Raw genomic sequence first — 56,192 nt, 5'->3', positions numbered from 1 at the left:
CAAAAAGTTGGTAGCGTGCCACACCCCTTGCCAGATACGCCGCAGCATAATCAGGTTTAATACTCAATGCTTGATTGAAATAGGCGATCGCACCTTGTGGATCTCCTTTTTTACCTTGCACGACACCCCAACCATAAAAATCTTCCGCATTTCCTATTTGCGGTGGTATACCTACTGCACCCTGTAAATTTGCCCCAGCTAACTGCGCACCAGTTAAATTGGCGTTTGCTAAAAAAGTATCTCGCAAGTCAGCCGCACTTAAATCCGAACCACTCAAGATAGCGCCACTTAAGTTTGCCCCAAATAAACTTGTACCAACAAGATTTGCACCAACAAGGTTAGCACCGCTAAGATTGGCACGACTGAGATTGGCGCCACTTAAATTTGCACCACTCAAATTTGCACCTGATAGATTAGCCAAAACTAACCCAGCACCACTCAAGTCGCAGTTTTGACACTCTTTTGTCGCTAGAAGTTGTTGGATCTTTTCGGTATTAGCCGATGCAGAAGGTACGACAGAAACTACCAGTAGTGTAGTAGTAATAGCTATAGAGGCTTTCATTAAGATTCTAATGGCAAAGAATTACTAGAGTGCAGCTAAAGATTGATTAAACAAGCAACAACAGTAGAATGTTTTTCTAAGCTTAATGTATCAGCTACAAAATTTGGATAAAAACCGTACAAACGCGGAGACAAAGACAGTAAATCAGTAGCAATACCTTAGCGGTTATACTTATATAAATCAATGTTTATTAAGTAACGACTCAATAAACACAGTCTACCTGTTTAGTCTAGTTGAGCAAAAGTGCAGCACTAAATCAGAAATCATTACGAATTACGAATTAATATTGCTTTTCTTAGTCAAGCACTAAGGTAGTCTAGATCAAGTGATTTAATTTGTGCTGCTACAATGCAATCCGCTGTTAGACATTTAAATTTTGAATTTTGAATTGCTTATATGTCCCCCAACGCTTCTCCTACTGTTTCCAGTTCTACTCGCACAATCCGCATTGGTTCGCGTAAAAGTCAACTTGCGCTAGTACAGACTTATTGGGTGCAAGAACAACTACAAAAAGCATTTCCCGATCGCACCTTTGAAGTTCACACGATGTCTACGCAAGGCGACAAAATTTTGGATGTCGCCCTCGCTAAGATTGGCGATAAAGGGCTATTTACTAAAGAACTTGAAGTCGGAATGCAAAGCCATGAAATTGATTTTGCGGTGCATTCGCTCAAAGATTTGCCGACAAACTTGCCTGAAGGTTTAATGCTAGGAGTTGTCACTGAACGCGAAGATCCTGCTGATGCATTAGTTGTACACGAAAAGCACAAAGATAAACAAATCGATACTTTACCTGAAGGTGCAGTCATCGGAACTTCTTCTTTACGACGTTTAGCACAGCTACGCCATCACTTTCCGCATCTGACTTTTAAAGATATCCGAGGCAATTTAAATACTCGATTAGCAAAACTTGATGCAGGCGAATACGATGCAATTATTTTAGCCGTAGCAGGGTTAAGACGCTTAGGAATGGGCGATCGCATTCACCAGGTTTTACCCGCAGAAGTTTCGTTACACGCCGTTGGGCAAGGTGCGCTAGGCATTGAATGCCGTACTGATGATACCGAAGTGCTGTCATTAATTCAGGCAATTGAACACGTACCCACACGCGATCGCACATTAGCTGAACGAGCCTTTTTACGCTCTCTCGAAGGCGGTTGTCAAGTTCCTATCGGTGTCAACACTCAACTCGACGGCGATACTTTAACACTAACAGGTATAGTTGCGAGTGTAGACGGCACAAAGTTCGTCAAAGACACCGTAATAGGTAGCGTTAGCACCGCCGAAAAACTGGGAACTGAACTTGCCCAACGCCTTCGTCAACAAGGTGCGCAAGAGATTTTAGAAGAGATCTTTCAAGCGGTACAACGCGGATGAAACTAGCAGGGGAAGCTGAGGAAGCTTCTTAGGCAAGAGGGCGCAGGGGGTAAAGGAGAAGTAATACACGATTGTTCTCTATTCACTAGCCACTCACCCCTCACCCCTCGCTCCTCACATCCGCTATCATGATCTCGACGCAATACAATTAGGGGACATAAAAATTAAGATGCGAATTCTGTTTGTTGCCGCAGAAGCAGCCCCCATTGCCAAAGTTGGTGGAATGGGAGACGTTGTAGGTGCTTTACCCAAAGTACTAAAAGCAATGGGGCATGATGTCCGGATATTCATGCCATATTATGGCTTTTTGCCCGACAAAATGGAGATTCCCAAAGATCCAGTTTGGTACGGTAATGCGATGTTTCAATCCTTCGCAGTTTACGAATTTGTCCTTCCTGGTACTGACGTCCCCTTGTACTTGTTCGGACACCCAGCGTTTTGGCCGCGTCGCATTTATTCTGGAGAGGACGAAGACTGGAGATTCACGCTATTTGCCAACGGTGCAGCAGAATTTGCTTGGAACTACTGGAAGCCCGAAATTATTCACTGTCACGACTGGCACACAGGCATGATTCCTGTGTGGATGCATCAATCTCCAGATATTTCGACAGTGTTTACAATCCACAACTTAGCATATCAAGGACCTTGGCGCTGGTACTTAGAGAAAATTACTTGGTGTCCGTGGTATATGCAAGGACACAACACAATGGCAGCCGCCGTACAATATGCTGATCGCGTCACGACTGTTTCTCCCACCTACGCGCAGCAGATTCAGACAGTTGAGTATGGTGAAACGTTGGAAGGATTGTTGTCGTTTATTAGTGGTAAGCTATCTGGTATCATCAATGGCATTGACACTGAAGTTTACGATCCAGCAACTGATAAATACATTGCTAAAACATTTACCACTGATACATTAGACCAACGCAAAGCAAATAAAGTCGCAATACAAGAAGAAGTCGGTTTAGAAGTCAATTCGGGTGCTTTTTTAATTGGTATCGTGACGCGGTTGGTTGAGCAAAAAGGCATTGATTTAATTTTGCAAACGCTTGATCGCTTCTTGGCTTATACCGATGCCCAGTTTGTCGTGTTAGGAACAGGCGATCGCTATTACGAAAGTCAATTATGGCAAATGGCGTCGCGTTTTCCTGGACGGATGGCAACTTATTTACTCTACAACGATGCCCTAGCAAGACGCATTTACGCTGGTAGTGATGCGTTCTTGATGCCAAGCCGTTTTGAGCCTTGTGGTATCAGCCAAATGCTGGCGCTTCGCTATGGCTGCGTGCCGATTGTGCGCCGCACAGGTGGCTTAGTTGACACCGTATCGCACCACGATCCTATCAATCATGCAGGTACAGGCTATTGCTTTGACCGTTACGAACCTTTAGATCTTTATACGTGTATGGTGCGCGCTTGGGAAGGCTTCCGCTATAAAGACTACTGGCAAGCCCTTCAACAACGCGGTATGAGTCAGGATTTCAGTTGGACAACATCTGCCAAAGATTACATCAAGCTGTATAAATCTATACTTGGGTTGCCAGAAGAGCAAGTCATCGAACCAGATGCTACATCTGACTCTAAAGCAGAATTAGCTTCTGCTGCTGCGGAATAAGAGCTTTACAAATAAAAAGCCCTCTAAATTCACGCCACTTGCTACAACGGAGTGTCTTTAGGGGGCTGCTGAAGCTTACTACTTCATACCCTAACTCAGCAATACCTAATTAAACACGGGCAATCCCGCTAACGCCATCGCTACTTCCTCTGCATTGTATTCCGTATCGCGGAGTAACCCTGCCTGGTAATCCATATAAGCTTGCATATCAAAGTGACCGTGACCGCAGAGATTGAATAAAATCGTCTTACTCGTTCCTTCCTCTTTACAGCGCAACGCTTCATCAATCGCAGCTTTTATCGCATGATTCGCTTCAGGTGCAGGAAGGATACCCTCAACCCGTGCAAATGTAAGCCCCGCAGCAAAACAACTAAGTTGCGGTTCGGCACGAGTTTCAATTAGTCCTAACTCGACAACGTGACTTAGTAAAGGAGCCATGCCATGATACCGCAATCCACCAGCATGAACGCCTTCGGGCATAAAAGAATTACCTAAAGTGTGCATCTTGACAAGAGGGGTCAGATGTGCAGTATCACCATAATCATAAGTGTATTTACCTTGAGTGAGTGTCGGACAAGCTGCTGGTTCAACTGCAATAAACCTGATACTATTTTGCTCACCGCGTAGCTTTGCCCCAATAAAAGGAAAAGCAATCCCCGCAAAGTTACTTCCCCCACCTGTACAGCCAACGACGATATCAGGATAGTCTCCAGCTTGTTCTAACTGTGCGATCGCTTCATACCCAATTACAGTTTGATGCAGCAGTACGTGATTAAGGACACTACCCAAAGCATATTTCGATTGCGGATCTTGAACAGCGACTTCCACAGATTCACTAATCGCAATCCCCAAACTACCATTACTATCAGGATATTGCGCAAGAATCTTTCTTCCTGCCTCGGTTTCTTGACTAGGGCTAGCGATGACTTTTGCACCATAAGCTTCCATCAACGCCCGACGATAAGGTTTTTGTCGGTAGCTGACTTTGACCATGTATACCACAACCTCTAACCCAAATAACGCGCCAGCAAAAGCCAAAGAAGAACCCCATTGTCCTGCACCTGTTTCGGTTGTTAAACGTTTGACTTTGGCTTGTTTGTTGTAATATGCCTGCGCAACTGCTGTGTTCGGCTTATGACTACCCGCAGGGCTAACACCTTCGTATTTGTAATAAATTTTGGCAGGAGTATCGAGGGCTTGTTCTAAACGTCGAGCGCGATATAGTGGTGTTGGTCGCCATTGACGGTAAATTGATTGTACTTGTTCAGGAATCTCGATCCATCGTTCTTGGCTCACCTCCTGCACGATTAACTCCATCGGAAACAAAGGTTCAAGATCGCTAGGAGTAATTGGCTGTCCTGTTCCAGGATGCAATACAGGCGGCATTGGAGTCGGTAAATCAGCTTGGATGTTGTACCAAGCTGTCGGCATTTGGTCTTCTGTAAGCGTATATTTAATCGTTTCCATTAGTGGTGTTGTGGTAAGAAGCCACATATTATACCGGAAACATGCTTGATAGTCTGGGAAGACTTTACATTTGGCTTGAGCGATCGCACTTTGGCAGATTAACTCGTGCATTGATGATTAGTGCGACAAAAACAAAACTTTCGATGAAGAACAAAAAGCATTTTTATGCCACCTCAAGCTATTGTGTGGACTTTCTCAAAACGCTTTGTCATCAGAATTTTTCGAGCTAGATCTCCCTAAATTTGAAAGTTTAGGTGTTTCTAATCCTGGTAGTTCGCTTGCTTTTGTTATGCATAAATTTCAACCTCAGTACATTGGAGCCTCAGAGATGCCTTTAGCAATCTGCCCCGCTTTAGCGGAGGCTTCACTTACAGAAATTGACCAGTGCAACAGAGACTTCAAGGAGACAGGGCGCACAAATTATTCATTTCAAGAGATTGACTTAGATACTCAACTTTACATCATGAAAAGCTGGATCTGGTCAGTGGTTGAGCAGGTTACGGCAGCATAAAACGGTACTATAGCGGATGTGTAAAGCTTTCTTGCTGCGTTTTGGTGTATACTTAATCTTTCTCAATTTTGCCGCTAGCTTGCGATAGACAACCACGTATTATCTGCGTTTGATTACTCTAGTAACCAATCAAACAATGCTTTCACCGATAAACTAAAATCTTGGGCAAATGCTGGCATAGGTAGATAAATCTCTGGTTTATCAAACACATCTGTTGGCTGATCTGATCGATAAACAAACACTGATCGCTCTTGAGGATCGATTAACCAACCCATCTGCGTGTTGTGTTTTAGACAGTGCAAAATATTCTTTGTGAGTTTCGTTTGACTTTGGTCAGGTGAGAGAATTTCAATTACCCAATCAGGTGCGATCGCAAACACATTAGCAACTCCACCATCTTCCTGGCGCGGAATTCGACTCCAAGTGAACACGGCAATATTTGGAACAATCGAGCGATCGCCGAACGTACAGCGCAGTTCACAAAATGCTCTAGCAACTCGTTGTGGTTTAAGTGCAGCATTAATTGCTGCTGATAACTCGGTTTGAATCGCGCTATGTTCCCCTTGCGGCATTGGTTTTTGAACGATCTGCCCGTCAATGTATTCGCTAGCGGGTTCTGTTTCTGGCAGTTTAAGAAACTCTTCTAGCGTCAAAGCCTTCTTTGGTGTTTGTACCATATCAGCTACCTGCAAGGATCGAACTATTGATTTTAGAACAAAAATGTGGTAGAGGTGTAACGGTTGCTATGACAACTCCTAACTCAACCGAGCCACAACTTGATTTACTTTTGGTCTACCAAAACGTTCCCACGCATTCCCACCGCGTAAGAATAACTCCATCCATCGTACTGGCTTACCGTCATTTCCTTGCCAGCCAGAACTCCCTGGTGCAAAAGCTAAAGTACCTTCAGGAACTCTAAAACTGCCATCAGAATAGACCGCGTCACTCACAACATCACCAACGCGAATGATGACTTTATCTTCAGGATTGAGATTGACACTATGCGCAGGAATGGTAGTTTTAATATTACCGTATCCATCAATCCACGCTACGCGATCGCTTGGTGCATCGGGAATTTGCTCAGAACTTATCTCATCGCCCAAAAGGCTGAAATCATCTTGGGCGATCGCTGCCGCTGCTTGCGGAAATACATCCCGTGAACGAAACTGCGATCCGCCGCGCGATACCTTGACTATTTGAACAACTTGTGAGTGGTTTTTGATAAAAGAGAGTGTATGTCCAGCATTTACACCTACAACTTTCACCCCATTGGTTAGTAAGGCATAAGTTAACCCCTCTCCTTCATTATCTAGTCTTGGTTCAGACTTGTCTTGACGAGGTGCGCAATTGTGATATATTAAACGTTCTTGGGGACCAGGATTAAGACCAAGTTGCGCTACCCAAAACCCAGTAGCTAAAGTGCTAAAGGGAGGAACCGACAACAAGCTAACTTGAGCCTTGGGTAAAGCCAATAATAAACGTTGAGTAACTTCTGCAAAAGCTGGATCGCCGTTTCCGTAGTCTGCAATTAAGCTAATGAGCATAGCGCTAATTTAATCGCGGCAAGATTAGTCTATTCGATATTCGCTCATCTTTGGACAAATTTTTCAGCATCTTTGCGCTTCAATGACAACTTTGTGTCAAAAGCTATCAAAGCGATCGCACCTTTATTCACTTCCTCAACCACCTCTAACCTAAGATAGAGCTTCGCTGTACAAATCTGAGCAAGCTCGCGTATAAATACGTAATCTGCGTTGAAATTCCTTCTTTTGCAGGATCGTTGCTGAAAGATTAAAACATAAAATCAATTTACAAATCACGTCTCCACTGCTTGTTATTAATGAAAGGTGGTACTGGTGATTACCATTGCTGATCCCTAGTTATAGAGTTATCCTCTATAAGGCGATCACTTTTTAGGCAAGTGCAATGCTCCTGTAATAGGTTAGAAGTTCATAACGCACAGAACATAGAGCATTGTAGGTTTTCTATACTATATAAAAGATGACAGAAACGACAAAATCTATGAGCAACATCCAAGAACAAATTGAACAAGAACGTGAACAGGCACGTGCTGTCTGTGATACTGCTGGTGCTGAATCTGGTGAATGTGCCGCAGCTTGGGACGCTGTAGAAGAACTACAAGCAGAAGCATCCCATCAAAAGCAAATGAAACCCAAAAACTCTCTAGAGCAATACTGCGACGAAAATCCAGAAGCTGCTGAATGCCGTATTTACGATGAATAATTAGTTGATGTAATTCCTTTTCGACAAGACGCTTAACATATGGGTGAGGACACTTGACAAAGTGTCCCTTTTCATTTTTTGTGGACTTAAAGGTTGCTATTGCTGTTCATCTTTAACAAACAAATTTTGTGCAAAATTACTCGTGTTTGTGAATTAAATACAAATTTCTGCTGAGTTAATTATCCTGAAGCTATGCAAAATGAAGTTTGGCTACGTCCTCTCGTTTGGATGGACTACCGCTTAGCCGTATTATTTACAGTCATCATCCCCCTCATTCTGCTAATTTGGGCATTTGTTCAAAAAGCGGAAGCAATCCAACGTTTATTAATAATTTACTGGCGCGTATCAAGCTTGCTTGCGATCTCCGTTTACTTACTCATTGCCGCACTACCAGTAGGGTATATTTCAGGAACGATCGCGCGAATTTTAATTCCGATCGGGCTGTGGTTTTGGATTGATCTCAACGAAGAAATCGACGATCAATTTTCAGGCGCATTAAAACTCACGTTTAACTCGTGGCGCTGGGCTATGACAGTCTATAGTGTGTTAGGCGCGATCGCAAGCATCCCCTTCTTAAGATGTGCATTCGTTAGCGGCGCTTCCACTAATCCTTTTTGTACAATCCTGCGCGAACCACCCTTACTCTTTAGAGAATATTTCCACCCCAACTCTACACCTCAGTTCCTTGGCTTTTTAGGCATCGTTGGCTTGATTTTCTACTTTATCTGCCTCGGCTATTTTGTGCTGTTCAAACTAGGCAAGCAAGGACGTTCTGCGCTACCGCAATGATTCAGACTTAGGGAAGGGGTAACGAATTAGAACGCCTACTTAGAACGTGCTGTTTATGAAATGGTATGCGGTGGTAATCTTGATTTCTAGCCCCTAGCCCTTGTACGTAACTCCTTCAAGTAAGCATGAATAATTCCATAGGGAAACGTTTAGAACAATACACAGTAAAGCGACCGCAAGAAGTATTAGTTGTTACAGTAGAAGTTGATGGAGAACTTGATCAAATCGCGATATTCAAAGGTTTTTCTAGCTCATTGATGCGCCCTACAGCCTTTGATCCAGAAGTACCAGTGCTATCAGATAATGCCAAAATTCTCACGATTGATCGGCTAGTAAGTCCTTATAATCCGCAATCACCGCGTTATATCGAGCAAGACTTGACGTGGGACAATATGCAAGCACTCTTGTTAGAAGTTGGAGTTTAATAGCAGATAGCTGCAAGCAAATACTCAAAACTTCAGTAATATTACATAGAAACTTAGTAAAAGATTTATACAAGCTTGACAAATTTTTATGTAACTACGCGTACAATTAATCACATACTTGCTTGAATAGCAGTAAATTGTCAGCTTTGTTATTAATGAATCAACTTATTACCCAAGTGTAAAGCATCTGTAAAGAGATTGCGGCTTATACTGAGGTGAAATAATCTGACATAAAATAAATTTTTTATATCTATTTAATAAAGTGGGAATAAAGTTAAAACAATATTAAGCGCCAGATTAGAAAATGATATTCTCCTAGCGTGAACTAGTTGTGTGAGGAGTGAAAAAAATTATGGTATCGTCTCCCGTTGGCATTCAAAGTACGGCAAGCATTGAATCTACCCAGGTGATATCGCTGCCAAAAACAACAGAATATCAAGCCGCGATCGCAGTACCAAATTCTCCATTATTTGGTACTGATGGCATCCGAGGGCGTGTAGGAGAATTACTCACGGCGTCTTTAGCGTTGCAAGTAGGCTTCTGGGCTGGAGTGGTACTGCGCCAAAATTCGCGCGAACTAGGACCTATTATTGTCGGGCAAGATTCGCGTAATTCTAGTGATATGCTAGCGATGGCGGTTGCATCAGGTTTAGCGTCTTCTGGGTTAGAAGTGTGGCATCTCGGTTTATGTCCTACACCTTGCGTTGCCTACTTGACGAGTATCACCAATGCGATCGGCGGTGTGATGATTTCTGCCAGCCACAATCCACCAGCCGATAACGGTATCAAATTCTTTGGTTCAGATGGTGCTAAATTACCGCAAGCTTGGCAAGCTGAAATTGAAGCAGGCGTGCGCAGTCAGACAAACTTTTGTATTAGCCAAAATGCTTGGGGACGTTCGTATCTACGTTCCGACTTAGTACAAGATTATACTGAATCGCTCAAAAAACCTTTGCTACGCAATCGTGACTTTGCAGGAATGCGCATTGTGTTGGATTTAGCATGGGGTGCGGCTGTAGACTTAGCACCAGCGGTATTTCGGGATATGGGTGCTGAAGTCATTTGCCTACATGATCGCGCGAATGGCGATCGCATCAATGTGGACTGTGGTTCTACCTGCTTAACGTCCTTACAAGCTGCGGTACAAGAACATCGCGCAACTTTAGGTTTTGCGTTTGATGGGGATGCAGATCGAGTTCTCGCGGTCGATGACAAAGGTAGACCTGTTGATGGCGATTATATTCTTTACCTGTGGGGTCAAGCGTTACAAACCCAACAACAACTTCCAGACAACTTGATCGTTTCAACCGTAATGGCAAATCTTGGCTTTGAGCGTGCCTGGGAAAAAATTGGTGGTAAAATGATTCGTACGCCAGTAGGCGATCAATACGTGCAAGCAGAAATGGCTCGTACTGGTGGAATGCTCGGCGGTGAACAATCAGGTCACATTCTCTGTCGCCACTACGGCATTACAGGTGATGGATTACTAACAGCTTTGCATATTGCGGCGCTAGTACAATACGCCAAAGTACCATTATCAGAAATGGTAAATCAAAGCTTTACGACTTATCCTCAATTGTTACGAAATGTACGCGTCGAAAATCGTGATCGCCGTATGAACTGGAATCAATGCGCACCTATTCAAACAGCGATCGCGCAAGCCGAAGCCGCAATGGGAGATCAAGGAAGAATTCTTGTCCGCGCTTCTGGTACTGAACCTGTAATTCGCGTCATGGTGGAAGCCGCGAGTGCCGACCTTACGCGATATTGGACAGATAACTTAGTGCTCGCCGTTCAACAACACCTTGCTTACTAATCTGTAAACTGAATTACTAAACCTAAAATTTTGTTGAAAACCGCTAAACCCCGACCGGAGAATCGGGGTTTTATGTCATGATCGCAAAGTAAACGAGTTACAGACTTTCAGAGCATAGGAATCGAGTTATGGCTCTTCGACTAGGTGACACAGTACCAAACTTTAAACAAGCCTCTACCGCAGGCGAAATCGATTTTTACGAGTGGGCTGGCGATAGCTGGGTTATTTTATTTTCCCACCCCAAAGACTTTACCCCAGTTTGCACGACCGAACTTGGTGAAGTTGCCCGCCTCAAGCCCGAATTTGACAAGCGTAACGTCAAAGTACTCGCGCTGAGTGTTGATGACGTAGATTCGCATAAAGGCTGGGTTGAAGATATTGAAGAAACCCAAAACGTCGGTCTTAATTATCCGATCTTGGCAGATCCTGACAAAAAGGTTTCCAATCTTTATGACATGATTCACCCCAATGCCAATGACACGCTAACAGTCCGCTCAGTCTTCATTATCGACCCAAACAAAAAACTGCGTCTCAACTTCACTTATCCTGCTAGCACTGGACGCAATTTTGATGAAATCTTGCGCGTTATCGATTCGTTGCAACTTACCGATAACTACAGCGTAGCGACTCCAGCAAACTGGAAAGATGGCGATGACTGCGTGATTGTTCCTTCGATCAAAGATCCTGAAGAAATCAAGCAGAAATTCCCCAAAGGTCATACTGAACTCAAGCCCTACTTGCGGATGACTCCCCAACCGAATAAGTAATTTAAAGTTGTGAGTGATTCTGGTGGGCAAAAGCCCACCTTTTTTACCTAGAGAATCTAAAACCCTAGTCAATAAAATTAGGACATTATCGAAGTTCGTAGTGATTTCCCTCAGGCAAGTTTAGCCCTGACCCCTGCGACACAACAGATGTTGTCCACGACGGTAGACAAGGTTTGTCAAGCCGCAATTAAAATCGCCAGGCTTCAAAATAGCAAAAACCAGTATGAGAAAATAGTTAATATTGTCAAAAAGACTGGAATTAAATTGCAGTGGATATCAAGAATGGTTTTGTAGGTACTGTTGGTAACACGCCACTGATTAGATTAAAACACTTCAGTGAAGAAACAGGATGTGAAATTCTTGGTAAAGCGGAGTTTCTCAATCCTGGTGGTTCCGTAAAAGATCGGGCAGCACTTTACATTATCAAAGATGCTGAAGAAAAAGGACTACTCAAACCAGGTGGTACTGTTGTAGAAGGAACTGCGGGCAATACGGGTATAGGTTTAGCGCATATCTGCAACGCCAAAGGCTACAAGTGTCTCATCGTGATTCCGGAAACTCAGTCGCAAGAGAAAATAGATGCATTGAGAACCTTAGGCGCAGAAGTTCGCCCAGTTCCTGCTGTGCCCTACAAAGACCCTAACAACTACGTCAAACTCTCTGGAAGAATTGCCTCAGAGATGGAAAACGCCATCTGGGCTAATCAGTTCGATAATCTCGCTAACCGTCAAGCGCATTACGAAACAACTGGATTAGAAATTTGGCAGCAAACGGATGGTCAAGTTGATGCGTGGATAACGTCTACGGGAACAGGGGGAACGCTTGCGGGTGTAGCCATGTTTCTCAAAGAAAAAAATCCAGCAATCAAAACCGTCTTAGCTGACCCTATGGGAAGTGCGCTCTACAGTTATATTAAAACTGGTGAAACTAAAAGCGAAGGTAGTTCGATCACCGAAGGCATTGGCAATAGCCGCGTGACTGCAAATATGGAAGGCGCGCCAATTGACGACGCCATCAGAATCGAAGATCCTGAGTGTATCCGCGTTGTTTATCGACTCCTACGCGAGGAAGGAATTTTTGTCGGTGGTTCTTCTGGAATTAATGTTGCAGCAGCCGTTGCACTTGCAAAACAAATGGGTCCAGGACACACGATAGTCACAATTCTTTGTGATAGCGGTGGACGTTATCAGTCACGACTTTTTAATCAGGAGTGGTTAGCCGCCAAAGGGCTATTGCCTGATTAATATAGCAGAGTCAGGGGTCAGGGTTAAAATTCCCTCAGGGAAAACATGAGAAGCTTTTAAAGTGTTCTAACTCTGTTGACTAGGGCTATATCATCTCACATAACGAAAGCGCTTAAGTACTAATGTCAGACATATTACCTGATAAGTCACCATCTTCAAGATGCGTTATGGTGTGTCAAAATCGCACTTGTCGCAAACAAGGCGCGGCAAAAGTGCTTGCTGCGTTTCAATTGCATCCAGTACCTAAAACTACAGTTGTGAGTAGCAACTGTCTAGGGCAATGCGGTAATGGACCGATGGTACTCGTCTTGCCTGAACAAATTTGGTACAGTCGCGTTCAACCTGCTGAAGTGCCAGCGGTAGTAGAAAGGCATCTTCGTGGTGGATGTCCGGTAGCAAATATGCTTTATTCACCTCGATAGTATTCATGGGTAAGAAAGGGAACATCAATCACTTCTCCCTCACTTTCTCCCACTTTTACTTTTAAACCGACTCCACCAGCTTTAGTGCGGATGTAACCAAGTCCAAAATAACCTTGCGCAGTTTCTATACAACTGGTAAGTTTACCAACCTTTTCATCTGCAACCGCGATCGCGCTTCCAGGTTCAACCAAGAATTCGAGGCGGATGCCCCAAAGTTTTTGCTTGACTCCTTGATATGTATTTAAGCGGGCGATCGTTTCTTGTCCAATGTAACATCCCTTATTAAAAGAAATCGCCTTCCACAAACCTGCTTCTAGAGGATTATAGTCGTCGGTCAATTCACATTCTGGTACAGGACGACCTTGAAGAATCCGTAGCTGTTCCCACACGCGATCGCTTATGCGTTCCACTCCAGCTTGCACAATGTTATTCCATACTGTTGCGGCTGCTGCAACAGGAACAATCAGCGTGTATCCAGGTAACGCCAAACCACTACCTACCGCGATACGTACCTCACTTTCTCCTAGCTGAACTACTGTATGATGTCCATACGGCTGATTGATAATTGTACCGATCCCTAACTGCTGTACAACGGCATCGCTCTCAGGTCCAATTAAACTAAATGCCGCAGTCTCAGGTGTCACATCTTTTAGCTGGACTCGATCGGCAAAAAAGATATAGCGGTCTAGCCATTCTATGAGAAACTCGCGGCGATTTGGTGAAACGAGTAAGAGAACAGCATCTTCAGTGACATACGCCGTAGCTAAATCAATTGTACGGGCGGTAGATGTGACAAATACAGTATCGCAGCCTTGTCCTGGTTTAAGTTGCTCAAAATCATTCGTGCTTTGGTTATGTAAAAACCGCAAGCGATCGCCGTCACTTACTTCAATTCTTCCCCAGTGTGAGCGATCATATAAAACAGCTTTCTGTTGAGATGCTTGAAGCGCAGTCGCATCATCGCTAAAACTTGCTCTCGTATTTGCTTGCATATTTCGCAGTTGCTGCATAATACTTACCTTTCTACCAAGTTTGCCACTAGCTTATTTATACATCTGGTAAGTTAGCAAATATCTGCTCAACTAATTGTCCTGCTTTGAGATCCAAACACTGCCAGTCAATATCTCCTGTTTCATCAATCAATCTAGTATCAATAATCACTCCATAATTTATTGCTGTTTGCGCCGGATCGTAATCACGAAAGCAAATTTGATAGCACAGTTCCCACAAATTTACTTTTACCTCTGGTACACCTTGATGCTGCAAGCATAAGTGGTATTCTAGTTGTGGAATTGGTAAATGAATCAAAGTCTGTTCAATCTCTACAACCTGACTCGGAGACGCTGTTTCTAAGCGTTGTACAAGTTGTGTTACCGTGTCCTTGGTTTCGTCTGTTGTTCCTTCAGGCCATACCATCACATCTTCGTACTTTCCTTGCCAATCAGATCCTTCTAGTTGCTTACCAATATGGTCGATTACTCGAATAAATGCTGGTTGCATTAATAGTTCAGCTTGTTGCCAAACTATTGGATCTGTAATTTTAGGCGGCATAAGACGTTTATGTAGTACAGAAGAGGAATAAATAGCACAAATGCTTGTCTGTATTCTTACAAAAATTCTAGTAGTTTTGCGATCGCCTCATCTAATATTTAATCCTATAAATTTCTTTATAGTTTTTCAAACCGAGTTGCTACACACTATTCAGTAGGTAATCAAAGTGCCAGTGTATTTATTTACACATTTTTAGTACTTGACTTCTCAACATACATGAACTCGTACTCAGCTGAGTTATGTCCTACGATAGTAGATAAGAAAGAAAAGCAATCTACAATAAAATTTATAAACCAGATAAGCTAAGAAAAAATTAAATATTTGTTTAATTGTTGTTCGAAGCAAAAAATGTAACTTATAGTATTATTTCTACTCTAAGTTATTTTATTTATTGTACTTGAAAAGGCGTTGAAGGCGAAGATGTAGCCTGATTTTTTTTATAGGAGTTAAATAAAAACATATTTTCTTCAAGGGGTAAATACAAAACTAAATTAATTGAGTATAAAATTTCAATATTGTATGAAAACACGATCGAGCCGCTCATTAAAAGCTACAACAGAAGGAATAAAAAGAGCAAATAAAGCGATATTGAATTTTGCTACAAAGATTGAACTAGCTGTAGAAATAGAAGTCTCACGTGCTACCGTACAAAATTTTTTTGCTGGTAAGCCAATCGATAGAGAAAACTTTCATAGAATCTGCGAAAAACTAGGATTACCTTGGCAAGAAATAGCAGAGTTGCCAGAAAATTACCTAGTCAGCACTAAGCAAGAAACAACGTTTAAGTCAGAAGTAAATACTGATAACGAAATATGGCGAAAGATCCAAGCTGATATTCAACACAAGCATGGCATAATTAGAGCTTTGGATATGTCCTACCCTCGACCATTACAAGAGATTTATACTAACATAAACGTTTTAAAAAGCATTAGTAGCCGTCGTTGGCTAGAAATTGAGCAGTTACAACAAAAATACAATTTATCAGACAAAAAAGAACTAGAATTATATAACGCTAATAAACAGCAGATTTCTGGATTGCAAGCTGTCCAGAATTATTCTAAGTTGATAATTTTAGGAAAACCTGGTTCAGGCAAAACAACTTTTCTTAAACATCTTGCTACAGAATGTGCTTTCGGAAAGTTACATTTCCAAATTCCTATTTTTATCAGTCTCAAAAATTTTGCAGCAAGCGCTTATACGTCTAGCTTAATTACGTATATTAATCAGGAACTTACTAATTATGATATCAATACCAGTATTATTTCTCAAATATTAAATCAAGGTAAAGCCTTAATTCTACTCGATGGACTTGATGAAGTACGCCAAAAAGAGGTTCATCGTGTATTACAGCAGATCAATCAACTCAGTACTCAATATCACAGCAATCAGTTTATTATTACTTGTCGTATAGCTTCGTTGGAATATAATCTAGAACACTTCACCGAAGTAGAACTTGCTGATTTTAACCAATCCCAAATCATTGAGTTTGTGCATAAATGGTTTGCAGGCAATCAAGCTAAAAGTAATCAGTTTCTTCTCAAGTTACAGCAAAATTCGCGGCTAAAAGAACTTGCAACAAATCCATTATTATTAACCTTACTTTGTTTAGTATTTGCAGAAGCGGGAGATTTCCCTGCAAATCGCGTCAAGCTGTATCAAGAAGCACTAAGTATTTTTCTTAAAAAATGGGACGCTAAACGCCATGTTGAGCGTGACGAACTTTATGAATATTTGTCAGTGCAGAGAAAACATGATTTATTAAGTCATATTGCACGTAATACATTTGAGCGTGGAGAATATTTCTTTAAACAGCAAGACTTAGAGCAATACATTAATAACTATATCGCCAAACTACCTGACATAGGTTCTCATGTAAATTTACCAATTGATCCTGAGGCTCTACTCAAAGCAATCGAAGCACAACATGGTTTACTCATAGAACGTGCTAGAGGAATTTATTCTTTTTCGCATATTACATTTCAGGAACATTTCACTGCAAAAAACATCGTTTTTAACACCGAACCTCAAGCTTTAACGATGGCTTTGACACAACTTGTCAGCCGTATCACTGATAAACGCTGGCACGAAGTCTTTATACTATGCGCGGGAATGCTCCCGCAAGCAGATTATTTATTATTGCTAGCAAAGAAACATATTGATGATTTATTGGTTAATGAACCTCAATTAATCCAGTTTCTTAACTGGCTAAGCACAAAAGCTCAAAGCGTGAGAGGTTCTTGTCCCTCGTTCATTATCAGAGCATTTTATCTTGACTTAGAACTTGCGCGAGTTTGTGATACCACAGCAGGAAGATTAGATTTGGCTAGCGCTTGTCATCCCGAATTTGCACGTTACCTTGACGATCAACTATGTCTCGATCTTGCTCTTGACCGCGTTCTTACAATTAATAGCGTATTAGGAACGACGAAGCCTTATTTAATTTATCATCGCGTGCTTGACCGAGCAATTATACGTGCGAGTAGCACTGCTCCTGAGTTAACGCAGGTGCTAAAAATGCTCAAACAACGTGCTACAAAATGTCCTCAGGATGACAGCAAGTTTGTCGAGTGGTGGAAAGTGTTTGGTCAGGACGAAATTAAACTTCTACAAAGTGCAGTAATTGAACATCGGAACTTTGCGCATAATTGGCACTTTAATCCTCACCAGAAAAATTTATTAAAGCAGTACTATTATGCCAATACATTGTTACTTAACTGTCTTAAATCTAAATGTCGAGTGTCTTCTGAAGTTCGACAAGAAATAGAAAATTCTCTGTTACTATCCTCATCAGAACTATTTCAGGTAGCAATTTAACAATAATATTATTAAAGGTAAGAAGATAACTTTCTTACCTTTAATCAAGAACTTTTAAACACCAATCAAGCGCTTTGATAGCTCGTTGGTAACGTATCTTGTAAAGGCGTCCACCGGAAATAGCGATCACCACCCCGCTCAAGTACAACTTTTACCCGTGGCTCCAAACTTGGTAATTTCGCTAAGTACTCAATTTCCTGATTAGACAGTATATGTCCCTCAATCATCCACAGCACTAAGCCTTTTGACTTCGGCGGTAGTTGTTGCAAATGATAACTAACTATTGGAGGTGCATAGTAAATGTTTCCTACCGCAGCACCCTTACCAACACTTTTTTTACCAAGATGCGGCGGTCTAACTCCGTGGACTTTGGTCAAATAGGCAGCAACATCACCCAAAGACCGCGCCGTAATATGCAATGTAGTATATCCTGCTGCCCGTAGTCGGCGTTGATAGCGACCTTCAAAGCCTCCCTCAAGCGGTACATAAACACCAAGAGCGCCCGACTTTTCTAAGTCTTTAATAAATTTATTGCCGATAACAATGAGTGCCATAAATTTGTGATTCTCACTTACTCAACATCTTAGGTAGTGCAATATACTCGTCAATTTCCTGCGCGGGGAATTGTGTCTGATTTTAAGTATCGCTCATATGGTGACACGCTTGCTGTCTCTCATTTTTTCTAAGAGCTTGTCACTTCTGATTCTTTAAAGTTTTCTGTGAGTAATAGAAATATGTAATCTTTTTAATCAGAAAATTTAATATTGTTGCGCTAAGCCTAAGCTGTTATCTTATGTAATATTCAGGAAACTGAGGCAATTAGTGGACAAAAATAAAGAATTAGTTTATAGTGTTAGATCGTGACCAAAATGCCTCAAGTTTGAGTCAGCAATAACCTTGATGCTAGGTTATTGACAGCGCAAGCTACGTGGTGACAAACGTGATTCATAGGTTTAGCAGGCGTTGCTATAGTAACTTATAGCGTCAAGCTGTCAAACTATAATCTTGATCGGAAAGTAGGTTAAAAAGTAATGCAATTGCTTGATGCCTATGAAAAAAGCTGTGTGAGGCTAAAATGCGCTGGAGTGCTTGGAACTACCCAAGCGTTTGTGCGATGAAATTTAGTTCAACGAGCGAGTCCTATAGCAGAAGTAGACAGCAATGTATTAACACCAGCACTATGGTCTAAAGCTCGTCAACTCACCAACATAGATACTAAGCGGCAAGCCGTTTAAGTCTAGGTGGGAAATTAACTGCAATAGCGATCGCGCTGAATCTAAAGTGTCTTTCCACGCGCAGGCTCAAAAACAAAAATGGCTTACTTGCCCAATAGCTTGGGTAAATAAGTTCATGTCAAACCGGTTACAGCGAATCAGCGATATCCGGTGCTCATTCAACCTTGAAAAAAGGAGAAACCAGTTACTGTGGCTGTAGGTATCCTCGGCACAAAGCTGGGCATGACCCAAGTGTTTGACGAGGCAGGAAAAGCAATTCCTGTAACTGTAGTTCAAGCCGGTCCATGCACAGTTACGCAAGTCAAAACTAAACAAACAGATGGTTACGCTGCTATCCAAGTTGGCTATAAAGAAGTCAAGCCGAAAGCGCTTAACAAACCCTTGTTAGGTCATCTGGCTAAATCCTCTGCTCCATCTTTACGCCATCTGCGCGAGTATCACTTAGATAATTCGAGTGAATATAATCTAGGTCAAGAAATTAAAGCAGATATATTTACCGCTGGGCAAATGGTCGATGTCATCGGTACAAGCATCGGTCGCGGTTTTGCTGGCTATCAAAAACGGCATAACTTCGGTCGCGGACCTATGTCGCATGGTTCTAAAAACCATCGATTACCTGGTTCAATTGGTGCGGGTACGACTCCAGGGCGTGTTTATCCTGGGAAAAAGATGGCAGGTCGTCTCGGTGGAAAACGCGTGACAATTCCTCAACTGACTGTCATCAAAGTAGACTCTGAACGAAACATATTGTTAATCAAAGGAGCCGTTCCAGGTAAGCCTGGTGCTTTATTGAATATTGTGCCAGCTAAGCGAGGTAGTCAAAAGTAGGGTGACCCAATGAATTGCCACTACAGGTGTTCAGGGTAAACGTGTAAGTTTACTTAATACACCAAGAGACTACAAAAAGGGGTAAAGGGGTAAAGAAGAAATGGTAGAGTGTGTAGTAAAAAACTGGCAGGGAGAAGAGGTAGGGCAAGCAGCACTAAATTTGCAGGTTGCAAATGAAAAGAGTGCGGCGCATATCGTCCACCGAGCGTTAGTGCGGCAAACAACAAATGCCAGACAAGGCACAGCCAGCAGCAAAACTCGTGCGGAAGTCCGTGGTGGTGGTCGCAAACCTTGGCGGCAAAAAGGTACAGGTCGCGCGCGTGCTGGTTCGATTCGTTCGCCATTATGGCGTGGTGGTGGCGTTATCTTTGGTCCTAAGCCTAGAGATTATGAAATCAAGATGAATCGCAAAGAGCGACGGCTGGCTTTACGCACCGCTTTAGTAAGTCGCGCTGAAGATATAGTCGTTGTGGAAGACTTTGCGAGTGATCTACCCAGACCAAAGACTAAAGACTTAATCGCGGCGATCGCGCGGTGGGGAATCGATACAGATACTAAAGTTCTGTTGATTTTACCAGAAATGGTAGAAACGGTTTACTTATCAGCACGCAACGTGTCTCAAGTCAAGCTGATCGCTGCTGATCAGTTAAACGTCTACGACCTGTTGAACGCCGACCGGATCGTAACAACGGTAGCTGCTATTGATAAGATTCAGGAGGTCTACGGTGCCCAAAATTGATCGGCGATCGCTCCCTGATTTAGTACGTCGTCCCATTCTTACCGAAAAGGCGACGCGGCTGATGGAGGAAAACAAATTTACTTTTGAAGTCACGCCGAAAGCAACAAAACCACAAATCAAAGCGGCGATCGAAGACTTGTTTGAAGTCAAAGTTGTTCAAGTTAACACTCAACAACAACCGCGCAAGCAGCGCCGTGTCGGAAAATTCATTGGTTTTAAGCCCCAATACAAGAAAGCTATTGTCACGGTAGCGACTGGGGAAGAAGACAAGATTAGAAAAGTCCTGTTCCCAGATGTTTAGTGAATTGTTGGTTAGTCCAAGCTGATTTAACAAACAATTCAAAATTGTCAACACAACAACAAAACAACTTATGGGTACACGCTCTTATCGACCATATACACCCAGTACGCGCCAACGCGTTGTCTCTGACTTTAGCGAAATTACCAAAACGGAGCCAGAGCGATCACTAACCGTATCAGTCCACCGCGCCAAAGGTCGAAATAATCGTGGTGTGATTACTAGCCGTCGTCGTGGTGGCGGACACAAGCGTTTGTATCGAATCATCGACTTCAAACGCAACAAACACAACATTCCCGCCAAAGTTGCCGCGATCGAGTATGATCCCAACCGTAACGCGCGCATTGCACTGCTGTATTACCAAGACGGCGAAAAGCGCTACATTCTTCAACCGAATGGCTTGAAAGTTGGGCAAACCGTAATTTCTGGACCTGATGCACCTTTCGAGGACGGTAATGCATTACCACTCAGCCGCATTCCTCTAGGAACAACCGTTCACAATGTTGAACTGTATCCTGGTCGTGGTGCGCAAATTGTCCGCGCCGCAGGTGCTAGTGCCCAGGTTGTCGCCAAAGAAGGTAACTACGTTACGCTCAAGCTTCCTTCCGGTGAAGTCCGCCTTATACGTCGCGAATGCTACGCCACAATTGGACAAGTCGGGAACATTGATGCACGTAACCTCAGTTCAGGAAAAGCTGGACACAATCGTTGGAAAGGACGGCGGCCCAAAGTCAGAGGTAGTGTGATGAACCCAGTCGATCACCCGCATGGTGGCGGAGAGGGTAGAGCACCAATTGGTAGGCCAGGACCTGTGACACCATGGGGTAAGCCAACGCTGGGAGCTAAAACACGTAAGCCGAAAAAAGCAAGTAATGCTTTGATTGTTCGTCGCCGACGTAAGTCTTCCAAACGCGGTCGCGGTGGCAGAGAATCATAATTCCACATCCAACACATCTAATATTCAAAATTGAGCTATGGGTCGTTCTCTCAAAAAAGGTCCTTTTGTCGCTGACAGTTTACTCAGCAAAATTGAAAAGCTAAATGCAAAAGGCGAAAAACAAGTTATCAAAACCTGGTCGCGAGCGTCTACCATTTTGCCCCAGATGGTTGGTCATACAATTGCCGTCCATAACGGGCGCCAACACGTACCAGTTTTTATCAACGAGCAAATGGTAGGACACAAGCTAGGCGAGTTTGCGCCAACACGTACTTTTCGCGGTCATGCCAAAAGCGATAAGAAAGCAGGGAGATAAATAGCTAATAGCTAACAGCTAACAGCTAAAGGAGAAAGGTTATGGCTAGTGATACTACAGAAGTAAAAGCAAGTGCGCGCTACATTCGGATGTCTCCCTATAAAGTACGTCGCGTTCTCGATCAAATTCGCGGGCGATCATACCGCGAGGCGCTGATTATTCTTGAATTCATGCCCTACAGAGCGTGCGATCCAATCCTCAAAGTGCTCAGAAGTGCAGTTGCTAATGCTGAACATAACGCCGGATTAAATCCAGCGGAACTCAAAATAACTCAAGCGTACGCGGATCAAGGTCCCGTGCTCAAGCGTTTTCAACCTAGAGCGCAAGGGCGAGCTTACCAAATTCGTAAACCTACGTGTCATATTACTGTAGCCGTCGCTACAGATGCAGCATTGGCAGCAGAAAGTTAGTAACTAGAGGAAGTATTTGTGGGACAGAAAATTCATCCAGTTGGTTTTCGGCTAGGAGTGACTCAGGAACACCAATCGCGGTGGTTTGCTGAACCAGCGCGCTATCCTGAGATTTTAAAAGAAGACCATAAGCTACGCAATTATATCGAGCAAAAGCTGGGCAGGCTAGCACAAAACAACGCAGGAATTTCAGAAGTCCGGATCGAGCGCAAAGCGGATCAAATCGATCTAGAAGTACGTACCGCTCGCCCTGGTGTTGTTGTTGGTCGTGGTGGTACTGGTATCGAATCGCTGCGCACAGGACTACAAGAATTACTCGGTGGAAATCGCCAAATTCGCATCAACGTAGTCGAAGTGCAACAAGTCGATGCTGACGCTTATCTGATTGCTGAGTATATTGCACAGCAGCTAGAACGTCGCGTTTCTTTTCGCCGTGTCGTCCGTCAAACGATTCAACGCGCTCAAAAGGCTGGTATCCAAGGTATCCGCATTCAAGTCAGTGGTCGATTGAACGGTGCAGAAATTGCACGTACCGAGTGGACTCGTGAAGGTAGAGTTCCCTTACATACGTTACGGGCAGATATTGACTATGCCTATACTACTGCTCAAACAATCTACGGCATTCTAGGCATCAAGGTGTGGATCTTTAAAGGAGAAATTATTCCTGGACAAGAACCAGTACAAACACCTTCATCAAATCAGCCACGTCGTCGCCAGCCACAACAGCGCCGTCGTCAGCAGTTTGAAGACCGTTCCAACGAAGAATAAAATCCGTTAGCGGTTAGTTAATTGCGCACAAGGTACTAAATCATGTTAAGTCCTAGAAGAACAAAATTCCGTAAACAACAGCGCGGACGGATGGAAGGAGTCGCCACACGCGGTAATACCCTTAATTTTGGTGACTTTGGTCTTCAAGCTTTAGAACCCGCTTGGATCACCTCGCGTCAAATTGAGGCTTCGCGGCGAGCAATGACTCGCTACATCCGCCGTGGTGGTAAAATTTGGATTCGCATTTTTCCTGATAAGCCGGTAACGATGCGCCCAGCCGAAACACGGATGGGTTCGGGTAAAGGTTCGCCAGAATACTGGGTAGCAGTTGTTAAACCAGGACGGATATTATTTGAAATCGCGGGTGTTCCCGAAGCAACCGCCCGCGAAGCGATGCGCTTGGCAATGTACAAGTTGCCAATCAAAACAAAGTTTATTGTGCGTTCTGAGGAGGAGGTCTAATTCAATGCCACTTCCGAAAATTTCCGAAGCGAGAAACTTGAGTGACGAAGAACTAACGACTCAAATCGCGGCGCTGAAAAAGCAACTATTTCAACTGCGTTTGCAAAAAGCTACACGACAGTTAGAAAAACCACATCAGTTCAAGCACGCTCGGCACCAGCTAGCCCAATTGCTCACTGTAGAACACGAAAGAAAGTTAGCAGCACAATCATCACAGTCGGTTGCAGAAAAATAGATAACTATGGCAATTAAAGAACGAGTTGGCGTAGTGGTGAGCGACAAAATGGAAAAAACGGTTGTCGTCGCCGTAGAAAACCGCGCTCCTCACCCCAAGTACGGAAAAATCGTTGTCCAAACACGGCGCTATAAAGCTCATGACGAAGCAAATGAGTGTAAAGAAGGCGATCGCGTCCGCATTCAAGAAACAAGACCGCTCAGCCGCACAAAACGCTGGGTAGTTAAAGAAATTCTGAGTAGTGCCACTACTAGCTAGACAATCGGGAGACAAACCGTGATTCAACCCCAGTCTTACCTTAATGTTGCTGATAATAGCGGTGCGCGCAAACTCATGTGCATTCGCGTTATGGGCGCAGGTAATCGCCGTTATGGCAATGTAGGCGATGTGATTATCGCCGTTGTTAAAGATGCCATTCCGAATATGGCAGTCAAAAAATCAGATGTTGTGCGCGCAGTCATCGTGCGTACGCGTAAAGGATTGCGTCGCGATAGTGGCATGAGCATTCGCTTTGATGACAATGCTGCGGTCATTATTAATGCCGATGGTAATCCCAGAGGTACGCGTGTTTTTGGACCTGTTGCCCGCGAACTACGCGACAAAAACTTTACCAAAATCGTTTCCCTGGCTCCGGAGGTGCTGTAATGGCTGCACGTAAAAACGGGAATGCGCCGATTCGCCACAAAATGCACGTCAAAACCGGAGATACCGTACAAGTTATCTCAGGTAGTGACAAAGGCAAAGTCGGCGAAGTCCTCAAGACGTATCCCAAGTTAAGCAAAGTCATCGTTAAAGGCGTAAATATCAAAACCAAGCACGTCAAACCTACACAAGAAGGTGAATCCGGTCGAATTGTGACCTCAGAAGCTCCGATTCACAGTTCTAATGTCATGCTCTACTCGACAAAGCAAAACGTTGCAAGTCGCGTTTGCTACACCTTTAATGAGCAAGGTCGTAAAGTCCGCATGCTCAAAAAAACTGGTGAAATCCTTGACAAATAGCTTTAAAGCTAAGTTTTCCTGACCAAGACCAGGAAGTAGTAAAAGTAAAAACTATGACAGCACGACTCAAAACCTTATACCAAGAAAAAATAGTCCCGCAGCTGATGGAGCAATTTCAATACACGAATATCCATCAGGTGCCAAAGCTTGTAAAAGTAACGGTAAACCGAGGTTTGGGCGAAGCCGCACAAAATGCGAAAGCGCTCGAATCGTCGATTAACGAGATTGCCACAATTACAGGTCAAAAACCCGTTGTGACACGCGCGAAAAAGGCGATCGCTGGCTTCAAAATTCGCCAAGGTATGCCAGTAGGATTAATGGTGACATTACGCGGCGAACGAATGTACGCCTTTGTTGATCGACTCGTCAACTTAGCGTTACCGCGCATTCGCGACTTTCGGGGTATTAGCCCCAAAAGCTTTGATGGTCGTGGTAACTATACCCTCGGTGTCCGCGAACAACTTATTTTCCCAGAAGTTGATTACGACAGCATCGACCAAATCCGAGGTATGGATATTTCCATCATCACGACAGCAAAAAACGATGAAGAAGGTCGCGCATTACTCAAAGCAATGGGCATGCCTTTTCGGGATCAATAAAGTTTATTAAGAGGAAACGATGGCGGCTAACGACACAATTGCAGATATGCTGACGCGCATCCGCAATGCTAATATGGCGCGGCATCAGACAACACAGATACCAGCCACAAAAATGACCCGCAGCATTGCTCAAGTGTTAAGAGAAGAAGGGTTTATCGCCGATTTTGAAGAGGTGGGCGAAGGCGTAAAACGTAACTTAGTCATCTCGCTCAAATACAAAGGTAAAAATCGCCAACCTTTGATTACTGCGTTGAAGCGCATTAGTAAGCCTGGTTTACGCGTTTACTCGAATCGCAAAGAGTTACCACGCGTACTCGGTGGAATTGGTATCGCGATTATTTCGACTTCTAGCGGCATCATGACCGACCGCGAAGCCCGACGTCAAGGCTTAGGCGGTGAAGTGCTTTGCTATGTTTGGTAAAACAGCTAGCTGAGTAAGAAGGTAAATTAAAGGCTGGTAACGGGTTATTGGTTATTGGTCATCAGAAAGAGTATTAATCAACATGTTACCCATTACCCAACAACGGAAAGGTGTAATTTTTAATTATCCCCATTTACTTAGCAGCTAGTTGATTAGGAGTTAATAAGTCATGTCTCGAATTGGTAAGCGCCCAATCGCGATTCCCGCCAAAGTACAAGTCACTCTTGACGGGTTACAAGTTACAGTTAAAGGACCAAAAGGCGAACTTTCACGTGAACTGCCATCCGCAGTAACGATTGAGCAAGAAGGCGATACGCTACTCGTCAAAAGAAAAGATGACTCGCGTACTGCCCGCCAGATGCATGGTTTGGCACGCACGTTGGTTGCCAATATGGTCGATGGCGTCTCGCAAGGATTTCAACGTCGGTTAGAAATTCAAGGAGTCGGCTATCGTGCGGCGGTTCAAGGTCGCAACCTAACGCTAAACGTAGGATACAGCCATCCAGTACAAATCGAACCTCCTGAAGGAATTCAAATCGCTGTAGAAAACAATACGAACGTCATTGTGACTGGTTTTGATAAAGAACTGGTAGGCAATACGGCAGCAAAGATTCGTGATGTTCGTCCGCCAGAACCGTATAAAGGTAAAGGCATTCGCTATTCTGGTGAATTTGTCAGACGTAAAGCTGGTAAGGCAGGTAAGAAGTAATGAAGTTAGATCGTAGAGAATCTAAAAAGATTCGACATCGCCGCATCCGAGGAAAAGTTAGCGGTTCCCAAGAACGTCCTCGCTTAGCCGTGTTTCGTTCGCATCAGCACATTTATGCGCAAGTGATCGACGATACACAACACCATACGCTGGTTGCAGCTTCGTCACTTGAGCCAACTTTAAAGCAATCGCTGAAATCTGGCGCGACTTGTGAAGCATCTATCGAGGTTGGCAAATTAATTGCGCAGCGATCGCTTGAGAAAGGTATCTCCAAAGTTGTCTTTGACCGTGGGGGAAACTTGTATCATGGTCGTGTAAAAGCTCTAGCCGAAGCGGCACGCGAAGCAGGGTTAGATTTTTAATTGTGCCAGGAGCTAACCATTAGCAACAGAGCCTAAAAATACTTAAGAAGGATACAAACTATGGCAACTGGTGGTCGTCGTAAAAGTAACCGTGTAAAAGAAAAGGAAACGAACTGGCAAGAGCGAGTTATTCAAATTCGCCGTGTCAGCAAGGTAGTAAAAGGTGGTAAAAAACTCAGCTTTCGTGCAGTTGTCGCAGTTGGAAATGAACGCGGTCAAGTTGGAATCGGCGTAGGCAAGGCCGGAGATGTGATCGGGGCAGTAAAAAAAGGTGTCGCCGATGGCAAAAAGCATCTTGTCGATGTTCCACTCACTAATTCCAACTCGATTCCCCATCCCATCAATGGAAGTGGTGGTGGCGCACAAGTGATGATGCGCCCTGCTGCCCCAGGAACAGGAGTCATCGCAGGTGGTGCGGTTCGTACCGTGCTAGAACTTGCTGGCGTGCGTAATGTTTTAGCTAAGCAACTCGGCTCGAATAACCCACTTAACAACGCTCGTGCGGCGGTTAACGCGCTATCTACCTTACGGACCTTCTCCGAAGTTGCAGAAGAGCGTGGCGTACCAATTGAAAACCTCTACGCTTAATCTATATTTGTCCAACTCAAAACGAGTATCAAGTCAATGAGACTAACTGATCCTAAGCCTCAAGCAGGCTCAAAAAAACGCCGCCGTCGTGTTGGGCGCGGTATTTCAGCAGGTCAAGGAGCAAGTGCTGGTCTAGGTATGCGCGGGCAAAAAGCTCGTTCAGGTAGCAGTACCCGACCAGGCTTTGAAGGCGGTCAACAACCTCTGTATCGGCGCATTCCCAAGCTCAAAGGCTTTCCGATCGTTAATCGTAAGCAGTACACTACGATCAATGTATATAAGCTGGCATCACTTCCTGCCAATACAGAAGTCAATCTAGCTTCCTTACGCGAAGCTGGTATTCTTACTGCTGTACAGGGACCGCTGAAAATTTTGGGAGACGGGGAAATTAATATTCCCTTACGAGTTCAAGCCGCAGCTTTCACCAAACAAGCGCGTGAGAAAATCACAGCAGCTGGTGGAAATTGTGAAGTCCTCGAATCCAAATGATCGAAGCCCTGTTTTTTGGTAGACGAGTACCTTAAACAAACCCAGCTGGATTCCCAAAAAGGTACCTCTTTATGATTAGCAGAGACAAAGCCCCAACGGCACAAGAAACTTTTATGCAGATGGCACAAGCAGCGGGTTTGCGAAGGCGGCTGCTTGTGACTATTGGTATTTTAATTTTGGCTCGTCTTGGCGTGTTTTTGCCTGTCCCAGGAATTAATCGCGCTTTGTTCGCCCAAGCAAGTCAATCTGGCAATAATGCTTTATTCGGTTTCTTAGATATCTTTTCTGGAGGTGGACTTTCAACGCTGGGAGTCTTTGCTCTAGGAATTTTGCCGTACATTAATGCTTCTATTATCATCCAATTATTGACCGCTGCTATCCCAGCTTTAGAAAATCTTCAGAAAAATGAAGGTGAAGCTGGACGGCGGAAAATTTCCCAAATCACGCGCTATGTTTCCTTAGGTTGGGCTATTCTCCAAAGTATTTTTATTGCGGCTTTTTGGCTGCAACCGTATGCTTTCAACCCAGGGCCTATTTTTGTTGCTGAAACGGCGATCGCACTCACCGCAGGTTCCATGTTCATTATGTGGGCATCGGAATTAATCACCGAACGCGGTGTTGGTAACGGTGCATCGCTTTTGATTTTTGTCAATATTGTTGCTTCACTTCCAAGAGCATTAGGAGACACGATCGCATTTGCGCAAACGGGTAGCAGAGAAGCGGTAGGCGGCGTTGTTGTTCTGCTGTTAGTCTTCCTCGTTATGATTGTCGGGATTGTCTTCGTTCAAGAAGGAACCCGCCGCATTCCGATTATTTCTGCACGTAGACAAGTTGGGCGGCGCTTTTTCCAAGAACAGCGTAGCTACTTACCCTTGCGGCTCAACCAAGGCGGCGTTATGCCAATCATTTTTGCTTCTGCTGTTCTGATTTTGCCCGCTTCGTTGGCGAGTTTTACCCGTAACGAGTTTCTCTTAAGAATTGCCAATTATCTTAGCCCCAATGGTCCTACACCTTGGGTTTATGCGCTTGCTTATCTCGTTTTAATTTTGTTCTTCAGCTACTTCTACGCCACATTAATCGTTAATCCAGTAGATTTAGCGCAAAACTTAAAGAAAATGGGCGCTACGATTCCTGGAATTCGTCCTGGGAGAGCTACAAGTGAATACGTCGAACGTGTCTTGAATCGTTTAACTTTTTTAGGCGCAATCTTTTTAGGTTTGGTCGCAATTGTTCCGACTGCTGTAGAAAGCGCGACTCAAGTTCGTACTTTCCAAGGTCTAGGCGCAACGTCTTTGCTCATCCTAGTTGGTGTTGCTATTGACACAGCAAAGCAAATTCAAACTTATGTGATTTCCCAACGTTATGAAGGAATGGTGAAACAATAGTGACGCGATTGATTTTCCTGGGAGCGCCAGGCGCGGGTAAAGGTACTCAAGCTCAAACATTGGCTCATCACAGGAATATTCCTCATATTTCCACTGGCGATATTTTGCGCCAAGCAATGCAAAGGCAAACCCCTTTGGGGGTGAAAGCGCAAGATTATGTTTCGCGGGGTGAATTGGTTCCCGATGAATTAGTCAACGACTTAGTTGAGGAACGGCTCGATGAACCTGATGTTGAGCATGGCTGGATTCTAGATGGATTTCCGCGCAAGGTGAGTCAAGCAAGCTTCTTGGATGAATTGCTTCAACAAAAGCACAGCGATCGCAATGTTCGAGTTATCAATTTAGAAGTACCAGACGATGTACTCATGGCAAGACTTTTAGGGCGCGGTCGTGCAGATGATAACGAAGAAGTTATTCGTCGGCGTTTAGAAGTGTACCGTGAGCAAACTGCTCCGTTAATCGACTATTACCGCGATCGCCAGCAACTTGTCTGTGTTAATGGCAATCAATCTTTGGAGGAAGTTACTGCAGAATTACTCGATGTAATTGATTCTTAAAGAAAGGTATCTTAAAGGCGCTTACGGCAGTTGGCAGTAATACATCTAGTAGGATTGAATATTACCGCTTACTGCCAGCTTCTAGTTTGGTATCTCAAATCCCAAGTCAATCTTTAATAAGATATATTAATGATAAGTTGGGATATTTTAATACTCGTCATCAATCGATAACGACGACGATACGATTAGCTGCTTTACTTTATAGCAGCGTGTTGAGTTGAGGAAAGTTTAAATTGTCTAAACAAGATTTAATTGAGATGGAAGGCACAGTCACCGAGTCATTGCCCAATGCGATGTTTCGGGTAGACCTTGACAATGGTTTTAATGTTTTAGCACATATTTCTGGCAAGATCCGCCGTAACTATATCAAAATTTTACCTGGCGATCGCGTCAAAGTGGAACTAACGCCATACGATTTAACAAAAGGAAGAATCACGTACCGCTTGCGCAAGAAATAGCATTCTTTCAAGTCTAGCAGCAGTTTTTGGCTGATAAGCGCACTCCTTGCTCCTTGCTTCACTCATAAAAATATTGATATAATATAGAGTTTGTAATAAAGGAAAAAATGAAAGTCAGAGCATCAGTCAAGAAAATTTGCGAAAAGTGCAGTATTATCCGCCGCAAAGGTCGGGTAATGGTAATTTGCGAAAACCCCAAACATAAGCAACGCCAAGGCTAAACACTAGCACAGTAGAAGTGTGACGTCCTTGGAGGCATCTTCAAATATTATCGTAGCAATCGCAGGAACAGGGAGAAATTCATTGTGGCAAGAATTGCAGGTGTAGACCTTCCACGCGATAAGCGTGTTGAAATCGGTCTGACTTACATATATGGAATTGGGCTAACTCGCTCAAAAGAAGTTTTGGCACAAACGGGTGTTAATCCAGATACTCGCGTCAAAGATTTAAGCGACACCGATGTTGCAGCACTAAGAAGTGCGATTGAAAGCAACTATCAAGTCGAAGGTGACTTAAGACGCTTGGAAGCAATGAACATCAAGCGCTTAGTCGATATTGGTACTTATCGTGGTCGCCGCCATCGCATGGGTCTACCTGTACGCGGACAACGGACGCGGACAAATGCACGGACTCGCCGTGGTAGACGTCAAACCGTAGCAGGTAAAAAGAAAGCCCCTGGTAAGTAAAACTTAACTCGTTCAGTGAAACTCCCACGAAAAACCAAGCCAATTATTTCTTAGTATTATGGCGCGACAACAGAAAAAATCAGGTACGAAAAAGCAAAAACGCAATGTTCCGAATGGCATTGCTTACATCCAATCCACTTTCAACAACAGTATCGTCACGATCGCTGACCAAAACGGCGACGTTATTTCTTGGGCTTCAGCCGGTTCAAGTGGCTTTAAAGGAGCAAAAAAAGGAACTCCCTATGCTGCGCAAACAGCAGCAGAAAGTGCAGCCCGACAAGCAACTGACCAAGGTATGCGTCAAATTGAAGTCATGGTGAGCGGACCTGGCGCAGGTCGAGAAACAGCAATTCGGGCATTGCAAGGAGCAGGGTTAGAAATCACGTTGATTCGAGATATTACCCCAATCCCTCATAACGGTTGCCGTCCGCCAAAGCGCCGTCGAGTCTAATTAAGTCAGTCAATGCGGCAGCATTCCTAAATTTTGCTTGAGCAAGCTTTTGAGGCAAGCCAAAATTATTTTGTAAACACGAAGCAGATTGTCTCGTCTGCGGTAGCCGCCGTTAATGAAACAGTGGTAACGAGGCATCTGCGCATTGAAATTAGGCAAATATGCCTAAATTGGCATCTAAATTACTAAGGGAGGTCACTCCGTGGCGCAGTTTCAAATTGAATGTGTCGAGTCTAATACGCTAGAGAATCGGAGTCAATACAGTAGATTTGTCCTGGAACCTCTCGATCGCGGTCAAGGAACGACCGTTGGTAACGCGTTAAGACGGATTTTACTATCTAATCTAGAAGGAACAGCAATTACAGCCGTTCGGATTGCTGGCGTGAGCCATGAATTTGCCACAATTCCAGGTGTTCGGGAAGATGTGCTAGAGATTCTCATGCGCATGAAAGAAATTGTTCTTAAAAGCTACTCTTCGCAACCGCAAATTGGGCGCTTACTCGTAACAGGACCTGCAACCGTAACAGCTGAACACTTCGACCTTCCATCCGAGGTAGAAATTATCGACCCAAGTCAGTACGTTGCAACCGTTGCTGAGGGTGCGAAACTCGAAATGGAATTTCGGATTGATCGCGGTAAAGGCTATCGTACAGTTGAGCGGGGGCGCGATGAAGCTACTGCTTTAGACTTTCTCCAAATCGACTCGATTTTCATGCCGGTACGCAAAGTCAACTATAGTGTCGAAGATGCTCGCGTTGATGGTTCGTTGCAGAAAGACCGCTTGATTCTAGAAATTTGGACAAATGGTAGCTTAACTCCCCAAGAGGCGCTGTCGTCGGCTGCAAATATTTTGGTCGATCTGTTTAACCCACTCAAAGATATTTCGCTGGAGGCGATGAAAGATGAGTCGCCGACCGATGAAGATCCAACTAGCCAAATTCCCATCGAAGAACTTCAGCTTTCTGTAAGAGCATACAACTGCTTAAAGCGGGCGCAAGTCAACTCAGTCGCAGACTTATTAGATTACACCCAAGAAGATTTGCTAGAAATCAAAAACTTTGGGCAGAAGTCCGCAGAAGAAGTCATCGAAGCCTTGCAAGATCGCTTAGGCATCACGCTACCGCATGAAAAGTCCGCAAAACCATCGTAGTTGACTGTTATGAAGTTGCTAGCAGTAACTCAAGACAACATTGCACACCACCTTAAATTGTAAACATCACCATGCGTCACCGTCGTCGTGTTCACAAACTCGGTAAACCAGCTGATCAGCGTCGCGCTCTTTTGAGAGCACTAACAACAGAGTTAATTCGTCACGGACGAATTACGACTACTACAGTTCGCGCTAAAGCAGTTCGGTCAGAAGCCGAGAAAATGATTACTTTAGCGAAAAATGGCTCCTTGGCTGCGCGTCGAGAAGCACTTGGCTATATTTATGACAAACAACTTGTTCATGCTTTGTTTGAACAAGCACCTAGCCGTTACGGTAGTCGGACTGGTGGATATACGCGAATTTTGCACACTGTCCCACGTCGAGGCGATAACGCTGAAATGGCGATTATTGAACTCGTGTAGATGCAGTGAGATAGTTGCATGATTGCCTCAAAATCCGAGCTAAAACGAGTAGCCCTAGTCATTCAATACTTGGGTACTCATTTTCATGGATGGCAGCGGCAACTAAAATTACGGACAGTACAAGCAGAAATCGAAGATGCGATCGCTCGCGTACTCGGTTATCCTGTCACACTGCATGGTGCAGGGCGTACTGATACAGGAGTTCATGCTGCTGCACAAGTGGCACACTTTGATGCATCAGGTCCCATTCCGGCAGAACGTTGGGCAGCAATTCTTAATAGCTATCTTCCTCAAGACATCTTGATTCGCGGTTCTGCTGCTGTTGAGAGCGACTGGCACGCTCGGTTTGATGCCAAGTGGCGACGTTATCGCTATACGCTCTATACCGATGCCCGACCTAACTTGTTTGTTCAGCCGTTGAGTTGGCATTATTACTATGCGAACTTAGACGAAAATCTGATTCGGGCTGCGTTACAGCCGTTACTTGGCAAACATCACTTAGCAGCTTTTCATCGCGCAGGGTCGCGTCGCAAGCACTCATGGGTAGAAGTCCAAGCAGTAACGTGCAATCGCCAAGGACCATTTATCCATATAGAAATTCAAGCAGATGGTTTTTTATATGGAATGGTACGGTTAATAGTAGGATTACTTGTCGATGTGGGGAAAGGTAGCTTATCACTTGAGAAATTCACTGAGCTTTGGCAACAGCAACGCCGCGAAAATGTGAAATATGCGGCTCCACCCCAAGGCTTATGCTTACTCCGCGTTGGCTATAGCGATTTTCCTTTTCCTCCAGAAGTTTGGTATGACACCTTACCGCAGTTGGTGCTACCAGATACAAACTACGTTTCTTCCGTAGGGGACAAAGGCAAGCGCTAGACCAAGTACTCTCTTCAAATGTCAACACTTAGATGCTTCAAATGAGCTTGTAAACAAAATCATACACCATTGATTTATTTGTTAGTTGAAATTTAAAGGACACGAAAACACCCATGAACAAAACATATATTCCAGCACAAGATACCATCGAACGCGAGTGGTATGTTGTCGATGCAACTGACCAGCGCTTGGGCAGATTAGCAACTGAAATCGCCATGATTTTGCGCGGTAAAAATAAACCAGAATTTACGCCACACATGGATACAGGCGGCTTTGTTATTGTTGTTAATGCTGACAAAGTGATTGTTACTGGGAAAAAGCGCAGCCAAAAGCTCTATCGTCGCCACTCAGGACGTCCTGGCGGGATGAAAACAGAAACCTTTGCTCAACTGCAATCGCGACTACCAGAGCGCATTGTAGAACACGCAGTTAAAGGAATGCTGCCTAAAAATAGTTTAGGACGTCAATTATTTACCAAGTTAAAAGTTTACGCAGGCGCAGAACATCCGCACCAAGCACAACAACCAAAAGAAATTAAAATTCAGACAATACCAGGAGAGCAAAACTAATGCAAGCAACAGATACGACAAGCGATCGCGTGATGTATAGAGGTACTGGTCGCCGTAAATCTTCCGTCGCCAGAGTCCGTTTAGTCCCTGGCGATGGACAAATGATTGTTAACGGTAAACCAGGCGATTTATATTTTCAATTCAACCCCAATTACCTCGCAGTCGCTAAAGCCCCGTTAGAAACCTTAGGGTTAGAAAATGAATACAACATCTTAGTGACGGCGCACGGTGGTGGCTTAACCGGACAATCCGATTCAATTCGTTTAGGTGTCGCCCGCGCTCTGTGTCAACTCGATCCAGAAAACCGTTCGCCACTAAAGTCTGAAGGCTATTTAACGCGCGATCCCCGTGCAAAAGAGCGCAAGAAATACGGTTTACACAAAGCACGGAAAGCTCCTCAGTTCTCCAAGCGATAAAAATTATCAGCGATCAGCTTTTGGAGGTTTGTTGCTCGTCAATATGCTGAGCGCTGAAGGCTAAAAGCTACAATAGATATAAGCAATTACAAAGAAAACAGACAATGGCAAAATCTGATATTCATCCGCAGTGGTATCCTGAAGCAAAAGTTTACTGTGATGGTGAACTTGTTGCGACTGTTGGTTCAACTAAACCCGAACTACACGTTGATGTGTGGTCAGGTAACCATCCTTTCTATACAGGTACGCAAAAGATTATCGATACCGAAGGTCGAGTAGAACGGTTCCTACGGAAGTACGGCATGATGGAAGCCGACTCTACAGGCGACGATAAGAAAAAGTAGCCAGGCTAGATAGTCGAACCGGATACTGTTTTGTGACCTTCTACTATCTTGCTAAAGCGATCGCACTTTATGCCTGAAACTTATCTGCTAAACAAACTCAAATCTGTCGAGCAAACTTTTAACGAACTCACCCGCCGCCTTGCTGACCCTGATATTGCTAGAGATCCTGGCGAATATCAGAAAGTTGCTAAGGCACGTTCTTCATTAGAAGAAGTTGTGACGACCTATGAAACCTGGAAAACGACTCAAGACGAGTTGGTAGGTGCTAGGGAAGTCATGAAAGAAGCCAATGGCGACGCAGAATTACAAGAAATGGCAGCACTGGAAGTCGCCGAACTCGAAGAACAGCTAGAACAACTAGAAGTTCGCTTAAAAATCTTGTTGCTACCACGCGACCCTAACGACGAAAAGAACACCATGCTGGAAATTCGTGCGGGTACTGGTGGTGATGAGGCAAGTATTTGGGCGGGTGATTTGGTGCGGATGTACTCGCGGTATGCAGAAAGCCAAAACTGGAAAGTTAAGTTGATTAGCGAATCGCTCGCAGAAATGGGCGGCTTTAAAGAAGCCATACTAGAAATTCAAGGCGATCAAGTTTATAGCAAGCTGAAGTTTGAAGCAGGAGTACACCGCGTCCAGCGCGTTCCAGTAACTGAAGCAGGCGGAAGAGTCCACACATCAACAGCTACCGTAGCCGTAATGCCAGAAGTTGATGATGTCGAAATTGAAATTGACCCGAAAGATATTGAAATGACCACAGTGCGATCAGGTGGTGCGGGTGGACAAAACGTCAACAAGGTGGAAACGGCGGTCGATCTATTCCATAAACCTACGGGAATTAGGATTTTCTGTACCGAAGAACGCAGCCAGTTGCAAAACAAAGAACGCGCAATGCAAATTTTGCGAGCCAAGCTGTACGAAATGAAGCTCCGCGAACAACAAGAGGCGGTGACTTCAATGCGGCGATCACAAGTCGGTACAGGATCGCGTTCGGAAAAAATCCGTACTTACAACTACAAAGATAACCGCGTCACTGACCACCGCTTAGGACAAAATTTCTCTTTGGCTCCAGTTCTAGAGGGAGATTTAGAACCAATGATTCAAGCTTGCATCTCGCAAGATCAGCAAGAACGTTTAGCAGAATTAGCTGCTTCTGGTACAGGTTCGTAGTTAAGATAATTTGTACAATAAGCGTGCCTATTGCCATAACAGCTTGAATGTAGTCAGTTTTGGCAAGGGTATATGTTTCGCGCTCTGATTTAAAATGTTTGGCTAATTGACGTTTTAAATCAGTATATTGTTGGGCTTCTTCGGAGTGCGATCACAAATAATCTTGAAATGATACACGTTCCCATGAAGTACTATCTGCCTCAACTATTATATGCAGGTGGTGAGTGCGCTGTGAACCATAAGGTGGCATTCCTTTCACTACGAAAGAACATTCACTCAGGAAGGGGATCTTCTTATCCTATGCTTCCCTAATGCTTCTGGTAGCGGAAGGTGATGCCTAGCTTCTTCTAAAGGATGCATGCCCACTAAAAGATCGATAATTGGTTTTGCAGCTAATCCAGGAAATGCTCCTCAGACTTGCCAAATTGCTGCGATCAATGAGGGTCGTATTCCACAATAATAATTTCATCCATGAAATAAACACTAGGGGTTTGGGAATGCTAAACCTCTAGTGTTTATCCCTAATTTAATTATTAAAATCCTCTTTTATCGATTGTTAAACTGCTTGCGTGACCAATTTCATCCGCAGCAGGGTCTTGTGAAGGGGTACTATACTCTGATTCAATAACATGAAATGGTCCTTGTCCGAGCGTCACAAACGCAAAACCATTTTGATTTGTTGTTAACTTTTTACCTCTGTACTCTACAGTAGCTCCCTGTTGTGGTGCGCCTCTATATAATACAAGCACTTTTAGAGTTCCTCCCGCGCCCACAGTAAAAGGATCTTGCTGCGGGATAATTTCTAAAGGTAAACCAAACCACAACGAAACTAATCCTGATGATTCATAAAAAGCTTTTGCATACTTATAAGTATGAACAACATTAGTTTGTTTGTTGTTAGCTGCTAGTGCATCAGGTCGAAAAACATTGATATAATTATCGTCTTTAACAACAAAGTAGCCATTATTGTGGCGAGCCGTTAAAGCAACAATTTTCCCTTGCGGAACTAGGGTAACACCGTTATATCTGCGTTGCACTGAAAGCTGAACAGGAAAGACTGCTTTATCGTAAGCTCTAGCTCCTTGGAACTTAATTGAATCGTATGGGTCTATCTTGTTAAGTTCTGGATGACCATATAATATCTTTAATTCGCCTGGTTTATCCCCTTTGTCAATCCAAATACTATGCGCAAAAGCAGGTTGAATCAATAGCGGAAGTAGTGTCGCACTTAGCACTAACTCTTTTAAAAACTTGATCATTTGAGTTTCCTAATAAGTTTGTATTGCGTACTTGTCTCATATACTTCATTATTTATGAGAATGATAATCAAGCACTAAAGCTATAAATAAACCGTGTGTTAATCGCAAGACAATCCCTGGGTAGGGTATTTATTTGTTAGTTGTAAAATAAATAAATAAAACTTCAAAAATAATGATACAAATCAATTATTTTTATAAATTAAATACCTGTTTATCTTTTTTTAATTTTGTTTTTATTATTCATATTGTACTCAATTGAATATCTACTCGTAACAATTATTGAATAAATGAAGATGAAGCTATAAAGAAATAATTGCTGTCTATAAAAATCTATCAATTTGATAGTTGATATTGAAAGATTACTTAGGTAAGGTGCAGGCGATCACCAAAATTGGGCGCTGTCAGCAGGCAACAGAGGACAGTCAATTTAGTATTAGCCAAATTTTAGGATTAAATTTTGTTACGATTGGAAGCGACGACTCGCGATCGCCTTTCTGCGCATGGAGACTTTGAATGCTGAGACTAGAACATATCAGTAAAATCTACCCTACCGGTGAAGTGCTTAAAGATGTTAATTGGGAAGTCAAAAGTGGCGATCGCATCGGTTTAGTAGGAGTTAACGGTGCAGGAAAATCGACTCAACTCAAAATCATTGCTGGCGAAATTGAACCAACAGCAGGAGAAGTGATTCGTCCAGCAAGTTTGCACGTCGCTTATCTTACACAAGAATTTGAAGTCGATCCTGGGCGCACTGTCCGCGAAGAATTTTGGACAGTCTTTAAGCAAGCAAATGAAGTGCAACAATCGCTCGTACAGGTACAGCGTGATATGGAAACGGCGACGCCAGAAGAGTTAGAGCGCTTGATTCACAAGCTTGATCGCCTGCAACGTACCTTTGAAGCATTAGACGGTTATGGACTCGAAGCGCAAATCGAGAAAATTCTACCAGAAATGGGCTTTGAGCCAACCGATGGTGATCGCTTAGTGAGTTCTTTTAGTGGCGGTTGGCAAATGCGCATGAGTTTAGGCAAAATTCTGTTGCAAAAGCCAGATTTGTTGCTGCTCGACGAACCGACAAACCATTTAGACTTAGAAACTATTGAGTGGTTGGAAAATTACTTAAAAAGCTTAACCACTCCCATGGTGATTGTCTCGCACGATCGCGAGTTTCTCGACCGACTATGTACGCAAATTGTCGAAACCGAACGAGGCGTTTCCACGACTTATTTAGGTAACTATTCGGCTTACTTACAGCAAAAAGCCGAAGCGCAAGTTGCACAACTCAGCGCCTACGAACGTCAACAAAAAGAACTAGAAAAGCAGCAAACGTTTGTTGATCGCTTCCGCGCGAGTGCTACACGCAGTACTCAAGCAAAAAGCCGCGAAAAACAACTTGAAAAAATTGAGCGAATTGAAGCACCAGTCGCTGGATTACGAAGCCTTCACTTTCGCTTTCCACCAGCACCCCGCAGTGGTAGAGAAGTTGTAGTCATTAAAGACTTGGTACACACTTACGAAGAGAAAATTCTATTTTTGGGTGCGGATCTATTAATCGAACGCGGCGATCGCATCGCCTTTTTAGGTCCCAATGGTGCAGGTAAATCTACTTTACTACGCTTGATTATGGGACTAGAGTTGCCTTCAGAAGGCACCGTCAAATTAGGAAATCATAATGTTATTCCAGGTTATTTTGAGCAAAATCAGGCAGAAGCGCTAGAACTTCACAAAACGGTGATGGAAACGATTCATGATGAAGTTCCTGATTGGAAGAACGAAGAAGTTCGGACGCTGCTAGGGCGATTTTTGTTTGGCGGCGACACAGTATTCAAGCAAGTTGTCGCCTTAAGTGGTGGCGAAAAAGCGCGGCTAGCGTTAGCAAAAATGCTGTTACGTCCGGCTAATTTATTGATATTGGACGAACCGACGAATCATTTAGACATTCCTGCAAAGGAAATGCTCGAAGACGCGATTCAACACTATGATGGTACGGTGATTGTCGTTTCACACGACCGATATTTCATCTCTCAGGTGGCAAACAAAATTGTCGAGATTCGGGATGGAGAATTTCGGCTGTATAACGGAGATTATCACTATTATTTGGAGAAAATAGCCGCAGAGAAAGAACAAGCTCGATTGGCGGCGATCGCAGCGGAAAAAGCCGCCAAGAAAGCTGCTAAAGCAACTGCAAAACGAAAATCATAAAGATTTACTATTGGGGATCAAAGAAAAATATAAGATTTTCAATGTTAACTGCAAAAAAATCTGAGGTTCATGACATAAAATGCGATCCCCACGGAAAAAAGAAGTCAAAGTAGCAAAAAATATCTGATAATTGCAAGAATAAGCAAAAATTTACTTGCAGCAGCGAGTACCAATGGTATCATTGCGGTGAATTACATAAAAAGTGAAGGGCAACAAAGTTATGACCCAAGCACCTGTTGCTCCCGTGGTGCTAGTCATTTTAGACGGGTGGGGCTATCGAGAAGAAGCAGACGGTAATGCGATCGCTGCGGCTAAAGTCCCAGTAATGAGTAGCCTTTGGCAGGCATATCCCAAAACACTTATTCAAGCTTCAGGGAAAGCAGTAGGTTTACCCGAAGGTCAAATGGGAAATTCCGAAGTCGGGCACCTCAACATTGGGGCGGGACGCATTGTACCACAAGAACTCGTGCGCATTTCTGATGCGGTAGAAGATGGCTCAATCTACCAAAATCCCGCATTATTGCAAGTGTGTCAGGATGTTTGCGCACGAAATAGCAAGTTACACTTAATCGGTCTTTGTTCCGAAGGTGGCGTTCATTCGCACGTCAATCATTTATTGGGATTGCTTGACTTGGCAAAAGCACAAGGAATTTCCCAAGTGTGTATTCATGCGATTACAGATGGTCGAGATACGATGCCAACCGAGGGTATAGGCGTTATTCAGCTTATTCAAGACTATACCGAAAAATTGGGTGTAGGAAAGATCGTCACGCTGAGTGGACGTTATTACGCAATGGATCGTGATCGCCGCTGGGATCGCGTAAAGCTCGCTTACGATGTCATGACCCAAGACGGCGAAGGCGATGGTCGCGCTGCGGTTGAGATTTTACAAGCTTCCTACGATGCGGGAGTCACCGACGAATTTGTCGTACCCCAACGAGTAGCACCAGGAGCCATAGAACCGGGTGATGGTGTGATTTTCTTCAATTTTCGTCCAGATCGCGCCAGACAGCTAACCCAAGCTTTCGTAGCTCCGCAATTCAATGGCTTTGAGCGCGAGCAAATTAGCCCATTATCTTTTGTTACGTTTACACAGTACGACCCTGAGTTACCAGTGGCGGTGGCGTTTACACCACAAAACTTAAACAACATCTTAGGGCAAGTCGTTTCGGAACATGGACTAAAGCAATTCCGCACCGCAGAAACAGAAAAATACGCCCACGTTACTTACTTTTTCAACGGCGGTTTAGAAGAGCCTTTTGAAGGTGAAGATCGCGAACTTGTGATGAGTCCGATGGTAGCGACTTACGATCGCGCTCCTAGTATGTCAGCAGAAGCCGTGACTGATGTTGCGAATGCAGCGATTGAACGAGGCATCTATTCCTTGGTTGTGATCAATTATGCCAATCCTGACATGGTAGGGCATACAGGTCAAATCGAAGCAACTGTTCAAGCTTTAGAAACCGTTGACCGTTGTCTGGGACGTTTGTTAGAAAGTATCAGTAAAGCTGGTGGTACTGCGATTGTCACTGCCGATCATGGCAATGCTGAATACATGCGCGATCCACAAGGTAATCCTTGGACAGCACACACAACTAACCCTGTTCCTTTGATCTTAATTGAAGGCGAAAGAGCTAAAATACAAGGGTACGGTGGCAACGTAGGCCTACGTAATGGTGGTCGTCTGTGTGATATTGCTCCCACAATTCTGGAAATCCTCCAGATCCCGCAGCCTCTTGAAATGACTGGACGCTCGCTGCTCGCACCAGCCGAGTACAGCACCTTACATAGTCAACGTACTCCTGTACAATCAGCACTATAGAGCCTTGTAACGTTCATTTTTGAATTGAGTGTCAGCATGACAATTTACAACATTGTAGAAATCCTGTGGGTTGTATCTGCGGTAGGTTTAACTGTATTGGTACTACTACATAGCCCTAAAGGTGATGGTATTGGAGCAATTGGCGGACAAGCACAACTATTCAGCAGTACAAAAAGTGCTGAAACAACTTTGAACCGAGTTACCTGGGCACTCACAGTACTTTTTCTTGGTCTAACTGTTGTTTTGAGTGCTAACTGGTTACCTCGTTAATTACGAGCGCTGTTGCTTAATAAGTTTTTTGTTTAATTTTGCTGACGCGAACCAAATCTGCTTTGCGGCAGAAATTTTTTGTATTTTTTCTAGTGGCGATCGCTGCGCTAGTGGTTGCTATCAGTCATGATACCTCTAAAGCCAATACCAAGCTGACTGAAATAGCACAAGCTTCAAAATTACCGCAACTCCAGCAACATCCTTTGCCTGCTAGCTTGGCACATTGGCAAGACCAAAGTAATAGCGGTGATTACTTTTCAGAAATCAAACCAACCGAAGTCGGCTATTTAGTATGGTCACAGTTGCCAGTTAAAGTTTATATCCAACAACCACACGCTGAAACCCACAACGCTGAAAGACTACAAAGCTGGGCAAACGAAGTCTTGCAAGCCATTCAAGAATGGAACGTTTATTTCCCCTTGCAAGTGGTAGAACGACCTGAGGTTGCAGATATTAAAATTTTGCGTTTATCTCCTCCGTTGCGAATTGCCCCTAACGAGAAATTTCCGCGTGCGCGATCAGCTGAAACGACCTACGAGTTGTATGTAAGTTCCAATCGTGTTTTAGCTCATCGTTGTTCAATTTTGCTGAGTCCTAATCAAACAGGTCAGTATCTTCAAGCCGCAGCGCGCCATGAATTCGGTCATGCATTGGGAATTTGGGGACATAGCCCAAACCCAAACGATGCGTTGTACTTTTCCCAAGTGCGGAATCCACCGCCAATTTCTGCTAGAGATGTAAACACGCTCAAGCGAGTTTATCAGCAACCAACACGATTAGGATGGCTGTTACCAAGAACTTAGAGATTTTATGGCAGAGGTTGCGCTCAGAGCTAAAACGGGTATTGCTATATCAATTCGTATTTATGCTTTCTTGCGCCTCTGTTTACCTGCACCTTGCTACGCCCCACGGCTGAAATGAAACCGCCGTTGCTCTAAAACTTGAGCATAGAGTTTCTCGACTTGGGTAATATTTTGGCTCAGTGTATAGCGTTCGACAACGCGCTTACGGGCTTTCTGTCCTAATAAAGTGGTTAATTCAGGATGGTCTTGGAAGAGTGGCAGCAACGTTCGTAACTGTGATTCTACGCGGCGTGGTGTGAGAATGACACCAGCACCACCCTCTAAAACTTCGCCATCTGCACCAACATCAGTTGCTAGACAAGCTACACCACAAGCCATTGCCTCTAGTAAGGATATTGACAGTCCTTCGACTAAAGACGGCAAAATAAAAACATCACAGCCTCGTAGGATTTCAATGCGCTGTTCTTCCTCGGCGATAAATCCTAACCAGTGAATACCATGTTCAGGACCATAGAACGGTTCTAGTGAAGATGTTAATGGACCATCACCGACAATCAGTAATTTGCTATCTGGATGCATTTCTGAGTGCTTCCAGGCGCGTAATAAAGGCTCTACATTTTTCTCCGGTGCCAAGCGACCTTGGTAAACAAACAATCGCTGTGCGTTAAACTTCGCTTTGATTTTTGACGAGCCAGGAGAATACTTTTGAATATCTACCCCATTGGGAATGACAGCAACACTTTCGGGTGTTAATCCCAAACGTGCTAATAACTCGCGTTGTACCTGCGAGAAGACAATTACGCGATCGTAGTTTACTAAAAAAGGTGCATAAAGTTGATACGCCAAAAGCTGTGTTCCCGATTTGAGCTTAGCGCCCTTGCCAGCAAACGGAGTATGAAAAGTGGCAACCAACGGTAAGTTGAGTTCTCCGCAGATGTCTGGTAGGAGAAAGTCAAGCGGGGACAGTGTTAACGACGCGTGGACTATATCGGGTTTAAGTTGCCGCAAAGATTGACTTAAGACCTTGGCAGCTTTTAGCGTCGGAATTGTGTAGACTTGGGATTTGTACAAAAACGGTAGGGAAACTTCTGGACAATCTGGCCAGTTATCAGGCTCTTCTTCCTCTTGCGCAAAGTGAAGAAAGCTGACTTGATGTCCCCGCTCTAATAGGGCATTAGTGACTTCTCGACTATACGTGACATTGCCACAAAATGGTGATTTTTTTCCGAGCCAGGCAATATGCATTCAGGTTGAGGTGCGATTTTCTCAGGTAAGTGAGGGATCAATGAGGGGCGCAAAGTTGAAACAGGTTCTTTCTGTTCATTTCCTTGCCGTGTTTTTTATTTGATTTGAGAGTTTATGTCTCTGTACGGCAAATATACCAGGTTAAGATACCTCCTGCGATCGCTGCCGCTGCTAAACTCAAAAAAACTGCCTGTAAGCCGATAAATGTCTCGGCGACTCCGGCTAACGCTAGCGGTAGTGTCAAGGCAATATTGATGACGTTGTTTTGCAGTCCAAAAATTTTTCCTCGCATTTCTGGAGAAGTTTCTTTCTGGATCGCCGTTTGCATCGGAATCGCAACTAAAGACGCAAAGCCGCCTAAAAGTGTAATTAATAATAGTACAGCTAAAAGTTGTTCAGTAAATATCGCTAACCCAATTAAACACCCTGCAATGCCCACGGAACCATAAAGGCTCAGTTGAATCGGAGAAATACGCTGTCCGTATTGACCTAATAGTGTTGCACCTGCGGCAATTCCTAAACCACCAGCCGCGAGTAAAAAGCCAAACTGCGAGGATTTCATTTGCGGAATCACCTCTGCCATCCGCACCGCTAAAACTGCAAGCGCTGCAAAAATCGAAAATAAAATGACAAGCTGAATGAGAGCCGTCCGAATTCGGTGATTTTTCCGTAAATATTCCAATCCATCGCGTAAATCTTGCCAAATGTGCGGAGCTTCCTCAGTTTCACGATTTTTCTCACCTGTTTTTAATAGCATTAATAAACAACCCGCGATCGCATAACTACCACCAACAACGAGTTCTTTACCAATCTCAGAACCAAATCGCCTTGTCAAACTATCGGCAATTGCAAGCAGCGGTTCGCCGACAGCAAACCCAACAACAACTAACGCCATCATCGTTGTCGTATACAAAGAATTTGCCGACAATAAATGACGCCGTTCCACAATCAAGGGAATCGCTGCTTGCTCTGCAGGGGCAAAAAACTGTGTCAAGGTAGAAACGAGAAAAGATAATACAAGTAAAATTGCAAAACCCGTCGGCAAACTACCAACTGCACTCCAGTCTTGAGTCATCCACAACAGCACTGGAATTGATAACACTAAGCCACCACGTACTAAATTTGTAACTACCAGCACGGCTTTTGTAGACCATCGGTCTACAAAGACACCAGCAACAGAGCCAAATAGTACCGCAGGAATTGTAAATGCCATCATGATTGCTGATACCCAACCGCTGATACTTTGGTTGCTTGCTTGAAAACGGGTGGAAATAATCGCAATCATTAAAACTAAATAGACTTTATCCGCTAACTGCGAGAAAACTTGACCGCTCCACAGTGCCAGGAAATTGCGATTTTTTAATACAGGTAAAAAACCGACCTCGGCAGCTTCGTCATCGGCTGGTGTCGTTGTAACCGTTGTGTCTTCTTCGCCGCTGTGTTTTAGTAATGAACCATTCGTTGCTCCCTGAGCAACTTTATTGCTGACGACATCGCTGTTCGTTGTATTTTCGTGCGAAACTTGATAAACACAAGAGGTATCTGGATAGTGATGATAAAATGATGTATCCTTCCTCCGGTTGGTGCTATGTAAGCGAGGAGATGATAAAAAGCTTTCTGTATCTAAATTAGGCGGTTGCATCATCGTTTGTAGAAGTCGGCAAAGCAAAATAACTATCGATTAAGGCAGCAGAGCGAATTGGACGACCAAAATGATACTGAGCATATTGTCGTAGAATTTGCTCAATAAATATCCATTTGCTGTCTGCAAACGAATTGTCCGCTGCTAGTGGTGTAAGTTGATTTAACTCAGCTTGAGCTAACTGTTGTAATATATTGAGTTCCGCAGCATCAACGCGGCTAATTAACGCGGGTGTTTCTTGCCGATGCGCACTTATCTGGTAGCTTTGTCCAGGTTGGTCGGCTACACGCTTGACTTGAGAAGTAGGTTTGTAATTGTAAGTACTGCGTTCAGATGCTATGAGGCTGCGCCTTTGGGATTCCAGGCGTTCCAGGGCGTCTAAGCTAACAATTCCACCTGCGGCTGCACTAAATCCTACTTGCCACTGTGAATCATTCAAATCTGGTTGTAAAGGACTTCCACTTAAACAGCAACGTTGTACTTGAGGTGCAATTCCGGCGATCGCTAGGAGGTGAAAAACCGCATGGCTGAGGTAAGCGATCGCCCAACGCGGCTGATTTCTAGGTAATTGTTCTAACCTGCTAAGGTGTTCGCGAAGTAAGCTAAATAATTCTGCTTGCGGTTGTTCGCTTAAAGCTTGATATAACGCAATTTCTGCTAAGTACTGACTAGCGGCTAACTTTCCCAAATCTTGACTTAAGCCTGGATAAGATTCTTTGGTTTCAGCTTGCGTAATTTTATCGAGCGATCGCCCTTTCGCAATCAACAACTCATTGACGACAAACAAACCACTTCTGCCACTTAAGCTAGAATTGTGCTTTCGCGAACCTGGTGCTACTGCTCGAACCAAACCAAACTCGCGCGTTAAAATTGTCAGCAAGCGGTCTGATTCGCCTAACGCCATACTCTTCAAATTTATTCCAGTAGCTTTGTAGGTTCGGCTCATAAACATAAGTGCTGAGGGCTAGAGAAAATAGCAAAGCATTAAAAGTAAAAGGCAATAAATAAAGACTTTTAGCCTTTAAGCGTACCTTATCCTTCTAAATCTACTGCCTCTTTATCCAGGTTATCGCGTTGGCGAATCAATTCTGGACCACGGGAAGTACCTAACCGTGTTGCACCTGCCATAATCAAGTCAAAAGCTTGTTCGATTGTGCGAATTCCACCAGATGCTTTAATACCTACGCGATCTTTGGCAACTTCTTTTAAAAGTTTTACATCCGCAACTGTTGCCCCTCCATTCCAACCCGTACTTGTTTTTAGAAACGCTGCCCCAGCATCCATACATATTTCTGCTGCGAGACGTTTTTCCGCATCTGTCAATAGGGTAGTTTCCAAAATCACTTTGACTGTTTTTCCTGTTGCTTCGCAAATTTCAGCAATTTCGCGGTGCAATTGCTCAGTTTTACCCGCTTTGAGCCAGCCGAGGTTAATCACAACATCTAACTCAGTTGCGCCATTATCTACAGCTTCTTGTGCTTCATAAAGCTTAACCGCAGAAGTCGTAGCGCCTGTTGGAAATCCAATCACTGTACAAACTTGCGGTTTTTTTCCATGCAACAGTTCGGCGGCTTGGCGGACATGAGTTGGGTACACGCAAACAGTCGCGAATTGAAAGCGATCTGCTTGTTCGCAACACTGTTGTACTTGGTCTGCGGTTGCTGTGGGGTTTAGCAGCGCATGGTCAATCAACGGCGCAATATCAATATCAGGATAGTCAGCGGCCATCGCTTTGTTCTCCAAGCGAGCTATAATAATTACTTTTTATCAAAATCTTAAATAATTTTAAAATCTTAAGCTCAGAATACCTTAAATTGGCGATCGCCAATCAAAAGTTTATCAATCTAGCACCCTTCCTCAACAGCCATTGCTCACTTTTTGAGCCGCTATTCGCTCAAAGCGCTTATGAGACTCAGCATTAACTAGAAAATATCCGATTTTAAGCCAATTTACGTGTTTTTAACTATTTAAGCTTAAATTTCTCTTTTTTATGCTTTTTATACAAAAAATATTACTCAAGCGTCACGCAATTCTTTGTATACGCTCATGCTGTTTATTCAAATAATATGACTTCTGTCACTACCTCGTATCCTGTAACTTTATACATTAGAACAGTTTGCTATAAAAATAGCGATTTTGCTAAATTAATAGCTTTTTTGCTTGTTTAGGTATATAACTGTTAAATAAAGATAAAATTAATATAAATATTTTTCTATGATTAAGTAATTCTCAAAAAATATTATAGTCCTATGGCATGAGGAAGACTTTACTTGTAAATGTTACGGTTAGTGACTAATATATCTGAAGAAGTTGTGAATAGCGATCAGCAAAGTTCTACGGTTGATGCAAGTGCTGTTATCCCATCTGCTAACGTCCGCAGCAAAATTCTTATCGTAGAAGATAACGCTTTGAACCGCCAGATGCTTGATGATTACCTAAGTTTTTGCGGTTATGAGATTCTCAGCTTAGCTGATGGTACGTGCTTTTTTCAAAAGATGATCGAGTTTCAGCCTCAACTTATTTTATTAGACCTAAAGTTACCAGATATTGATGGCTACACTTTATTAGAGAAGCTAAAAAACAGCGCCGACTGGCAACACATTCCTATATTTGTAGTTTCTGCGTTTGCTTTTAGCGCCGATCAACAGCGAGCATTAAGTCTAGGCGCAACACGGTATTTTGTTAAGCCAGTCAATTTGACAGAGTTGAAACAAGCAATTAAAGAAGAATTGGCTACTTAAATAGGTCAATCTGGTTACTTTGTTTTCTGTTCGTTGATAAATTCTTCTACAGTTTGGCTGAGAGTTTGGATCTCTTTGCTAACAGAAGCGATATTTGCTTCTAATTGTGCTAACAACAAAACAGTTGTTTGCAATTGGTTGAGGCTGTGTTCAATCGTATTTCGATATTTAGTCTCAAATTCTTCCAAATTCATGGCTGTGCTTTGTATTTTAGGGAAGCGTATAAGTATAAAATTTTATATTTGTTCTAGATACTAAGATAAACTTTGACAATATAAATGTCAGTCTTACTTGCTCCTACTCTTTATAATTTCATCTTAGCCAGCCTGAATTTGATAGTAACTTTAAACGCTAATTTTTCAAGTATTATATTAAACAAGCATAAAATTTAAAATCAGTATTATCACCATAAAATTTGAGCAGTCGAATGCTGTAGTCACCTCTAGGATTGATATACGGCAATCAGTAGATCTTCATAGCTAAACTGAAAAGGTCAACTATAAAGCCTATGAGTCAGCGTTCAAAGGTTACAAATTATATCTTAAGCTTTTTGGAGGTTCAGCCAGCTAACACGTGGTAGTAAATCTGCAAAAAGCGTAATTCAACAGATATTCAATTTTCGTATCAAAATGACATCGCACGCACTGCCATCTAAGACACTAGTGACAAAAATACTACCACTCGTCAAAGACTCAGAACGTTTAGCACAACGTTTAAAAGAGGTTCCGGCGGAACCTGGGGTTTATTTGATGCGTGATGCTAGCGATCGCATTATGTACATCGGTAAATCACGAAAATTGCGATCGCGGGTTCGGTCTTACTTTCGGGAATCACAGAAACTCAGCGATCGCATCGCGCTGATGGTGCGACAGGTAACAGAGATTGAATTTATTGTCACAGATACAGAAGCTGAAGCACTAGCCCTCGAAGCAAACTTAATTAAGCAGCATCAGCCGTATTTTAATGTGCTGCTCAAAGATGATAAAAAATATCCCTACGTCTGTATTACGTGGTCAGAAGAATATCCGCGCATCTTTATCACACGCAACCGTCGTCAAGGTAAAAAAGAAGATAAATTTTATGGACCGTACACTGACTCGCGGTTACTACGTAATATCTTAAGGTTATCGAAGCGAATTTTTGCACTAAAACAACGTCCGCAACCGCTGTTTAAAGATCGTCCGTGTCTTAACTACGATTTGGGGCGGTGTCCAGGTGTGTGTCAAAAACTGATTTCTCCAGAAGAATACCGCAAAACCGTACAAAAGGTAGCAATGGTATTTCAAGGTAGAACGCAGGAACTGATCGATATTCTCACTGAACAGATGCACAAGTCAGCAGAAGCACTGAATTTTGAATCCGCAGCACGAATTCGTGATCAGATTGCGGGGTTAAAGTCATTGAGTGCAGAGCAAAAGGTATCGTTACCTGATGATACAGTGTCGCGCGATGCGATCGCGCTTGCCGCTGATGAAGATCATGCTTGCGTACAGTTATTTCAGATTCGGGCGGGACAGTTAGTCGGACGCTTGGGATTTGTCGCAGACGCGCACGCTGAACCTGGAGCCATTTTACAACGAGTCTTAGAGGAACATTACCAAACTGCTGATTCGGTAGAAATTCCTACAGAAATTTTGGTACAGCATGAATTACCCGATGCGGAAATGCTTGCAGATGTGTTGAGCGATCGCAAAGCGCGAAAAGTGACAATTGTCGCGCCGCAACGTGCTACCAAAGCCGAACTCATTGAGATGGTGGAACGTAACGCACAATACGAATTACAACGCGCGCAGAAATTGAGCGATCGTAATACGCAAGCGATGGAGGATCTTGCCGCAATTGTTGACTTACCTGATTTACCGCACCGGATTGAAGGTTACGACATTTCGCATATTCAAGGTTCGAACGCTGTAGCGTCTCAAGTCGTCTTCATCGATGGTTTACCCGCGAAGCAATACTATCGCCACTATAAAATTAAGAATCCGACGGTGACATCTGGTCACTCGAATGATTTTGCCAGCCTTGCTGAAGTTATTCAGCGTCGCTTTCGTAAGTATGCCGAAGATCTGCAACTACAGCGCGTAGGTAATCCTGATTGGCCTGATCTTGTGATGATTGATGGTGGTAAGGGACAGTTATCCTCCGTTGTGGCGGTATTGCAAGAAATGAATTTAATGGATGAGTTGCGCGTCGTTAGCCTTGCGAAGCAGCGCGAAGAAATTTTCTTACCAGGCGAGTCGCAGCCCTTACTAACTGAAGCCGAACAACCAGGAGTACAATTACTACGACGCTTGCGCGATGAAGCACACCGTTTTGCTGTTACTTTCCACCGCCAGCAGCGTAATGATAAATTACGGCGATCGCGCTTAGATGAAATTCCTGGTTTGGGATATCACCGACAAAAACAGCTTTTAGCTCATTTCCGCTCGATTGACTATATTCGTCAAGCGACGCCAGAGCAATTAGCCGCCGCACCAGGAATTGGTTCACACCTAGCGCAAGAAATTTATAATTATTTTCATCCTTCTTAAGGTAGAAATTATCTAGTATTAATTAGACGTGATTGACAGGTGCCGATACTGAAATCGGCATTTTTAGTTTTTTACTACTCGTTAATCTATCCCTGGGCAGAACCGAAATCTTAAGTAAATGTTAAATATAGATGGCGAAAGCGCCACTATAAGGCAAATTAGAGGTTGCTTTGTTATGCAGACAACAGTTTTTGCAAAGCCATTTAATTAAAATTGAATTTAAAGTTAAATATCTACATAAATTAGATTAAAACAGTACAATACAAGAGAAATATAGTCGGGGATCAGCAAAAATAAAAGTAAATTCAAAACTATTTTGTTACTTTCTATCCCCCAGGTTATATGACAACTTCGTTTGTGTAATGGCAAGCTAGGTATAGGAGAAACAGATTTCTTAGATAACTAGGTCACAATTTAGCTACAAAGTTAAGATTTGTTGCTTTTTGTTTAATCCTGTATATTCATTAATTTGCCAAGTTAAATTTTCTTTTTTAAAACTGCTTGCTTCCAGAGGTTTAAAATGCTTGTACAAAAAATTAGGTGTCCTAACTGCGGCAGTGAGGGTGAACGCCATCATATACCCCAAAGTCGATTGATCCGGACACAATGCTCCTGCTGCGATTACTTGATGGTGACTTGTGCTGAAACAGGTAAAGTAGTAGAAGCTTACGCGCCAGGTGTAGATGCTGAGCGTCTAAGCTTGCGTTGCCCGCAATTGCCCACAAGCAGCATCAGCCTCCAAACCACGCGAGTAACGCACACTAACAGCAATTTGATGTTGATGCAAGACGTCAACAAAAGCTTGAATTCCGCGAAAAGTGGGACGTTGGTAGTCCGCTTCCCGAATGGGGTTATAGGGGATTAAGTTAACGTGAGTTTGAAACCCACGTAGCAGTTGAGCTAACTCGGCTGCTTGTTTTATATTGTCATTTACTCCAGCCAAGAGAATGTACTCAAAAGTAATTCGGCGACCAGTCATTTGTACGTATTGACGGCATTCGTCGATTAAATTTTCTAACGGATAATGACGCGCACTCGGAATCAATTTTTCTCGCAGTGCTTGATTAGCAGCATGAAGGCTAACAGCAAGGGTCGCTTGGAGTTGATACTGTGCTAAGCGTATGATATGCCCAGGAATACCAACTGTAGAAATTGTCATTCCACGCTGTCCGATGCCAACATCTTGATTTAAAGATTTGACTGCGGCGACGACATGTGCGGTATTTAGCAACGGTTCACCCATACCCATAAAAACAATATGACTAACACGGCGTTGCAAGTCTTCTTGAACAGTTAAAACTTGGTCGATAATTTCGTGTACTACTAAGTTACGCATAAAGCCGCCTTTTCCTGTCGCGCAAAAATCGCACGCCATCGGACAACCAACTTGCGTAGAAACACAAACTGTGAGGCGCTTTTCAGTGGGAATACCAACAGTTTCAATAATTTTTCCATCCGCAAGTTGCAGAAGATATTTTACGGTTTCATCCGGTGCAACCGAACGGTAGTGGATTTGCGATCGCCCAATTGAAACATCAGCAACCGCCGCACGCCAAGTTTTGGGAAACACAGAAATATCTACAAGTGATCGCACGCCTTTTTTGTAAATCCACTCGTATAGCTGTCGTCCGCGATACGCAGGTTGTCCTTGAGAAACTACCCAATCCGTTAATTCAGGCAAACTTAAACCCAACAGTGGTTGCGGTGCGGCGATCGGTATTGTTGTCTCTAGCGTTTGATTTATACTTTGACTACTCATAATTGAATTTAAGATTTTAGATTAAAACAAGCGGCATTTCAGAGTATGTCGTATGTCTGCCCCTAACTCCATGAATAAAGTTTTTCCCTTATCTTCTCGCTCAGAACTAGGAGAACTCAACCTCATCAACATCCGCCCAATTCTGGCAGGGCTGTTTCATTGTAGCTGAAGGAAAACAAGGTCGAATTAGATTAGCCAAGCATCGCATAGCGGTTGAAATCGAGGCGACTTGCTGAATTAACAATAAAGCAGGGCGATAGACTTAGATAGAGGCGACGATAACCGCGTTGAGTATTGAAAATCTGTTCAGTCGCTTGGTAGAGTTTCAACAGTAACCTAATATTGCTCCCAAGATGATGAGCTTTGAGATTAGTTTAGTTTTTTTACCCTGACAATGAAATTGCCCTGCCCGCAGTTGGGGGATTTTATATAGCCTTAAACGCAAGTCTAATTGTATACATACCTGCGGTAATTCTATAAAATCAAATATTCTGTGATCACTGCATAAAACTTACTGATAATTCAAACGATTTAATATAGATGCGCATATTATTTCTTCATACCAATTTTCCAGCGCAATATCGTCATATTGCACAAGTGCTTGCTAGCGATCCAAACAATCAAGTTGTTTTTTGTACTAAAAATCAAGATGTTTCGCTACCAAATATTTACAAAGCAATTTTTGAGCCAAGTCGCAACCCGCATCCATCAACACATCATTATGTTAGACCATTGGAAAGTGCAGTATTACACGGACAAGCAGTCTATAAAATAGCTGAACAATTGAAAGCACGTCAATTCATTCCTGATGTCATTTGCGGACATTCGGGGTGGGGACCGACATTGTTTGTTAAAGATGCATTTCCGAATACACCACTGATTTGTTATTTTGAATGGTTCTATCATGCGCGTGGCTCAGATGCCGATTTTGACCCAAGCGATCCCTTAAATATTGATGATATCGCGCGGATTCGGATTAAGAATGCACCGATTTTAATTGATTTGTACAGTTGCGATCGCGGTTTGTCTCCGACTTATTGGCAACGCGCGCAGTTTCCGCCAGAATTCCATAGTAAAATTTCTGTGCTGCATGATGGCGTTGATACTGAATACTTCAAGCCCAAACCTGGTGTAAAGTTGGTGTTACCAAATCTCGATTTATCCGGCGTTGACGAACTGGTAACATACGTAGCGCGAGGGATGGAACCGTATCGCGGTTTTCCGCAGTTTATCGAAGCGATCGCCTACATTCAAGAACGTCGCCCCAATTGTCACGTTGTTATTGTAGGTTCTGAGCGCGTTTGCTACGGTAAATCTTTACCCGATGGCGAATCTTACAAAGAGTTTATGCTCAAAAAAGTCCCCTTGGATCTGTCGCGGGTGCATTTTACTGGCTCGTTACCTTACAATCAATATCTGCAAGTAATTCAAGCGTCCTCGGCTCATGTTTATCTGACGCGCCCGTTTGTTTTATCTTGGTCAATGATTGAAGCCATGTCTACGGGGTGTTTGGTAATAGGTTCTAATACTGCACCTGTTGCGGAAGTCATTCAAGATGGCGAGAATGGGTTACTTGTTGATTTCTTTGCACCGCAGCAAATTGCAGATCGCGTTGATCAAGTGCTGGATCATCCTACACGCATGGCAGAACTTCGTGCTAAGGCAAGGGAAAAGGTATTAGAACGTTATGCTTTGGCAGATTTGTTGCCGAAACATCTTGAAATGATTGAGAGTGTTGCTGGGTAGTGTTTTCGGGAGTTTAACGAACCACTCCAGACGCAAAGATTTAGGGGAATTCTGTAATTAGGGGTGGAGAGTTTGTAGAGTTCTAAACTAAGCAAGTGCGTTATGGGAAGATGCGTTTTCCTGGGCTTGCTGTTGGGGGACAGTCTTTACAGGAGTTACCAAATGTATCCTGAATTATCGTCGCATCAAGGTAGCCATGCGGTTGTAATTGGTGGTAGTATCGCTGGGCTAGTGACTGGTCGAGTTTTGACGAAGTACTTTGATCGAGTCACGATTATTGAACGCGATTACCTTCCTGAAAACCCTGTACCGCGTAAAGGCGTTCCGCAATCGCATCACGTCCACGCGTTATTAATGCGGGGGGCGATGATTTTGGAAGAACTTTTTCCAGGCTTGCATACAGAATTATCTGCTGCGGGTGCATCACAGATTGACATGGCAAAAGATGTTGCTTGGCTAAATCCAGCGGGGTGGGGTATTCGCTTTACTTCTGGCGTGATGTTGTTCGCTAGCAGCCGCAGTTTATTGGAATGGGGTGTCCGTCAACGGTTGATGCAATGTCCCCAGGTATGCTTTATTACCAAATCTGAAGTGACGAGTTTACTCGCTAATTCTGATAGAAGTGCGATTACTGGTGTGCAAGTGCGTTTGCACAATCAATTAGATCCCAAAAGCGTGAGTGAACAACAAATCTTTGCCGATCTTGTCGTCGATGCAAGTGGAAGAACGTCCAAAACACCGCAGTGGTTGACAGCACTTGGTTACGAACCGCCGCAAGAAACTATTGTAAATTCTCATGTTGGTTACGCAAGTCGCATTTATCAACCTCCTGTAAACTTCTCAAGCGATTGGCAAGCTTTGTATTTGCAAGCCGCACCACCAAATGTGACACGCGGAGGGTTAATGTTACCTATTGAAGGCGTTCGCTGGCTGGTTTCTCTAGGCGGAGGAGATAAAGACTATCCACCCACAGACGAAGCTGGTTTCCTCGAATTTACAAGGAGTCTGCGTAGTTCGCTACTTTACGATGCAATCAAACATGCTAAACCTCTCTCGCCAATATATAGCTACCGCGCTACCGAAAACCGCCGCCGTCATTACGAAAAATTACACCGAATGCCAGAAGGTTTGATTGTCACAGGCGATGCAGCGTGTGCGTTCAATCCGGTATATGGACAAGGAATGACAACAGCAGCGATCGCAGCAGAAACTTTAGATCAATGTCTCAAAAAAGGTCTTTCTGGCTTAGGAAAACGCTTTCAAACTCAATTAGCGCAAGTTAACGTGGTTCCTTGGACACTCGCAACGAGTGAAGATTACCGTTATCGCGGTACGGAAGGCAAGTCACCTGGTCAAAAAACACAGCTGATGCATTGGTATATGGATCGGGTCATGCTGTTATCTACCAAAAGTGTTGAGGTGCGATCGCAGTTTCTCCAAGTCATGCATATGCTAAAAACACCAAATGCTTTATTTCATCCCAAAATCATTGCTCTAGTTTTCAAAGAAGTGCTGCAATCAACTTTGCCTCAAGCAACACTAACAACCAAGGCAACATAAAGACTTGTTCGTAGTTACTCATTACAATTAACACAAGAAAACTTTTACCGGTCCACCGAACCCATAATAATATCTACACTACCCAGGATCGTGACGATATCAGCAACCTTTACACCGCGTAACA

Annotated in this window: 67 protein-coding genes (1 of these 67 running past the window's edge); 51 read left to right on the top strand and 16 right to left on the bottom strand. The window is 43.6% G+C overall.

What is annotated here, in order from left to right; translation table 11 throughout:
* Positions 1-562 carry the 5' portion of a pentapeptide repeat-containing protein gene (locus NIES1031_RS08380; protein ID WP_073548995.1) on the bottom strand. Its footprint begins 200 nt before the window's first position, so 562 of the gene's 762 nt are visible here — the first part of the coding sequence; its start codon is at positions 560-562; its stop codon lies off the left edge, out of view.
* A 396-nt stretch (positions 563-958) separates the two neighbouring features.
* On the opposite strand from NIES1031_RS08380, the gene hemC reads away from it, so the two are divergent.
* A complete protein-coding gene (gene hemC / locus NIES1031_RS08375) occupies positions 959-1,939 on the top strand; it encodes a hydroxymethylbilane synthase (RefSeq protein WP_073548994.1) in 981 nt (326 codons plus the stop codon).
* 169 nt (positions 1,940-2,108) lie between these two features.
* Positions 2,109-3,554, top strand: a complete 1,446-nt coding sequence (gene glgA, locus NIES1031_RS08370) for a glycogen synthase GlgA (RefSeq protein WP_073548993.1) — start codon at positions 2,109-2,111, stop codon at positions 3,552-3,554.
* A 105-nt stretch (positions 3,555-3,659) separates the two neighbouring features.
* Here the strand turns inward: glgA and NIES1031_RS08365 are convergent, their stop codons facing one another.
* On the bottom strand, positions 3,660-5,132 hold the full coding sequence (locus NIES1031_RS08365; protein ID WP_236738763.1) for a TrpB-like pyridoxal phosphate-dependent enzyme: 1,473 nt from the start codon (positions 5,130-5,132) through the stop codon (positions 3,660-3,662).
* 94 nt (positions 5,133-5,226) lie between these two features.
* On the opposite strand from NIES1031_RS08365, the gene NIES1031_RS08360 reads away from it, so the two are divergent.
* Positions 5,227-5,532, top strand: a complete 306-nt coding sequence (locus tag NIES1031_RS08360) for a hypothetical protein (protein ID WP_073548991.1) — start codon at positions 5,227-5,229, stop codon at positions 5,530-5,532.
* Between the two features lie 113 nt (positions 5,533-5,645).
* On the opposite strand, the gene NIES1031_RS08355 is transcribed toward NIES1031_RS08360, so the two are convergent.
* The gene (locus NIES1031_RS08355; protein ID WP_073548990.1) at positions 5,646-6,209 is read right to left on the bottom strand and encodes a Uma2 family endonuclease; all 564 of its coding nucleotides are present in this window, start codon (positions 6,207-6,209) and stop codon (positions 5,646-5,648) included.
* A 78-nt stretch (positions 6,210-6,287) separates the two neighbouring features.
* Positions 6,288-7,076 (bottom strand): SAM hydrolase/SAM-dependent halogenase family protein, encoded by a 789-nt coding sequence (locus NIES1031_RS08350; protein WP_073548989.1) that lies wholly within the window; start codon positions 7,074-7,076, stop codon positions 6,288-6,290.
* 478 nt (positions 7,077-7,554) lie between these two features.
* Here NIES1031_RS08350 and NIES1031_RS08345 point away from each other — a divergent pair, with 478 nt between their 5' ends.
* The 7 genes from NIES1031_RS08345 to NIES1031_RS08315 all read left to right on the top strand — a co-directional run bounded on the left by NIES1031_RS08345 (position 7,555) and on the right by NIES1031_RS08315 (position 13,239).
* A complete protein-coding gene (locus tag NIES1031_RS08345; protein WP_196797544.1) occupies positions 7,555-7,776 on the top strand; it encodes a Calvin cycle protein CP12 in 222 nt (73 codons plus the stop codon).
* 192 nt (positions 7,777-7,968) lie between these two features.
* Positions 7,969-8,565 carry a DUF3177 family protein gene (locus NIES1031_RS08340; protein WP_073548988.1) on the top strand — a complete coding sequence of 199 codons (597 nt, stop codon included), beginning with the start codon at positions 7,969-7,971 and terminating at the stop codon, positions 8,563-8,565.
* 125 nt (positions 8,566-8,690) lie between these two features.
* Entirely contained in the window at positions 8,691-8,990 is a 300-nt protein-coding gene (locus NIES1031_RS08335) for a DUF7734 family protein (protein ID WP_073548987.1), read from the top strand.
* A gap of 352 nt (positions 8,991-9,342) precedes the next feature.
* Complete coding sequence (gene glmM / locus NIES1031_RS08330) at positions 9,343-10,806, top strand: phosphoglucosamine mutase (protein ID WP_073548986.1); 1,464 nt, start codon at positions 9,343-9,345, stop codon at positions 10,804-10,806.
* A gap of 128 nt (positions 10,807-10,934) precedes the next feature.
* Entirely contained in the window at positions 10,935-11,573 is a 639-nt protein-coding gene (locus NIES1031_RS08325) for a peroxiredoxin (protein ID WP_073548985.1), read from the top strand.
* Positions 11,574-11,842: 269 nt separating this feature from the next.
* Complete coding sequence (locus tag NIES1031_RS08320) at positions 11,843-12,817, top strand: cysteine synthase A (protein WP_073548984.1); 975 nt, start codon at positions 11,843-11,845, stop codon at positions 12,815-12,817.
* Between the two features lie 122 nt (positions 12,818-12,939).
* Positions 12,940-13,239: a (2Fe-2S) ferredoxin domain-containing protein gene (locus NIES1031_RS08315; RefSeq protein ID WP_015187447.1), complete on the top strand. Its 300-nt coding sequence runs from the start codon at positions 12,940-12,942 to the stop codon at positions 13,237-13,239.
* Here the strand turns inward: NIES1031_RS08315 and ygfZ are convergent.
* On the bottom strand, positions 13,224-14,252 hold the full coding sequence (gene ygfZ / locus NIES1031_RS08310) for a CAF17-like 4Fe-4S cluster assembly/insertion protein YgfZ (RefSeq protein WP_479686620.1): 1,029 nt from the start codon (positions 14,250-14,252) through the stop codon (positions 13,224-13,226). The two genes, NIES1031_RS08315 and ygfZ, sit on opposite strands and share 16 nt — an antisense overlap.
* A gap of 34 nt (positions 14,253-14,286) precedes the next feature.
* Complete coding sequence (locus tag NIES1031_RS08305; protein WP_073548983.1) at positions 14,287-14,790, bottom strand: hypothetical protein; 504 nt, start codon at positions 14,788-14,790, stop codon at positions 14,287-14,289.
* 519 nt (positions 14,791-15,309) lie between these two features.
* On the opposite strand from NIES1031_RS08305, the gene NIES1031_RS08300 reads away from it, so the two are divergent.
* Positions 15,310-17,604 carry an NACHT domain-containing protein gene (locus NIES1031_RS08300; RefSeq protein WP_073548982.1) on the top strand — a complete coding sequence of 765 codons (2,295 nt, stop codon included), beginning with the start codon at positions 15,310-15,312 and terminating at the stop codon, positions 17,602-17,604.
* Between the two features lie 65 nt (positions 17,605-17,669).
* On the opposite strand, the gene ndhN is transcribed toward NIES1031_RS08300, so the two are convergent.
* Positions 17,670-18,158, bottom strand: a complete 489-nt coding sequence (gene ndhN, locus NIES1031_RS08295) for an NAD(P)H-quinone oxidoreductase subunit N (protein WP_073548981.1) — start codon at positions 18,156-18,158, stop codon at positions 17,670-17,672.
* Positions 18,159-19,028: 870 nt separating this feature from the next.
* Here ndhN and rplC point away from each other — a divergent pair.
* The 31 genes from rplC (at position 19,029) to prfA (ending at position 36,488) form a co-directional block, all read left to right on the top strand.
* Complete coding sequence (gene rplC / locus NIES1031_RS08290) at positions 19,029-19,667, top strand: 50S ribosomal protein L3 (RefSeq protein ID WP_073548980.1); 639 nt, start codon at positions 19,029-19,031, stop codon at positions 19,665-19,667.
* Between the two features lie 100 nt (positions 19,668-19,767).
* Entirely contained in the window at positions 19,768-20,406 is a 639-nt protein-coding gene (gene rplD, locus NIES1031_RS08285; RefSeq protein WP_073548979.1) for a 50S ribosomal protein L4, read from the top strand.
* Positions 20,393-20,707, top strand: a complete 315-nt coding sequence (locus NIES1031_RS08280) for a 50S ribosomal protein L23 (protein WP_015187440.1) — start codon at positions 20,393-20,395, stop codon at positions 20,705-20,707. The genes rplD and NIES1031_RS08280 overlap by 14 nt, the downstream gene beginning before the upstream one ends.
* A 70-nt stretch (positions 20,708-20,777) precedes the next feature.
* Positions 20,778-21,641, top strand: a complete 864-nt coding sequence (rplB, locus tag NIES1031_RS08275; protein ID WP_073548978.1) for a 50S ribosomal protein L2 — start codon at positions 20,778-20,780, stop codon at positions 21,639-21,641.
* 37 nt (positions 21,642-21,678) lie between these two features.
* On the top strand, positions 21,679-21,957 hold the full coding sequence (rpsS, locus tag NIES1031_RS08270) for a 30S ribosomal protein S19 (protein ID WP_015187438.1): 279 nt from the start codon (positions 21,679-21,681) through the stop codon (positions 21,955-21,957).
* A gap of 41 nt (positions 21,958-21,998) precedes the next feature.
* A complete protein-coding gene (gene rplV, locus NIES1031_RS08265) occupies positions 21,999-22,367 on the top strand; it encodes a 50S ribosomal protein L22 (protein WP_015187437.1) in 369 nt (122 codons plus the stop codon).
* Between the two features lie 18 nt (positions 22,368-22,385).
* Positions 22,386-23,135 carry a 30S ribosomal protein S3 gene (gene rpsC, locus NIES1031_RS08260; protein WP_073548977.1) on the top strand — a complete coding sequence of 250 codons (750 nt, stop codon included), beginning with the start codon at positions 22,386-22,388 and terminating at the stop codon, positions 23,133-23,135.
* 42 nt (positions 23,136-23,177) lie between these two features.
* A complete protein-coding gene (rplP, locus tag NIES1031_RS08255) occupies positions 23,178-23,597 on the top strand; it encodes a 50S ribosomal protein L16 (protein WP_073548976.1) in 420 nt (139 codons plus the stop codon).
* A 4-nt stretch (positions 23,598-23,601) separates the two neighbouring features.
* Complete coding sequence (gene rpmC, locus NIES1031_RS08250; RefSeq protein WP_015187434.1) at positions 23,602-23,832, top strand: 50S ribosomal protein L29; 231 nt, start codon at positions 23,602-23,604, stop codon at positions 23,830-23,832.
* Between the two features lie 6 nt (positions 23,833-23,838).
* Positions 23,839-24,090, top strand: a complete 252-nt coding sequence (gene rpsQ, locus NIES1031_RS08245; protein ID WP_015187433.1) for a 30S ribosomal protein S17 — start codon at positions 23,839-23,841, stop codon at positions 24,088-24,090.
* A gap of 18 nt (positions 24,091-24,108) precedes the next feature.
* Positions 24,109-24,477, top strand: coding sequence for a 50S ribosomal protein L14 (gene rplN, locus NIES1031_RS08240; RefSeq protein ID WP_015187432.1), 369 nt, complete (start codon positions 24,109-24,111; stop codon positions 24,475-24,477).
* Entirely contained in the window at positions 24,477-24,833 is a 357-nt protein-coding gene (gene rplX, locus NIES1031_RS08235) for a 50S ribosomal protein L24 (protein ID WP_073548975.1), read from the top strand. The genes rplN and rplX overlap by 1 nt, the downstream gene beginning before the upstream one ends.
* Before the next feature lie 53 nt (positions 24,834-24,886).
* Positions 24,887-25,432 (top strand): 50S ribosomal protein L5, encoded by a 546-nt coding sequence (gene rplE, locus NIES1031_RS08230; protein WP_015187430.1) that lies wholly within the window; start codon positions 24,887-24,889, stop codon positions 25,430-25,432.
* 19 nt (positions 25,433-25,451) lie between these two features.
* Complete coding sequence (gene rpsH, locus NIES1031_RS08225; protein ID WP_015187429.1) at positions 25,452-25,853, top strand: 30S ribosomal protein S8; 402 nt, start codon at positions 25,452-25,454, stop codon at positions 25,851-25,853.
* 169 nt (positions 25,854-26,022) lie between these two features.
* Entirely contained in the window at positions 26,023-26,562 is a 540-nt protein-coding gene (rplF, locus tag NIES1031_RS08220) for a 50S ribosomal protein L6 (protein WP_073548974.1), read from the top strand.
* Positions 26,562-26,924 (top strand): 50S ribosomal protein L18, encoded by a 363-nt coding sequence (gene rplR, locus NIES1031_RS08215; RefSeq protein WP_073548973.1) that lies wholly within the window; start codon positions 26,562-26,564, stop codon positions 26,922-26,924. Before rplF ends, rplR begins: the two co-directional genes overlap by 1 nt.
* A 60-nt stretch (positions 26,925-26,984) precedes the next feature.
* Positions 26,985-27,512 (top strand): 30S ribosomal protein S5, encoded by a 528-nt coding sequence (gene rpsE / locus NIES1031_RS08210; protein ID WP_015187426.1) that lies wholly within the window; start codon positions 26,985-26,987, stop codon positions 27,510-27,512.
* Between the two features lie 36 nt (positions 27,513-27,548).
* Positions 27,549-28,001 (top strand): 50S ribosomal protein L15, encoded by a 453-nt coding sequence (gene rplO, locus NIES1031_RS08205; protein ID WP_015187425.1) that lies wholly within the window; start codon positions 27,549-27,551, stop codon positions 27,999-28,001.
* A gap of 71 nt (positions 28,002-28,072) precedes the next feature.
* A complete protein-coding gene (secY, locus tag NIES1031_RS08200; RefSeq protein WP_073548972.1) occupies positions 28,073-29,386 on the top strand; it encodes a preprotein translocase subunit SecY in 1,314 nt (437 codons plus the stop codon).
* Positions 29,386-29,943, top strand: a complete 558-nt coding sequence (locus NIES1031_RS08195) for an adenylate kinase (RefSeq protein ID WP_073548971.1) — start codon at positions 29,386-29,388, stop codon at positions 29,941-29,943. Before secY ends, NIES1031_RS08195 begins: the two co-directional genes overlap by 1 nt.
* A 233-nt stretch (positions 29,944-30,176) precedes the next feature.
* Positions 30,177-30,401 carry a translation initiation factor IF-1 gene (gene infA, locus NIES1031_RS08190; protein ID WP_006276978.1) on the top strand — a complete coding sequence of 75 codons (225 nt, stop codon included), beginning with the start codon at positions 30,177-30,179 and terminating at the stop codon, positions 30,399-30,401.
* Between the two features lie 107 nt (positions 30,402-30,508).
* The gene (rpmJ, locus tag NIES1031_RS08185) at positions 30,509-30,622 is read left to right on the top strand and encodes a 50S ribosomal protein L36 (protein WP_015187421.1); all 114 of its coding nucleotides are present in this window, start codon (positions 30,509-30,511) and stop codon (positions 30,620-30,622) included.
* An 84-nt stretch (positions 30,623-30,706) separates the two neighbouring features.
* Positions 30,707-31,087, top strand: a complete 381-nt coding sequence (gene rpsM, locus NIES1031_RS08180; protein WP_015187420.1) for a 30S ribosomal protein S13 — start codon at positions 30,707-30,709, stop codon at positions 31,085-31,087.
* A 58-nt stretch (positions 31,088-31,145) separates the two neighbouring features.
* Complete coding sequence (rpsK, locus tag NIES1031_RS08175) at positions 31,146-31,538, top strand: 30S ribosomal protein S11 (RefSeq protein ID WP_015187419.1); 393 nt, start codon at positions 31,146-31,148, stop codon at positions 31,536-31,538.
* 202 nt (positions 31,539-31,740) lie between these two features.
* The gene (locus tag NIES1031_RS08170) at positions 31,741-32,688 is read left to right on the top strand and encodes a DNA-directed RNA polymerase subunit alpha (RefSeq protein WP_015187418.1); all 948 of its coding nucleotides are present in this window, start codon (positions 31,741-31,743) and stop codon (positions 32,686-32,688) included.
* Between the two features lie 71 nt (positions 32,689-32,759).
* Positions 32,760-33,110, top strand: coding sequence for a 50S ribosomal protein L17 (gene rplQ, locus NIES1031_RS08165; RefSeq protein ID WP_073548970.1), 351 nt, complete (start codon positions 32,760-32,762; stop codon positions 33,108-33,110).
* A gap of 18 nt (positions 33,111-33,128) precedes the next feature.
* Entirely contained in the window at positions 33,129-33,989 is an 861-nt protein-coding gene (truA, locus tag NIES1031_RS08160; RefSeq protein ID WP_073548969.1) for a tRNA pseudouridine(38-40) synthase TruA, read from the top strand.
* Positions 33,990-34,102: 113 nt separating this feature from the next.
* Positions 34,103-34,558 (top strand): 50S ribosomal protein L13, encoded by a 456-nt coding sequence (gene rplM / locus NIES1031_RS08155; RefSeq protein ID WP_073548968.1) that lies wholly within the window; start codon positions 34,103-34,105, stop codon positions 34,556-34,558.
* Positions 34,558-34,974: a 30S ribosomal protein S9 gene (rpsI, locus tag NIES1031_RS08150; protein ID WP_015187414.1), complete on the top strand. Its 417-nt coding sequence runs from the start codon at positions 34,558-34,560 to the stop codon at positions 34,972-34,974. The genes rplM and rpsI overlap by 1 nt, the downstream gene beginning before the upstream one ends.
* 104 nt (positions 34,975-35,078) lie before the next feature.
* Positions 35,079-35,318, top strand: coding sequence for a 50S ribosomal protein L31 (gene rpmE, locus NIES1031_RS08145; RefSeq protein ID WP_015187413.1), 240 nt, complete (start codon positions 35,079-35,081; stop codon positions 35,316-35,318).
* Between the two features lie 69 nt (positions 35,319-35,387).
* A complete protein-coding gene (gene prfA, locus NIES1031_RS08140) occupies positions 35,388-36,488 on the top strand; it encodes a peptide chain release factor 1 (protein ID WP_073548967.1) in 1,101 nt (366 codons plus the stop codon).
* A 533-nt stretch (positions 36,489-37,021) separates the two neighbouring features.
* On the opposite strand, the gene NIES1031_RS08130 is transcribed toward prfA, so the two are convergent.
* Positions 37,022-37,747 carry a DUF4198 domain-containing protein gene (locus tag NIES1031_RS08130; protein WP_073548966.1) on the bottom strand — a complete coding sequence of 242 codons (726 nt, stop codon included), beginning with the start codon at positions 37,745-37,747 and terminating at the stop codon, positions 37,022-37,024.
* A 351-nt stretch (positions 37,748-38,098) separates the two neighbouring features.
* On the opposite strand from NIES1031_RS08130, the gene NIES1031_RS24250 reads away from it, so the two are divergent.
* The 5 genes from NIES1031_RS24250 to NIES1031_RS08110 all read left to right on the top strand — a co-directional run bounded on the left by NIES1031_RS24250 (position 38,099) and on the right by NIES1031_RS08110 (position 42,844).
* Positions 38,099-38,260: a hypothetical protein gene (locus NIES1031_RS24250; RefSeq protein WP_178378084.1), complete on the top strand. Its 162-nt coding sequence runs from the start codon at positions 38,099-38,101 to the stop codon at positions 38,258-38,260.
* Positions 38,261-39,949 (top strand): ABC-F family ATP-binding cassette domain-containing protein, encoded by a 1,689-nt coding sequence (locus NIES1031_RS08125; RefSeq protein ID WP_073548965.1) that lies wholly within the window; start codon positions 38,261-38,263, stop codon positions 39,947-39,949. It abuts the gene before it with no gap.
* A gap of 220 nt (positions 39,950-40,169) precedes the next feature.
* Positions 40,170-41,771 carry a 2,3-bisphosphoglycerate-independent phosphoglycerate mutase gene (gene gpmI / locus NIES1031_RS08120; protein WP_073548964.1) on the top strand — a complete coding sequence of 534 codons (1,602 nt, stop codon included), beginning with the start codon at positions 40,170-40,172 and terminating at the stop codon, positions 41,769-41,771.
* Positions 41,772-41,807: 36 nt separating this feature from the next.
* On the top strand, positions 41,808-42,041 hold the full coding sequence (gene secG / locus NIES1031_RS08115) for a preprotein translocase subunit SecG (protein ID WP_015187407.1): 234 nt from the start codon (positions 41,808-41,810) through the stop codon (positions 42,039-42,041).
* A 62-nt stretch (positions 42,042-42,103) separates the two neighbouring features.
* Positions 42,104-42,844 (top strand): peptidase, encoded by a 741-nt coding sequence (locus NIES1031_RS08110; protein WP_236738762.1) that lies wholly within the window; start codon positions 42,104-42,106, stop codon positions 42,842-42,844.
* A 96-nt stretch (positions 42,845-42,940) separates the two neighbouring features.
* Here NIES1031_RS08110 and NIES1031_RS08105 read toward each other — a convergent pair whose 3' ends face one another.
* From NIES1031_RS08105 to deoC, 4 genes are all read right to left on the bottom strand, one after another.
* On the bottom strand, positions 42,941-44,089 hold the full coding sequence (locus tag NIES1031_RS08105) for a glycosyltransferase family 4 protein (RefSeq protein WP_073548962.1): 1,149 nt from the start codon (positions 44,087-44,089) through the stop codon (positions 42,941-42,943).
* 112 nt (positions 44,090-44,201) lie between these two features.
* Complete coding sequence (locus NIES1031_RS08100) at positions 44,202-45,734, bottom strand: MFS transporter (protein WP_073548961.1); 1,533 nt, start codon at positions 45,732-45,734, stop codon at positions 44,202-44,204.
* Positions 45,718-46,677 carry a DNA repair protein RecO gene (recO, locus tag NIES1031_RS08095; RefSeq protein WP_073548960.1) on the bottom strand — a complete coding sequence of 320 codons (960 nt, stop codon included), beginning with the start codon at positions 46,675-46,677 and terminating at the stop codon, positions 45,718-45,720. The genes NIES1031_RS08100 and recO overlap by 17 nt, the downstream gene beginning before the upstream one ends.
* Before the next feature lie 86 nt (positions 46,678-46,763).
* Complete coding sequence (gene deoC / locus NIES1031_RS08090; RefSeq protein WP_073548959.1) at positions 46,764-47,459, bottom strand: deoxyribose-phosphate aldolase; 696 nt, start codon at positions 47,457-47,459, stop codon at positions 46,764-46,766.
* Positions 47,460-48,019: 560 nt separating this feature from the next.
* Here deoC and NIES1031_RS08085 point away from each other — a divergent pair.
* Positions 48,020-48,472 carry a response regulator gene (locus NIES1031_RS08085; RefSeq protein WP_236738761.1) on the top strand — a complete coding sequence of 151 codons (453 nt, stop codon included), beginning with the start codon at positions 48,020-48,022 and terminating at the stop codon, positions 48,470-48,472.
* 14 nt (positions 48,473-48,486) lie between these two features.
* Here the strand turns inward: NIES1031_RS08085 and NIES1031_RS08080 are convergent, their stop codons facing one another.
* A complete protein-coding gene (locus NIES1031_RS08080) occupies positions 48,487-48,666 on the bottom strand; it encodes a hypothetical protein (protein WP_073548958.1) in 180 nt (59 codons plus the stop codon).
* Positions 48,667-49,101: 435 nt separating this feature from the next.
* Here NIES1031_RS08080 and uvrC point away from each other — a divergent pair, with 435 nt between their 5' ends.
* A complete protein-coding gene (gene uvrC, locus NIES1031_RS08075; RefSeq protein WP_073548957.1) occupies positions 49,102-51,003 on the top strand; it encodes an excinuclease ABC subunit UvrC in 1,902 nt (633 codons plus the stop codon).
* Between the two features lie 694 nt (positions 51,004-51,697).
* On the opposite strand, the gene rlmN is transcribed toward uvrC, so the two are convergent.
* Together rlmN and NIES1031_RS24245 are read right to left on the bottom strand one after the other, a co-directional pair.
* Positions 51,698-52,762 (bottom strand): dual-specificity RNA methyltransferase RlmN, encoded by a 1,065-nt coding sequence (gene rlmN, locus NIES1031_RS08070; RefSeq protein WP_073548956.1) that lies wholly within the window; start codon positions 52,760-52,762, stop codon positions 51,698-51,700.
* Positions 52,763-52,953: 191 nt separating this feature from the next.
* Positions 52,954-53,091, bottom strand: a complete 138-nt coding sequence (locus NIES1031_RS24245; RefSeq protein ID WP_178378082.1) for a hypothetical protein — start codon at positions 53,089-53,091, stop codon at positions 52,954-52,956.
* A 211-nt stretch (positions 53,092-53,302) separates the two neighbouring features.
* On the opposite strand from NIES1031_RS24245, the gene NIES1031_RS08065 reads away from it, so the two are divergent.
* Together NIES1031_RS08065 and NIES1031_RS08060 are read left to right on the top strand one after the other, a co-directional pair.
* Positions 53,303-54,508, top strand: a complete 1,206-nt coding sequence (locus NIES1031_RS08065; protein WP_073548955.1) for a glycosyltransferase family 4 protein — start codon at positions 53,303-53,305, stop codon at positions 54,506-54,508.
* 162 nt (positions 54,509-54,670) lie between these two features.
* Positions 54,671-56,068 (top strand): FAD-dependent oxidoreductase, encoded by a 1,398-nt coding sequence (locus tag NIES1031_RS08060; protein ID WP_073548954.1) that lies wholly within the window; start codon positions 54,671-54,673, stop codon positions 56,066-56,068.
* A gap of 44 nt (positions 56,069-56,112) precedes the next feature.
* Here NIES1031_RS08060 and NIES1031_RS23715 read toward each other — a convergent pair.
* The coding region (locus NIES1031_RS23715) for an NADH-quinone oxidoreductase subunit D-related protein (RefSeq protein WP_143167737.1) at positions 56,113-56,192 on the bottom strand (80 nt) is incomplete at its 5' end.

The organism is Chroogloeocystis siderophila 5.2 s.c.1 (genome assembly GCF_001904655.1).
GTDB lineage: Bacteria > Cyanobacteriota > Cyanobacteriia > Cyanobacteriales > Chroococcidiopsidaceae > Chroogloeocystis > Chroogloeocystis siderophila.
This window is presented reverse-complemented; position numbering and strand designations above follow the sequence as displayed.

Excerpts from the sequence above, each read along its gene's own strand:
- rpmC (WP_015187434.1), top strand. The coding sequence starts at position 23,602 with ATGCCACTTCCGAAAATTTCCGAAGCGAGAAACTTGAGTGACGAAGAA.
- NIES1031_RS08065 (WP_073548955.1), top strand. The coding sequence starts at position 53,303 with ATGCGCATATTATTTCTTCATACCAATTTTCCAGCGCAATATCGTCAT.
- rlmN (WP_073548956.1), bottom strand. The coding sequence starts at position 52,762 with ATGAGTAGTCAAAGTATAAATCAAACGCTAGAGACAACAATACCGATC.
- NIES1031_RS08345 (WP_196797544.1), top strand. The coding sequence starts at position 7,555 with ATGAGCAACATCCAAGAACAAATTGAACAAGAACGTGAACAGGCACGT.
- NIES1031_RS08060 (WP_073548954.1), top strand. The coding sequence starts at position 54,671 with ATGTATCCTGAATTATCGTCGCATCAAGGTAGCCATGCGGTTGTAATT.
- rpmE (WP_015187413.1), top strand. The coding sequence starts at position 35,079 with ATGGCAAAATCTGATATTCATCCGCAGTGGTATCCTGAAGCAAAAGTT.
- NIES1031_RS08365 (WP_236738763.1), bottom strand. The coding sequence starts at position 5,132 with ATGCACGAGTTAATCTGCCAAAGTGCGATCGCTCAAGCCAAATGTAAA.
- NIES1031_RS08340 (WP_073548988.1), top strand. The coding sequence starts at position 7,969 with ATGCAAAATGAAGTTTGGCTACGTCCTCTCGTTTGGATGGACTACCGC.
- NIES1031_RS08315 (WP_015187447.1), top strand. The coding sequence starts at position 12,940 with ATGTCAGACATATTACCTGATAAGTCACCATCTTCAAGATGCGTTATG.
- rplD (WP_073548979.1), top strand. The coding sequence starts at position 19,768 with ATGGTAGAGTGTGTAGTAAAAAACTGGCAGGGAGAAGAGGTAGGGCAA.
- rplP (WP_073548976.1), top strand. The coding sequence starts at position 23,178 with ATGTTAAGTCCTAGAAGAACAAAATTCCGTAAACAACAGCGCGGACGG.
- NIES1031_RS08125 (WP_073548965.1), top strand. The coding sequence starts at position 38,261 with ATGCTGAGACTAGAACATATCAGTAAAATCTACCCTACCGGTGAAGTG.
- ndhN (WP_073548981.1), bottom strand. The coding sequence starts at position 18,158 with ATGGCACTCATTGTTATCGGCAATAAATTTATTAAAGACTTAGAAAAG.
- secY (WP_073548972.1), top strand. The coding sequence starts at position 28,073 with ATGATTAGCAGAGACAAAGCCCCAACGGCACAAGAAACTTTTATGCAG.
- gpmI (WP_073548964.1), top strand. The coding sequence starts at position 40,170 with ATGACCCAAGCACCTGTTGCTCCCGTGGTGCTAGTCATTTTAGACGGG.
- hemC (WP_073548994.1), top strand. The coding sequence starts at position 959 with ATGTCCCCCAACGCTTCTCCTACTGTTTCCAGTTCTACTCGCACAATC.
- NIES1031_RS08355 (WP_073548990.1), bottom strand. The coding sequence starts at position 6,209 with ATGGTACAAACACCAAAGAAGGCTTTGACGCTAGAAGAGTTTCTTAAA.
- NIES1031_RS08105 (WP_073548962.1), bottom strand. The coding sequence starts at position 44,089 with ATGCATATTGCCTGGCTCGGAAAAAAATCACCATTTTGTGGCAATGTC.
- NIES1031_RS08305 (WP_073548983.1), bottom strand. The coding sequence starts at position 14,790 with ATGCCGCCTAAAATTACAGATCCAATAGTTTGGCAACAAGCTGAACTA.
- rplO (WP_015187425.1), top strand. The coding sequence starts at position 27,549 with ATGAGACTAACTGATCCTAAGCCTCAAGCAGGCTCAAAAAAACGCCGC.
- rplQ (WP_073548970.1), top strand. The coding sequence starts at position 32,760 with ATGCGTCACCGTCGTCGTGTTCACAAACTCGGTAAACCAGCTGATCAG.
- rpsQ (WP_015187433.1), top strand. The coding sequence starts at position 23,839 with ATGGCAATTAAAGAACGAGTTGGCGTAGTGGTGAGCGACAAAATGGAA.
- uvrC (WP_073548957.1), top strand. The coding sequence starts at position 49,102 with ATGACATCGCACGCACTGCCATCTAAGACACTAGTGACAAAAATACTA.
- rplF (WP_073548974.1), top strand. The coding sequence starts at position 26,023 with ATGTCTCGAATTGGTAAGCGCCCAATCGCGATTCCCGCCAAAGTACAA.
- rpsE (WP_015187426.1), top strand. The coding sequence starts at position 26,985 with ATGGCAACTGGTGGTCGTCGTAAAAGTAACCGTGTAAAAGAAAAGGAA.
- rplR (WP_073548973.1), top strand. The coding sequence starts at position 26,562 with ATGAAGTTAGATCGTAGAGAATCTAAAAAGATTCGACATCGCCGCATC.
- rpsH (WP_015187429.1), top strand. The coding sequence starts at position 25,452 with ATGGCGGCTAACGACACAATTGCAGATATGCTGACGCGCATCCGCAAT.
- rplX (WP_073548975.1), top strand. The coding sequence starts at position 24,477 with ATGGCTGCACGTAAAAACGGGAATGCGCCGATTCGCCACAAAATGCAC.
- NIES1031_RS08335 (WP_073548987.1), top strand. The coding sequence starts at position 8,691 with ATGAATAATTCCATAGGGAAACGTTTAGAACAATACACAGTAAAGCGA.
- rpsK (WP_015187419.1), top strand. The coding sequence starts at position 31,146 with ATGGCGCGACAACAGAAAAAATCAGGTACGAAAAAGCAAAAACGCAAT.
- rplE (WP_015187430.1), top strand. The coding sequence starts at position 24,887 with ATGACAGCACGACTCAAAACCTTATACCAAGAAAAAATAGTCCCGCAG.
- rplB (WP_073548978.1), top strand. The coding sequence starts at position 20,778 with ATGGGTACACGCTCTTATCGACCATATACACCCAGTACGCGCCAACGC.
- NIES1031_RS08300 (WP_073548982.1), top strand. The coding sequence starts at position 15,310 with ATGAAAACACGATCGAGCCGCTCATTAAAAGCTACAACAGAAGGAATA.
- secG (WP_015187407.1), top strand. The coding sequence starts at position 41,808 with ATGACAATTTACAACATTGTAGAAATCCTGTGGGTTGTATCTGCGGTA.
- NIES1031_RS08100 (WP_073548961.1), bottom strand. The coding sequence starts at position 45,734 with ATGATGCAACCGCCTAATTTAGATACAGAAAGCTTTTTATCATCTCCT.
- recO (WP_073548960.1), bottom strand. The coding sequence starts at position 46,677 with ATGAGCCGAACCTACAAAGCTACTGGAATAAATTTGAAGAGTATGGCG.
- rpsS (WP_015187438.1), top strand. The coding sequence starts at position 21,679 with ATGGGTCGTTCTCTCAAAAAAGGTCCTTTTGTCGCTGACAGTTTACTC.
- truA (WP_073548969.1), top strand. The coding sequence starts at position 33,129 with ATGATTGCCTCAAAATCCGAGCTAAAACGAGTAGCCCTAGTCATTCAA.
- NIES1031_RS08325 (WP_073548985.1), top strand. The coding sequence starts at position 10,935 with ATGGCTCTTCGACTAGGTGACACAGTACCAAACTTTAAACAAGCCTCT.
- NIES1031_RS08350 (WP_073548989.1), bottom strand. The coding sequence starts at position 7,076 with ATGCTCATTAGCTTAATTGCAGACTACGGAAACGGCGATCCAGCTTTT.
- NIES1031_RS08080 (WP_073548958.1), bottom strand. The coding sequence starts at position 48,666 with ATGAATTTGGAAGAATTTGAGACTAAATATCGAAATACGATTGAACAC.
- rplM (WP_073548968.1), top strand. The coding sequence starts at position 34,103 with ATGAACAAAACATATATTCCAGCACAAGATACCATCGAACGCGAGTGG.
- rplV (WP_015187437.1), top strand. The coding sequence starts at position 21,999 with ATGGCTAGTGATACTACAGAAGTAAAAGCAAGTGCGCGCTACATTCGG.
- rpmJ (WP_015187421.1), top strand. The coding sequence starts at position 30,509 with ATGAAAGTCAGAGCATCAGTCAAGAAAATTTGCGAAAAGTGCAGTATT.
- glmM (WP_073548986.1), top strand. The coding sequence starts at position 9,343 with ATGGTATCGTCTCCCGTTGGCATTCAAAGTACGGCAAGCATTGAATCT.
- glgA (WP_073548993.1), top strand. The coding sequence starts at position 2,109 with ATGCGAATTCTGTTTGTTGCCGCAGAAGCAGCCCCCATTGCCAAAGTT.
- rpsI (WP_015187414.1), top strand. The coding sequence starts at position 34,558 with ATGCAAGCAACAGATACGACAAGCGATCGCGTGATGTATAGAGGTACT.
- NIES1031_RS08130 (WP_073548966.1), bottom strand. The coding sequence starts at position 37,747 with ATGATCAAGTTTTTAAAAGAGTTAGTGCTAAGTGCGACACTACTTCCG.
- deoC (WP_073548959.1), bottom strand. The coding sequence starts at position 47,459 with ATGGCCGCTGACTATCCTGATATTGATATTGCGCCGTTGATTGACCAT.
- prfA (WP_073548967.1), top strand. The coding sequence starts at position 35,388 with ATGCCTGAAACTTATCTGCTAAACAAACTCAAATCTGTCGAGCAAACT.